The 57,671-nt window shown below is 72.2% G+C and carries 48 protein-coding genes (2 of these 48 only partly in view); 12 read left to right on the top strand and 36 right to left on the bottom strand.

The window, feature by feature from the left end:
* From IEZ08_RS01240 to IEZ08_RS01305, 14 genes are all read right to left on the bottom strand, one after another.
* Positions 1-28, bottom strand: partial view of a PepSY domain-containing protein gene (locus IEZ08_RS01240; RefSeq protein WP_189241480.1) — the 5' portion only. The gene continues 353 nt to the left of window position 1, outside the view; only the first 28 of its 381 coding nucleotides appear in the window; it begins with the start codon at positions 26-28; its stop codon lies off the left edge, out of view.
* Positions 29-155: 127 nt separating this feature from the next.
* On the bottom strand, positions 156-1,265 hold the full coding sequence (locus IEZ08_RS01245) for a CU044_5270 family protein (protein ID WP_189241481.1): 1,110 nt from the start codon (positions 1,263-1,265) through the stop codon (positions 156-158).
* Complete coding sequence (locus IEZ08_RS01250; RefSeq protein WP_229802837.1) at positions 1,262-1,852, bottom strand: RNA polymerase sigma factor; 591 nt, start codon at positions 1,850-1,852, stop codon at positions 1,262-1,264. The genes IEZ08_RS01245 and IEZ08_RS01250 overlap by 4 nt, the downstream gene beginning before the upstream one ends.
* 128 nt (positions 1,853-1,980) lie before the next feature.
* Positions 1,981-2,871, bottom strand: a complete 891-nt coding sequence (locus IEZ08_RS01255) for a LysR family transcriptional regulator (RefSeq protein WP_068922033.1) — start codon at positions 2,869-2,871, stop codon at positions 1,981-1,983.
* A gap of 132 nt (positions 2,872-3,003) precedes the next feature.
* Complete coding sequence (locus IEZ08_RS01260) at positions 3,004-3,981, bottom strand: MBL fold metallo-hydrolase (protein WP_084779687.1); 978 nt, start codon at positions 3,979-3,981, stop codon at positions 3,004-3,006.
* A 113-nt stretch (positions 3,982-4,094) separates the two neighbouring features.
* Positions 4,095-5,279: an MFS transporter gene (locus tag IEZ08_RS01265; RefSeq protein WP_203863194.1), complete on the bottom strand. Its 1,185-nt coding sequence runs from the start codon at positions 5,277-5,279 to the stop codon at positions 4,095-4,097.
* Positions 5,280-5,363: 84 nt separating this feature from the next.
* Positions 5,364-5,768 (bottom strand): hypothetical protein, encoded by a 405-nt coding sequence (locus IEZ08_RS01270; protein WP_189241482.1) that lies wholly within the window; start codon positions 5,766-5,768, stop codon positions 5,364-5,366.
* A 383-nt stretch (positions 5,769-6,151) separates the two neighbouring features.
* Positions 6,152-6,649 carry a hypothetical protein gene (locus IEZ08_RS01275; protein ID WP_068922037.1) on the bottom strand — a complete coding sequence of 166 codons (498 nt, stop codon included), beginning with the start codon at positions 6,647-6,649 and terminating at the stop codon, positions 6,152-6,154.
* Positions 6,650-6,779: 130 nt separating this feature from the next.
* Positions 6,780-8,897, bottom strand: coding sequence for a hypothetical protein (locus tag IEZ08_RS01280; RefSeq protein ID WP_068922038.1), 2,118 nt, complete (start codon positions 8,895-8,897; stop codon positions 6,780-6,782).
* A 364-nt stretch (positions 8,898-9,261) separates the two neighbouring features.
* A complete protein-coding gene (locus tag IEZ08_RS01285; protein ID WP_203863193.1) occupies positions 9,262-9,774 on the bottom strand; it encodes a DUF1638 domain-containing protein in 513 nt (170 codons plus the stop codon).
* A gap of 106 nt (positions 9,775-9,880) precedes the next feature.
* Entirely contained in the window at positions 9,881-11,848 is a 1,968-nt protein-coding gene (locus IEZ08_RS01290) for an ASKHA domain-containing protein (protein WP_189241484.1), read from the bottom strand.
* Complete coding sequence (locus IEZ08_RS01295) at positions 11,845-12,696, bottom strand: dihydropteroate synthase (RefSeq protein ID WP_189241485.1); 852 nt, start codon at positions 12,694-12,696, stop codon at positions 11,845-11,847. The genes IEZ08_RS01290 and IEZ08_RS01295 overlap by 4 nt, the downstream gene beginning before the upstream one ends.
* Positions 12,697-12,736: 40 nt before the next feature.
* Positions 12,737-13,408: a cobalamin B12-binding domain-containing protein gene (locus IEZ08_RS01300; protein WP_068922040.1), complete on the bottom strand. Its 672-nt coding sequence runs from the start codon at positions 13,406-13,408 to the stop codon at positions 12,737-12,739.
* The gene (locus IEZ08_RS01305) at positions 13,374-14,150 is read right to left on the bottom strand and encodes an IclR family transcriptional regulator (RefSeq protein WP_068928516.1); all 777 of its coding nucleotides are present in this window, start codon (positions 14,148-14,150) and stop codon (positions 13,374-13,376) included. Before IEZ08_RS01305 ends, IEZ08_RS01300 begins: the two co-directional genes overlap by 35 nt.
* Before the next feature lie 46 nt (positions 14,151-14,196).
* On the opposite strand from IEZ08_RS01305, the gene IEZ08_RS01310 reads away from it, so the two are divergent.
* Positions 14,197-15,759 (top strand): trimethylamine methyltransferase family protein, encoded by a 1,563-nt coding sequence (locus IEZ08_RS01310; RefSeq protein WP_268249305.1) that lies wholly within the window; start codon positions 14,197-14,199, stop codon positions 15,757-15,759.
* Positions 15,760-15,816: 57 nt separating this feature from the next.
* Here IEZ08_RS01310 and IEZ08_RS01315 read toward each other — a convergent pair whose 3' ends face one another.
* Positions 15,817-17,007: a sensor histidine kinase gene (locus tag IEZ08_RS01315; RefSeq protein ID WP_189241486.1), complete on the bottom strand. Its 1,191-nt coding sequence runs from the start codon at positions 17,005-17,007 to the stop codon at positions 15,817-15,819.
* 139 nt (positions 17,008-17,146) lie between these two features.
* On the opposite strand from IEZ08_RS01315, the gene IEZ08_RS01320 reads away from it, so the two are divergent.
* On the top strand, positions 17,147-18,070 hold the full coding sequence (locus IEZ08_RS01320; protein ID WP_084780920.1) for an SPFH domain-containing protein: 924 nt from the start codon (positions 17,147-17,149) through the stop codon (positions 18,068-18,070).
* 21 nt (positions 18,071-18,091) lie between these two features.
* On the opposite strand, the gene IEZ08_RS01325 is transcribed toward IEZ08_RS01320, so the two are convergent.
* The 6 genes from IEZ08_RS01325 to aceB all read right to left on the bottom strand — a co-directional run bounded on the left by IEZ08_RS01325 (position 18,092) and on the right by aceB (position 25,210).
* On the bottom strand, positions 18,092-18,904 hold the full coding sequence (locus IEZ08_RS01325; protein ID WP_068922044.1) for an IclR family transcriptional regulator: 813 nt from the start codon (positions 18,902-18,904) through the stop codon (positions 18,092-18,094).
* Entirely contained in the window at positions 18,901-20,139 is a 1,239-nt protein-coding gene (locus tag IEZ08_RS01330) for a (Fe-S)-binding protein (protein ID WP_068922045.1), read from the bottom strand. Before IEZ08_RS01330 ends, IEZ08_RS01325 begins: the two co-directional genes overlap by 4 nt.
* A 2-nt stretch (positions 20,140-20,141) precedes the next feature.
* Positions 20,142-21,536, bottom strand: a complete 1,395-nt coding sequence (locus IEZ08_RS01335; RefSeq protein WP_189241487.1) for an FAD-binding oxidoreductase — start codon at positions 21,534-21,536, stop codon at positions 20,142-20,144.
* Positions 21,536-22,990: an FAD-linked oxidase C-terminal domain-containing protein gene (locus tag IEZ08_RS01340; RefSeq protein WP_068922046.1), complete on the bottom strand. Its 1,455-nt coding sequence runs from the start codon at positions 22,988-22,990 to the stop codon at positions 21,536-21,538. Before IEZ08_RS01340 ends, IEZ08_RS01335 begins: the two co-directional genes overlap by 1 nt.
* Positions 22,987-23,514 carry a DUF1016 N-terminal domain-containing protein gene (locus tag IEZ08_RS01345; RefSeq protein WP_189241488.1) on the bottom strand — a complete coding sequence of 176 codons (528 nt, stop codon included), beginning with the start codon at positions 23,512-23,514 and terminating at the stop codon, positions 22,987-22,989. Before IEZ08_RS01345 ends, IEZ08_RS01340 begins: the two co-directional genes overlap by 4 nt.
* A gap of 109 nt (positions 23,515-23,623) precedes the next feature.
* Entirely contained in the window at positions 23,624-25,210 is a 1,587-nt protein-coding gene (gene aceB, locus IEZ08_RS01350; protein ID WP_189241489.1) for a malate synthase A, read from the bottom strand.
* Between the two features lie 262 nt (positions 25,211-25,472).
* Between aceB and IEZ08_RS01355 the strand changes: the two genes are divergently transcribed.
* Positions 25,473-26,168, top strand: coding sequence for a DUF4097 family beta strand repeat-containing protein (locus tag IEZ08_RS01355; protein ID WP_084779700.1), 696 nt, complete (start codon positions 25,473-25,475; stop codon positions 26,166-26,168).
* Positions 26,169-26,253: 85 nt separating this feature from the next.
* On the opposite strand, the gene IEZ08_RS01360 is transcribed toward IEZ08_RS01355, so the two are convergent.
* Positions 26,254-27,630 carry an FAD-binding oxidoreductase gene (locus IEZ08_RS01360; protein WP_229802839.1) on the bottom strand — a complete coding sequence of 459 codons (1,377 nt, stop codon included), beginning with the start codon at positions 27,628-27,630 and terminating at the stop codon, positions 26,254-26,256.
* Positions 27,631-27,705: 75 nt separating this feature from the next.
* On the opposite strand from IEZ08_RS01360, the gene IEZ08_RS01365 reads away from it, so the two are divergent.
* On the top strand, positions 27,706-31,077 hold the full coding sequence (locus IEZ08_RS01365) for an ATP-binding protein (protein WP_189241490.1): 3,372 nt from the start codon (positions 27,706-27,708) through the stop codon (positions 31,075-31,077).
* Positions 31,078-31,265: 188 nt separating this feature from the next.
* Entirely contained in the window at positions 31,266-32,633 is a 1,368-nt protein-coding gene (hflX, locus tag IEZ08_RS01370; RefSeq protein WP_229802856.1) for a GTPase HflX, read from the top strand.
* 52 nt (positions 32,634-32,685) lie between these two features.
* On the opposite strand, the gene IEZ08_RS01375 is transcribed toward hflX, so the two are convergent.
* The 6 genes from IEZ08_RS01375 to IEZ08_RS01400 form a co-directional block, all read right to left on the bottom strand.
* A complete protein-coding gene (locus IEZ08_RS01375; RefSeq protein WP_068928521.1) occupies positions 32,686-34,287 on the bottom strand; it encodes a fused response regulator/phosphatase in 1,602 nt (533 codons plus the stop codon).
* The gene (locus tag IEZ08_RS01380) at positions 34,280-35,959 is read right to left on the bottom strand and encodes an ATP-binding response regulator (RefSeq protein ID WP_189241491.1); all 1,680 of its coding nucleotides are present in this window, start codon (positions 35,957-35,959) and stop codon (positions 34,280-34,282) included. Before IEZ08_RS01380 ends, IEZ08_RS01375 begins: the two co-directional genes overlap by 8 nt.
* A 107-nt stretch (positions 35,960-36,066) precedes the next feature.
* Positions 36,067-37,104, bottom strand: coding sequence for an ATP-binding protein (locus IEZ08_RS01385; RefSeq protein WP_068922051.1), 1,038 nt, complete (start codon positions 37,102-37,104; stop codon positions 36,067-36,069).
* Positions 37,092-37,493, bottom strand: coding sequence for an anti-sigma regulatory factor (locus IEZ08_RS01390; RefSeq protein ID WP_068922052.1), 402 nt, complete (start codon positions 37,491-37,493; stop codon positions 37,092-37,094). Before IEZ08_RS01390 ends, IEZ08_RS01385 begins: the two co-directional genes overlap by 13 nt.
* Complete coding sequence (locus IEZ08_RS01395; RefSeq protein ID WP_176728418.1) at positions 37,490-37,870, bottom strand: STAS domain-containing protein; 381 nt, start codon at positions 37,868-37,870, stop codon at positions 37,490-37,492. The genes IEZ08_RS01390 and IEZ08_RS01395 overlap by 4 nt, the downstream gene beginning before the upstream one ends.
* Positions 37,870-38,739, bottom strand: a complete 870-nt coding sequence (locus IEZ08_RS01400) for an STAS domain-containing protein (protein WP_373294318.1) — start codon at positions 38,737-38,739, stop codon at positions 37,870-37,872. The genes IEZ08_RS01395 and IEZ08_RS01400 overlap by 1 nt, the downstream gene beginning before the upstream one ends.
* A gap of 822 nt (positions 38,740-39,561) precedes the next feature.
* On the opposite strand from IEZ08_RS01400, the gene hutI reads away from it, so the two are divergent.
* The 4 genes from hutI to IEZ08_RS01420 all read left to right on the top strand — a co-directional run bounded on the left by hutI (position 39,562) and on the right by IEZ08_RS01420 (position 45,364).
* A complete protein-coding gene (gene hutI, locus IEZ08_RS01405) occupies positions 39,562-40,770 on the top strand; it encodes an imidazolonepropionase (RefSeq protein ID WP_068922054.1) in 1,209 nt (402 codons plus the stop codon).
* Between the two features lie 57 nt (positions 40,771-40,827).
* A complete protein-coding gene (locus IEZ08_RS01410; RefSeq protein WP_189241492.1) occupies positions 40,828-41,679 on the top strand; it encodes a DegV family protein in 852 nt (283 codons plus the stop codon).
* A gap of 110 nt (positions 41,680-41,789) precedes the next feature.
* The gene (locus IEZ08_RS01415) at positions 41,790-42,644 is read left to right on the top strand and encodes a ComEA family DNA-binding protein (RefSeq protein ID WP_229802840.1); all 855 of its coding nucleotides are present in this window, start codon (positions 41,790-41,792) and stop codon (positions 42,642-42,644) included.
* Positions 42,641-45,364, top strand: coding sequence for a ComEC/Rec2 family competence protein (locus tag IEZ08_RS01420; RefSeq protein WP_189241493.1), 2,724 nt, complete (start codon positions 42,641-42,643; stop codon positions 45,362-45,364). The genes IEZ08_RS01415 and IEZ08_RS01420 overlap by 4 nt, the downstream gene beginning before the upstream one ends.
* Positions 45,365-45,600: 236 nt before the next feature.
* On the opposite strand, the gene IEZ08_RS01425 is transcribed toward IEZ08_RS01420, so the two are convergent.
* A complete protein-coding gene (locus tag IEZ08_RS01425) occupies positions 45,601-45,753 on the bottom strand; it encodes a hypothetical protein (protein ID WP_176728419.1) in 153 nt (50 codons plus the stop codon).
* A gap of 103 nt (positions 45,754-45,856) precedes the next feature.
* Here IEZ08_RS01425 and holA point away from each other — a divergent pair, with 103 nt between their 5' ends.
* Complete coding sequence (gene holA, locus IEZ08_RS01430) at positions 45,857-46,840, top strand: DNA polymerase III subunit delta (protein WP_068922056.1); 984 nt, start codon at positions 45,857-45,859, stop codon at positions 46,838-46,840.
* A gap of 173 nt (positions 46,841-47,013) precedes the next feature.
* On the opposite strand, the gene IEZ08_RS01435 is transcribed toward holA, so the two are convergent.
* The 3 genes from IEZ08_RS01435 to IEZ08_RS01445 form a co-directional block, all read right to left on the bottom strand.
* Positions 47,014-48,444, bottom strand: coding sequence for a pectate lyase family protein (locus tag IEZ08_RS01435; RefSeq protein ID WP_203863199.1), 1,431 nt, complete (start codon positions 48,442-48,444; stop codon positions 47,014-47,016).
* A 664-nt stretch (positions 48,445-49,108) separates the two neighbouring features.
* Positions 49,109-50,338 (bottom strand): MFS transporter, encoded by a 1,230-nt coding sequence (locus tag IEZ08_RS01440; RefSeq protein WP_229802841.1) that lies wholly within the window; start codon positions 50,336-50,338, stop codon positions 49,109-49,111.
* Positions 50,335-51,423: an alkene reductase gene (locus IEZ08_RS01445; protein WP_068922058.1), complete on the bottom strand. Its 1,089-nt coding sequence runs from the start codon at positions 51,421-51,423 to the stop codon at positions 50,335-50,337. The genes IEZ08_RS01440 and IEZ08_RS01445 overlap by 4 nt, the downstream gene beginning before the upstream one ends.
* 125 nt (positions 51,424-51,548) lie before the next feature.
* Here IEZ08_RS01445 and IEZ08_RS01450 point away from each other — a divergent pair, with 125 nt between their 5' ends.
* Complete coding sequence (locus IEZ08_RS01450) at positions 51,549-54,239, top strand: ATP-binding protein (RefSeq protein ID WP_229802842.1); 2,691 nt, start codon at positions 51,549-51,551, stop codon at positions 54,237-54,239.
* Here the strand turns inward: IEZ08_RS01450 and IEZ08_RS01455 are convergent.
* Positions 54,232-55,221 carry an EamA family transporter gene (locus IEZ08_RS01455; protein ID WP_084779705.1) on the bottom strand — a complete coding sequence of 330 codons (990 nt, stop codon included), beginning with the start codon at positions 55,219-55,221 and terminating at the stop codon, positions 54,232-54,234. The two genes, IEZ08_RS01450 and IEZ08_RS01455, sit on opposite strands and share 8 nt — an antisense overlap.
* Positions 55,222-55,292: 71 nt before the next feature.
* Between IEZ08_RS01455 and IEZ08_RS01460 the strand changes: the two genes are divergently transcribed.
* On the top strand, positions 55,293-55,880 hold the full coding sequence (locus tag IEZ08_RS01460; RefSeq protein ID WP_084779706.1) for a MarR family winged helix-turn-helix transcriptional regulator: 588 nt from the start codon (positions 55,293-55,295) through the stop codon (positions 55,878-55,880).
* On the opposite strand, the gene IEZ08_RS01465 is transcribed toward IEZ08_RS01460, so the two are convergent.
* The 3 genes from IEZ08_RS01465 to IEZ08_RS01475 all read right to left on the bottom strand — a co-directional run.
* Positions 55,832-56,473: a LysE family transporter gene (locus IEZ08_RS01465; protein ID WP_189241494.1), complete on the bottom strand. Its 642-nt coding sequence runs from the start codon at positions 56,471-56,473 to the stop codon at positions 55,832-55,834. The two genes, IEZ08_RS01460 and IEZ08_RS01465, sit on opposite strands and share 49 nt — an antisense overlap.
* A 36-nt stretch (positions 56,474-56,509) precedes the next feature.
* Positions 56,510-56,782 (bottom strand): 30S ribosomal protein S20, encoded by a 273-nt coding sequence (gene rpsT, locus IEZ08_RS01470; RefSeq protein ID WP_068922061.1) that lies wholly within the window; start codon positions 56,780-56,782, stop codon positions 56,510-56,512.
* Positions 56,783-56,974: 192 nt separating this feature from the next.
* Positions 56,975-57,671, bottom strand: partial view of a glycoside hydrolase family 18 protein gene (locus IEZ08_RS01475; protein ID WP_189241495.1) — the 3' portion only. The gene runs 305 nt beyond the window's last position; 697 of the gene's 1,002 nt are visible here — the last part of the coding sequence; the start codon falls outside the window, past its right edge — the gene reads right to left on this strand; the stop codon is at positions 56,975-56,977.

The raw sequence follows: 57,671 nt of genomic DNA on the forward strand, positions 1-57,671 counted from the left end.
TCCTGGCGACCGCGTCGATCCGTCTCATACCGGAGACCTTCCCTGGCGGTGCCGAGGAGCCCGCCAAGCCCGCGCCAAAACAGGGCCAAGCCGCAGGTCCCACCGGCCGGGCATCCGGCGGCCGGCTCAAGGCCGCCCTCCGGGCGCGCCCGCCCTCAGCCGCAGCCGGAGGCCCTGTCTTTCCCGGAGTCTTCCCCGGCGTCGTTCCCGAGGGCGGGAACCTCGTCCACCACGGTGACCGAGAGCTGCGCGGTGGAGGCGAACAGGCTTCCCTCGGGGGCCTGGGCCAGCTTCTCGTCCACCACGACCTCGCGCTCGCCCAGCAGCTCGTAGCTCTCCGGATCGAAGACGAGATCCGCCCGGACGCCGTCCCGCCCGATCCGGCCCACCGCGATGCCCGTGCGGCCCGCGGCGTCCTCGGCGTCGTTCACCATGCCGACCCCGGGGATCGTCGCGGCGGCCCGGAACAGCGCGGCCCGCTGCGCGGCGGGCAGGTAGGTCTCCCGCACCATCTCGCCGACCCGCTCCCACGCGGCCTCGTCCGGGGAGCCGTCGCCGGGGTCGCCCTTGTAGAGGTGGGCACGCATGGCCTCGGCGTCGGAGGGGAGCCTCTTGAGCGCCGCGTAGTCCCTGCGCAGGTGGTCGGGGAGGGGTTCGCAGACCGGCAGCGGGAGCATCTCGACCTGCCCGGCCTGCCGACGGGCCCGCTCCGGGATCGGCCAGCCGGGGTAGGCCTCCGGCTCCAGGTGCTCGATGCGCAGCACGCCGTCCCTGGTCCCGTCGGCGGACTGCCAGATCACCCGCTTCGTCCGGTAGAGGTGACGGGTCTCCGGAACGGTCTCGCCCGTGCCGGGGCTGACGCCGCCCATGTCGAAGGCCCGGTACATCGTCTCCGACTCGACCTTGACGAACTGCTCGTCGCGCGGGTCCAGGTCGGTCCGGGCGGCCGCGCGGGCCGCCCGGTCGAGCACCTCGCTCGCCGACACGGGTGCGACCTTCGGCAGGGTCACCACGACCTGCCCGGCCGGTCCGCGCTCCGGTCCGCGCCCGGCGCCGGTGGCCAGCGTGGTCACGGTCACGGCCGCCGTGGCGGCCAGCGCTCCGGCCAGCATCATCATCGGCGGCCTGCGCCACGCGGACCGCGACGGCGGGCGCGAGGCGGCCGCCGCGGCCAGCCCCCGCCGGGCCGCGGCCTTCGCCCCGGGGTCGTACGGCGGCGCGTCCGGGCGCAACTCCGCCACCAGCCGGATCTCGTCCTCGTTCATGTGTGCGACTCCAGGGAGCGACGGATCTTGGTTCGGGTCCGGGAGAGCCGGGAGCGCACGGTCCCGATGGGGATGTCCAGCGCCTGCGCGGCCTCCTCGTAGCTCAGCTCGGCCCAGGCGACCAGGAGCAGCAGCTCGCGCTCGGCGGAGCCGAGCTTCGCCAGCGCGGCGGCCAGGGCGGGCCGGAGCCCGTCGGCGGTCACCCGCTCGGCGCTGCGCTCCTCGAAACCGGCCGCCCGCTCCGGGGCCTGGCGGGTGAGCGCCTTGAGCCTGCGCGTCTCGGCCCTGCGGTGGCCGGAGATCAGCTTCGAGGCGATGCCGTACAGCCAGGGCCGGGCGTCGGGCCTGTTCAGGTCGTAGCGGGCACGTTTGCGGAACGCCACCAGGAACGTCTCGGCCGTGACGTCGTCGGCCACGGTGACGTCGTCGAGACGCCGGGCGGCGTATCGGTGGATCTCGTCGGCGTACCTGTCGAACAGCACGGCGAACCGGTCGGGATCCGTCAGCGACACTTCGATCAGCGCCGCGTCGTCGGAGGGCGGAGGCGGTGCGGGCGCCGCCGCCCGCTGGGGGAGCGACAGGGTCACCACCCTTTTCGTCCAGTCATCGGGGAGGTCCTTTCGCGGGGCGCGTCCGCGCCCTCACCCCTACTCCGCTCCCCGCCGCCATCCGGTTCCCGGCCGGAACCGATCGCTCCGGAAGGCGCTTTTCAGGGTCAGAGGTCGGCGGTTCCCATGTCGCGGATCACTCGGGCCAGGGACAGGATGCGATCGCACGCGGTGTCGTTGCGCCAGACCAGGCCCCAGCGCAGACGCGGGGCGTCGCGGACGGGCAGGAACCGCACGTCCGGGCGGGCGTGGTACCGGGCGGCGTGGGCGCCCAGGTGGTGGACGGCCTCCCCGGCGCCGACGATGGTGAGGATGTCGTCCATCTGCCGGACGGCCGGGCCGCGTTCGACCGGACGGCCGCTGGGCGTCTGGAACGGGATGAAGGCGTCCTCCCAGTAGTCGGGCAGAGCCTGCGAGGCGCGCAGGACACCGAAGTCGCCCAGGGCCTCGATCGAGACGGACGCGTGTGCGGCCAGGTCGTGACCGGGCGCGGCGAGCAGGACCCGGGACTCGGTGAAGACGACCGGGCCGACGGTGAGGTCGGGCTCCTCCACCGGCAACCAGCAGACCAGGACGTCGACATCGCCGTGACGCAGGGGTGCGAACGGGTCGATGAACGGGTTGTGGCGGATGCGCAGCCGCCATTGCGGGTGGCGGGCGCGGAACGCCTCCCAGTAGGTGCGCAGATCGTAGGCGTTGCTGGAGAGCATGCCGATGCGCAGCGCGTCGTTCTCGTCCCGCGCGGCCAGCTTGGCGCGTCGCATGCTCTCGTGCAGTCCGCGGAAGGCAGGCCGCAGATCGCTGTACAGCCGTTCGCCGACGGCGGTGAGGCGCACGCTGCGGCTGGTGCGTTCGAACAGCTTGGCGCCGACCTCGCGCTCCTGCTTCCTGATCGCCTGGCTGATCCGTGCCGGACTCACGTGCAGCCGGTCGGCGGTCCTGGTGAAGTGCAGCTCTTCGGCGAGTGTCAGGAAGATCTCGATATCGCGCAGCTCCATCACACCCACCGATCATGAACCGCAGTGTTACCGGCGTCGCCGCGACAGCATAGACCCTCATAGACCCTCGCCACTCACAGGCCGACTGCCGTCAGCCGGCCGCGCGGCGCAGCTGATCACGACGGGTGCAGGTCAGCGACAGACCCGGGGGAGTCCGGCCGACCCGGTCGAGGCGATCTCCGCGGCCACGGCCTTCACGTTCTCCTCCATCAGCGTCGGAAGGGACGCGACGGGGGGATGGCCGGGATAGGCGCGCCTCATCGCGGCGATGACGGCACGGCGCTCGGCGTCGGTCACGTGAGGGCCTGCCGGGGAGTCCTTCGCCACGGTGGGCTTGACCAGCCCGCGAAAGTGCTTGATGTAGGTCTGCTGCCGGGTGATCAGGTCGCGGGCCGGAGCGGGAGCGCCATGGCCGGGATACGCCGTGCCCGCCCCGAGGGACGAGGTGCGCAGCCGGTCGAGCTGAACGAGCCAGCCGCAGCTGTGGCCTTCCAGCAGCGCGGGCGTCACTCGATTGCCGAGGAGGTCGCCGGGGAACAAGGACCGGCTTCCCGGTTGGTAGTACACGGTGGCCGCATCCGACTCGGCGTCGGGGAACTCGATGGTCCGTACCGTCATCCCGGCGATCGTCAGCGTCGCGCCCGCACGGAAGACCCTGGTGGGATAGGTGAGCTTCTCGGGGAAGCCGGAGCCAGGCAGGGATCGCGTCAGAGCGTAGAGCCCGCGCGCGTCCTCCCGCATGGCCTCGGCGCTCGCCTCGGACGCATAGATCGGCGCCCGCGGGAACGCCCGGTGGAAGACGCCCGCCCCTCCGACATGGTCCGGATGGACATGGGTCAGCAAGATGGCCGCCACCGGCCGGCCGGTGGCGCGGATGCGAGCGAGGGCCTGCCGGGCGTCGGTGGGCGTGCGTAAGGTGTCGACGAGGACCAATCCCTCCGGTGCCTGCATCCAGTAGGTGTTCACCGAGCCAGGGTCGCGTGAGGCGAATCGTTCCACGCGGAGTTCCGTCACCGCGGGGCCCTTCGCGGGAGAGAGGGACGGCTCGGCCGCTGCCGGGCGTGCCGCGGCGAGAGGTACGGCGGCGAGAACGACCGCAAGAGTCGTCATAGCCTGCTTTTTCACGTGGTCGACCCTTTCGAGATGCGATGTGGACCCCATGGACGACGGGGGCTTTCTGCGTTTCCGGCAGGTGGAAGCGCGTTCGTCGGTCGGCCTGCCGACTATCGGTTCGCGCTCCAGCGTCCGGTCAGCCACGTCAACGGCAGGCAGGCCAGGCACATCAGGAGGCCGACGACGACGACCGCGGACAGGCCGCTGCCGGTCAGGGCCCAGCCGCCGAGCAGCGCGCCGGCGGCGATGCCGGCGTTGACCGCGGAGGCGGGCAGGCTGGCGGCCAGGTCCCGGGCCGGGCCGGCCAGGGTGGCCACCCGGTACTGCAGCGCCGGCACCAGCCCGAACCCGACCAGCCCCCACACCAGCAGTGCCACGGCGGTCAGGACTGGAACGGCGCCGGCCAGATACAGCAGGCCCAGCGCCAGTATCAGGACGACGTTGGACACCAGCAGCGTGCGGGAGGCGTCGCGGTCGGCCGCCCAGCCGCCGGCGAACGTGCCGATCGCCGTGGCCACGCCGTAGGCCAGCAGGAAACCGCTCACCGCGGAGTCCGAGATGGCGGTCACCTCAAGCAGGAAGGGAGTGATGTAGGTGAAGACGGTGAACTGCCCGCCCAGCAGCAGCACGCCGATCGCCAGCATGACCAGCACACGGGGCGCGAACGCCGAGCGGACCTGCGGGTGTAGCCTCGCCGCCCCGCCGCCACCGGCGGTGGTGACGGACGGCATCAGCAGCAGCAGACCGGCCAGAACCACCACGCCGACGGCGACGATCACCGTGAAGGCGCCGGTCCAGCCGAGCGCCCGGCCGACCAGGGTGCCGATCGGAACGCCCATGGCGGTGGAGACCGCGATCCCGCCGAGCACGACCGCGATGCCCCGGCCCAGCCTCTCGGCGGGCAGGAGCACGCCGACCGCGGCGAAGGCCGCCCCGACGAAGGCGCCGTGCAGCGCCCCGGCCACCGCCCGGGCTGCGAGCAGGAGCGCGAAACTGGTCGTGACCACCATGGCCAGGGTGGCCAGGAGGAAGGCCAGCATGCAGACCCACAGCAGGGTTCGCCGGGGCAGGCGGATGGTCGCCGCGGTCAGCGCGGGCCCGCCGAGACACAGGCCCAGGGCGTAGGCGGTGACCAGGGTGCCGGCGGTGCTGACGGTCACGCCGGTGTCCGCGGCGATGAGGTCCAGGACGCCGACGACCACCAGTTCGGTGCTGCCGAGGACGAACGTGGCGAGGAACAGGGAGATCAGGGCGAGGTTGCCGCGGGTGCGGCTGAGGGTGGGGGAGGGGTGCACAGTGACTCCGATGGGGCGTCGTTCTGGGATTTCCGCGATGCCGGCCGGCGCGCTCGTGAAGGTGTCTTCTGTTCGCCCGGAGGTTCACGCGGCCCGGATGAGCCCGGCCGCCAGGGCGATGAGCGCGACGGCGAGGAGCAGGGCGCCGGTCCGCGTGAGCAGCGTTCCGGCCGAGCTGCGGCCCTGCTGGCCGATGCCCAGATGCAGGAAGAACCCGCCCGACTGGGCCAGCACCCCGCCCAGCAGAGCGGCGCCGCAGGCCCATTCCAGGCCGTCGCCGAAGCCTGCGCGGGGCAGGTACAGCAGGTAGACGAGAGAAAGGATCAAGAGCACGCCGGCGTGGGCGTGACCGGCCCGGAAGAAGCGTTCGCGGAAGGCTCCCAACCGGTCCGGGTCGGTGGTGATGAAGCGCAGCAGCGCGTGCCCGCCGAACTCGACCGTGACGACCGAGAAGATCGCCACGATCGGCAGGATCTCGGTGGGCTCCATCACCGTCTCCCGGCGCTTGCGCAGCGCGTCTCCACCACGTGAGGGCGGGTATCGCTGGAACGTCTCATCAGATCTCCTTGCTTTGAGAGGGCCGCAGCCGAGGGCTGAGAGCTTTTGCGAGACCCGAATCCTGTGTCGTGGTGTGCGCAATGGTGTCCACAACGCAAACCCCAACAAGTGGGAGCATCGCGGGCCGGGCGGAAGGGAACAACGGCCACTTCCGCAACGCCGGTTAACACGGCGGTTCATGATCGATAGTTGTGGCGGCACCGCGTGACATGAAGATCGTCCTGACGCCGCCCGACGGTCCCGCCGCGGAAGTCAGGGGCAGTGCGTCCCGCGCCCGCCGTTCAGGCAGGACCGACAGGCGCAGGCCCGGGGCTTCAACCCTGGATCGCCGACCGGACTTCGACGGTCAGGGGGGACGCGCTGACACGGAGGCGGGGGACCTGGCGGACCAGGGCCAGGACCTCGGGGGCGCCGGTCTGGCCGACGCGGCCGAGCCACTGCTCGGGGGTGTCGCTCTCGGTGTCGAGGGTCAGCTCGTAGGTGTAGGAGCCGGGAGCGTCCGGGACGAAGGTCTCGAAGGTGGCCAGTGTCCGGGTCATGCAGGGGTCGAAGGGCTCGCCGGGCGCCAGCCGTACGAAGTCGGAGACCCGCAGGGGGCCGACGAGGGGGTCCTCCGGGGCGGGCGGGGCGGCGACGGTCCGGCCGTCGCGGGAGATCGAGGGCCGGTAGCGGGGGTAGCGGCTGCCGTCCTCCGAGCCGTCCAGGACGCCGACGAGCAGAACGTCCGACGTGCTGACGACGGACACGGTCACGGGGACCGGCTTCCCGGCGGGGTACGGCCCGCCGGGAGCGGTCAGTTCTATCCGGATCACGGCGTCTTCCTTCTCGGTTTCCCGGTGATCATGCCACCCGTGACGGACATGTCACCTCTTCTCGGGTCACCGTTCCATGAGCACTGCAGAGGTTCCGTGGTCACCGCACAGTGGGCCGGTGCTCGCCGGGTCACTGCTTCCTCTGGGCGGGGCCCTTTCCCGCCTCGGCGAGGAGCGTCGCCTTGGTGTGCTCGGCCTGCTCGCGGATCTGCTCCAGCACCGGGGGACGCAACTGCTTGGACTCGAAGGTACGGACCATCCTGTCGATCGTGCCGGTGGCCTGCTCCAGGTCGCCCTGCCTGGCCTGGGCGCGGGCCAGGCGGCGCATCACCATGTTGAGCGTGATGTTGTCGACGCCCGCGCCCTGCGCCGACGCGTCCGCGACCGCGGTGAGCTGCTGGATGCTCTCCTTGGTGTCGGGCCGGCGGATCTTCAGTTCCTTGTCGGCGGTGATGTCCTTGAACTCCCGCTCGGCGTTGATGCCCTGGGCCATACGGGCGTACACGGCGAGCGGATGGTCGCCGTACCGCTCGATCACCTCGCGCAGCGCGTTGTTGCCCGAGGCCAGGCAGGGGGAGTCGGAGCCGAGCAGGGACAGCAGCGTGCCCGCCTCCTCGCCCAGCATCAGCTCGGCGACCTCCTGGTCGACCTGCGCGACGGGATAGCGGACCCGGAGCACGCAGACGGGGGAGACGATCCGGGAGCCGTCGCCGGCCAGGTACTGGGCCCGGATGCGGTACTCGCCGGGCTGCTGGAAGTAGTGCCCGTCGGCGCCGTGGCCGATGTAGGCGCTGCGGTAGATCGCCGGGTTGTTCTCGTCCAGCCGGATCGTGGTCATGTCGTCCGAGCAGTGGCGCATCATCGGCCGGTAGAGCACGGTCCGGCCGGACGGCTGGGTGATCGCGATGTGCGTGAAGTCGGTGTCCGGGTGCAGGTGGCCGTGGGTGCTGCGGCCGCGCAGGTCGGTGGTGCGGAGCTTGAGCTCCACGACCACCGGCTCGCCGAAGGCGAAGGTCTCCTTGGTGCGGACCTGCAGGGCCAGACCCGACCAGTCCTCGACCGGCTCCTCGAACAGCTCCGGAGAGATCTCGGCCGCTCCGGTCGCGAAGGGGTTCGCACCCATGATCACATCGCGGTAGTTGCCGTGGCGGAGGTGGACCAGCTCGCTGTCGGTGAACTGGAACGGGAACGCCGCCCAGTAGGCGGCCTCGCCCCCGGCCCCGGAGACGGGGCGGTAGTTCTGGACGTAGTTCATCCAGCTCAGGTCGGCGAAACCGCCGTTGGGGCCGAGCGGTTGGGGCGGTACGGCCAGGTTCTTCTGCCAGGAGTGCAGCAGGTTGAAGGCGTGGCCGATCTCGTGCACGTAGGTGCGGAGCTGGGCGCGCTGGGCCTGCGGGCTGTCCCCCTTGATGGCGTCGTAGAAGACGGCGGCGCCCTGACGCTGGCTGGCGTCGTTGTAGTCGAACATGATCCCGCGGTAGCCGCCGGTGTGCGCGCTGGCGACCAGCATCCACACCTTCCACTGCGGAACGTTGGCGTGGCCGCTGAAGTGCTGCACCATCGCGTTGTGCAGCTCCGCGTCGTCCCAGCGCAGGTCGGATCCGGGAGCGTCGGTGATGATGTTGGAGATGCCCGACATCTGCAGCTCGATGCCCGCCTCGGCGTAGGACCGCACGACCGTGAGCACGCGCGCCTGGCTGGTCGGGGGCTGGGGCAGCGACGCGGTGTCGTAGGAGACGAACGGCACGGACCCGGTCACCGAGTCCTGCTCCAGGATCACGCTGCGGAAGTACGGCGAGACGAACGCGCAGGCGTAGCTCGCGCCGGGCTGACCGGAGTCGGTCAGGAACTGCACGGTGGCGTCGGCCTGGGGCTGCGCGGTCGTCCGGCGGGGGATGGTCACGCGCACGCGGGGGGCGCCGGCGGTGAAGGTGAAGATCCCCCGGCCCTCCAGCACGACCTGCTCGGCGGTGACGGCGACCGTGGGGGAGTTCACGATGAAGGAGCCGAAGTAGGAGGTCGTGCTCCCGCTGATGGAGAAGAAGTCGGCGCTGACCCGGTTCTGCGGGCGGGTCCCGTCGACGTCCACCCGGAGTTCGAGCTGGTAGCCCTGGCCGCCGCTGCGGTATCTGCCGCGCGTCAGCTGCCACTGGGCCTCCTGGTAGAGGCCGGTCGCCTCGTGCTGTTCGGAGCCCTTCCCGTCGGCCTGGACGGTCTCCTCGCGCAGGTGCTGCTCGAGGTCGGTCACGCCGGACAGGGACGCCGATGTCCCTTGAGTCGGGTCGGATGGAGCGGACATACCGATCTCTCCAGTCGCTCGCGTCGTGTTTCGGGCACGGCGGTGCCACCGAGAAGTCATTGGGCCCGTGAACGCTCGATGACCTGCCGCCGGAAGTCTGGCTGCGCAGACTCGCGGAGATATACCCGGACACTTCTCCTCGTCCCCTGGCCTGTCAATGGGGTGACGGGAGGGGCGGCGGGAATATGACCGCGAGGGCAGGCCGGTGTCACGAACCTTGTTCTGCGAGCCTTGTTCCGCGAGCGTTCCGAGGGGTTCTGCGGGCACGGTTCTGCGAGTTCGGTCCCATGAGTCCGGTTCCACGGGCCCGGTGTCATGAGTCCGACTCCACGAGCTCCGCCAGCCGGCGTTCCAGGCCCGTGTCCCCGACCTCGCGGACCAGGAGGGGCAGGCCCAGGACCGCGGCGGCCCGGACGGCCCGCGCGCGCAGGTCCGGGGTCGGGCGCTGGGCCAGCCAGACGGCGCGGCGGTAGTGGGCGAAGTAGGCGTCGCGGAGGCCGGGGTGGCGGTCGAGGCCGAGTTCGGCGACGACGGAGCGCCGGAAGGTACGGACCAGATAGTCGGTGAGGAAGAACGTCCCGGCTTCCTCTTCTGCCAGTTCGCGCACCTCCCGCCCGGCGAAGACGTCGTAGCAGTGCTCACCGCGGAGCCGTACCAGCCCGTGCCGCCCGCACACCTCGTCGAGGGCTCCGTAGGTCCCGCAGTCGGCGTAGGCCACCGCCAGCCGCCGGTGCCTGCCCTTGGCGTCCTCGACCACCGCCTCGACCGCGGCGGCGATGGCGGCGGGCCGGTTGTGCAGGAGCGGGGCGAGCGGATAGACCTCCACCGCCCATCCCCGCCGTTCCGCGATGTCCCGCACGTGCCCCGCCAACGCCCCGCACGCCACCACTCCCACCTCAGGCCCGGCCTCAGGCCCGGCCTCAGGCCCGGCCTCAGAAGGCGAGGAGGTCGACGAAGCGGTCGTTGAAGTCGGGGCGGTCGGAGAGTTCGACATAGTGGATCTCCTCCAGGAGGGCGAGGGCCCCGGCGCGTTCCTGGACCGAGAGCAGGGCGAGCTTCGCGCCCTCCCCGGCGACGTTGCCCGCGCTGACGATCCGGGGCAGGGCCAGATCCGGGACCAGTCCGACGCGGACGGCGGAGGCCGGCGACAGGTAGGAGCCGAAGGACCCGGCCAGCAGGACCTGCTGGATCTCGCTCTCCGCGGCGCCGTACTCCGCCAGCAGCAACCGCCAGCCCGTCGCGATCGCCGCCTTGGCGAACTGCAGCTCCCGCACGTCCCGCTGGGACAGGAAGACGTCCCCGGCCAGGGTGAAGACCCGCTCCCCGCCGACCGTGGTCAGCCGCCCGGCCAGCTCGGGCGCCAGCCGTACGGCCTGCGCCTCCGGGACGAACCGGCCCGAGCGGTCCAGCAGCCCGACCCGGAGCAGTTCCGCCACCGCGTCCACCAGCCCCGACCCGCACAGGCCCGCCGGGGCGACGTCGCCGATCACGCCCAGTTCCACCGAGGGCGTGAGCCGCACGGTCTCGATCGCCCCGGCCGAGGCGCGCATGCCGCAGCGGATCTGGGCCCCCTCGAAGGCCGGGCCCGCCGGCGCGGCGGTGGCCAGCAGGCGGCCGGCCCGGCCTTCGAAGGGGCCGAGCACGATCTCGCAGTTCGTTCCCACGTCGATGAAGAGGCGCAGCCGCCGGTCCCGGTCCATGCCGGAGGCCAGGACCCCGGCCACGATGTCCCCGCCCACGTACGCCCCCAGCGCCGGCAGCACCACGGCCCGCGCCCGGGGATGGAGGCGCAGCCCCAGGTCCGAGGCGAGCAGGGCGGGCAGTGCTCGGGTGGCCATGACGAACGGCGCCACGCCCAGCGGCTCGGGGTCGATGCCCAGGGCGAGCTGGACCATGGTCGCGTTCCCGGCGAGCGCCACCTCGTAGACGTGCCCGGGGGAGACGCCCCCCTCCTCGCACACCTCCCGCGCGAGCTGGTCCATCGTCTCGCGCGCCGCGTCCCGCAGCCGGTCCAGCGCCGAGGGGTCCAGCATGGTCGCGCTGATCCGGGAGATCACGTCCGCGCCGGACGGCTGCTGGAGGTTGAGCATCGAGCGCACCGCCACCGGCGTCCCCGACGACAGGTCCAGCAGCGTCGCCACGACCGTCGTCGTCCCCAGGTCGAACGCCACCCCGTAGCGCGACCCGCTCGTGTCCCCGGGCTCCACGTCGATCAGGACGTCGTCCACGACCACGGCGGTGACCTTGAAGTCCGCCGCCCGCATCACTTTTCCCGCCGCCCGTACGGCGTGCAGGTCCGGCACCGGCTCCAGGTCGTCCAGGGCGGCCAGGAGCCGTTCCAGGTCCGGGGTCTGGTCGGTGAGGGTGGGCTCGGCCAGCTCGACGTAGCGCTTCTGCACGGCGGGGCGGAGGATGACCTGCCGCCCGACCCCCACGGTCGCCGCCTTCGGCCGGGTGGCCAGCGGGGGGATCTCCACCTCCAGGTCCGAGACGGCCCGAGCGAGGCAGGCCAGCCGCCACCCCTCGCGCAGTTGCTCCGGGCCGAACGCCCGGGGATCCAGCCGGGAGACCGGGACCGGGCAGCCCGCGCCGTCCGGGTCGCCCGCCTCACCCAGGTCGCCCGGGTCGCCCGCCTCGCCCGTGGCGCTCACGCCGTTCCCGTCGTCCGCGCCGCGGGCCGTCACCCTGATCCTGCACTTGCGGCAGGTCCCGTGCCCGCCGCACGTCGAGTCGATCGCGACGCCGTTCCAGCTCGCCGCCTCGAACACGCTCACCCCCGGTGGCACGCTCACCTCCCGGGGCGGCCTGCCCTCGGCCAGCAGGCGCAGCCGTACGCGCCCGGACCCGGTGTCCCGGCCGGTTCCGGGGCCGCGCCCGGCTGCGGGGCCCTGTTCCGTCATCCCTGCCGGGCCCGGTAGGCGGAGATCCAGTTCGCGCCCCACGGGTCGTTGCCGAGCAGCAGGTCGGCGGCGCGGGCGGCGGTCACGCACTCGGGGGCGAGCGCGTTCATGATGGCGCTGGTCAGCCCGGCCGCGGCGGCCATCGCCAGGAAGGCGGCGCCCAGCGCGTGCCGGTCGGGCAGGCCGAAGGAGACGTTGGAGGCGCCCAGGCACATGTTGAGCCCGTAGGCGTCGCGGATCGCCCGGATGGTCTCCAGCGTCACGTTCACCGCGTCGGTGTCGGCGCCGACGGTCATCGCCAGCGGGTCGATGACGATGTCCTCCATCGGGATGCCGTACTCCTCGGTGGCCACCCGGACGATCTTCCCGGTGATCTCCAGGCGCTGCCCGGCGGTCTCCGGGATGCCGGTCTCGTCGTTGGCCAGCGCGACCACCGCGGCGCCGTACCGCTTGACCAGCGGCAGGATCTCGGCGAGCCGGTCGTCCTCGCCGGTCACCGAGTTGACCAGCGCCTTGCCCTGGTAGACCGCCAGTCCCGCGGCCAGCGCCTCGACCACCGAGGAGTCGATGCACAGCGGCAGGTCGGTGTGCCCCTGGATGAGCTTGATCATGGACGTGAGCAGCCCGGCCTCGTCGGCGAGCGGCACCCCCGCGTTCACGTCGAGCACGTGCGCCCCGGCCTCGACCTGCCGCCGCACGTCCACGATCACCTGGGACAGGTCGCCCGCGCGCAGCGCCTCGGCGAACTTCGCCCGGCCGGTGGGGTTGATGCGCTCCCCGATGACGCAGAACGGCCGGTCGGGGCCGATGACCACTTCCCTGGTCCGGGACCTCAGAACGGTGTGCACGACGGAGACCTCCTCGGCCGGTCCGTGACGGCGGCCGGGCTCATGACGGTGTCCCGGCGACGGCGCGGCGCCCGGCCAGGAGCTCCTTGGCGCGGCGGACGGCGGTGGAGGCGTCGGCGGCGTAGCCGTCCGCGCCGACCGCGTCGGCGTACTCCTGCGTGACCGGGGCCCCGCCCACCATGACGATCACCTGGTCGCGCAGGCCCGCCTTCTCCAGCGCGTTGATGTTCGCCTTGAACATCGGCATCGTCGTCGTCAGGAACGCCGAGAACCCCACGATGTCGGGCCGGTGCTCGCGGATCGCCGCCACGAACCTCTCCGGCGCCACCTGCACTCCCAGGTCGATCACCTCGAACCCGGCGCCCTCCAGCATGATGTTCACCAGGTTCTTGCCGATGTCGTGGACGTCGCCCTTGACCGTGCCCATCAGGAACCTGCCCAGCGACGCCGCGCCCGTCTGGGCCAGCAACGGGCGCAGCACCTCCATCGCGCCCGCCATCGCCCGCCCGGCGATCAGCATCTCCGGCACGAAGAAGTCACCGCGTTCGAACCGGGCGCCCACCTCCTCCAGGGCGGGGATCAGCGCCTCGAACAGCATCGTCTCGGGGGCCAGGCCCGCGGCCAGGCCCTGGTCGGTCAGGTCCAGGACGGCCGGGGCGTCGCCCACGAGGGTCCGGTCATAGAGGCCCTGCAGGATCTCTTGCTCGGTCAAAGGGGGCTCCTAACGCTTCGGAGAGGGCGGAGGCTTCGCCGGTGAGGAGTTCGCCGATCTCGGTGACGCGGTCCGGGGTGAGGCGGACAGAGGGGCCGGAGACCGACAGCGCCGCGATGACCGCGCCGTCCCCGCCCCGTACGGCGGCGGCCACGGCGATCAGCCCGGGTTCCAGCTCCTCGCGGGCCACGCCGTACCCGCGCCGCCGGATCCCGGCCAGTTCCCGGCCGAGCTCCTCGCGGTCGGTGAGGGTCCGCGGGGTGCGGCGCTCCAGCGGGCCGCCGGGCAGCTCGGCCGCGCCGTGGGCGAGGAAGACCTTGCCCAGCGCCGAGCAGTGCAGCGGCACCCGCAGTCCCACCCAGTTCGTCGCGCCGAGCAGGTAGCTGCTGTCGACCTGGGCGATCTGCTCGACCGCGCCGCCGCTGAGCACGGCCAGGTTGACGGTCTCGCCGGTCTTGCCGCCGATCCGCTCCAGGTACGGCTGGGCGGTGACGGCCAGGTCGGCGCTGCCGGACCGGCTGGCGTAGCGGGCGAGCACCGGCCCCGGCCGGAAGGCGCCGTCGCGGTCGCGCTGGAGCAGGCCGTGCCGCTCCAGGGCCGACAGCAGGCGGGAGGCGGTGCTCTTGGGCAGCCCCGACTCGGTGAGCAGGGTGGTGAACGGCTGGGGCTCGCCCGCCTCGACGACGCGGACGAGCAACTGCGCGGCCCGGTCGATCGCCTGCGTCCCGGACGGGGTCGTCACGTCGTGCTCCCTGCTGGTCACGGGCTCGTCGCGACGCCGCCGCGCCGTGGTCCGGGGGACCGGAGCCGCCGGTGAAGTTCCATATCGTGGAACCGTTGTTCCACTCAACGAGCGTAAGATCGGCCTCAGATCCGGGTCAAGAGGGTCGAGAGGGTCCAGCAGGTCCGAAGGAGTGGCCGTGTTCCTGAACCAGATGCCCCGCTACGAGATCCTGTCCGCCGACGCGATGGCCACCCTCGACCGGGGCTGGCGCCGCATCGTCTCCGAGATCGGGGTGGAGTTCATGTCCCCCCGGGCCCTGGAGCTGTTCCGCAAGGCCGGGATGAAGGTCGAGGAGAACAACGTCCTCTTCGACCCGGAGTTCCTCCTCGAACAGGTCGCCAAGGCCCCCCGGGAGTTCGACGTCCAGGCGCGCAACCCCGCCAACACCGTGCACATCGGCGGCGACCACATGGCCTTCGGCGCGGTGTACGGATCGCCGTTCGTGCGCGAGGGCGACGTGCGGCGCGACGCGACGCTCGACGACTTCCACCGGTTCTGCAAGCTCTCGCAGGTCTTCGGGGAGATGGACTCCGCCGGGGGAGTGGTCTGCGAACCCGGCGACGCGCCGCTCGACTCCCGCCACCTCGACATGGTCTACGCGCTCCAGACGCTGACCGACAAGATCTACATGGGCAACGTGGTCTCCGGCCCGAACGCCGCCGACACCATCGCGATGACCCGCATCCTGCTCGGCGACATCGAGACGGTCCCCGCCACCATCTCCCTGATCAACTGCAACTCGCCGCTGCGCTGGGACGACCGCATGCTGGACGCCCAGTTCGAGTACTCCGCGGCGAACCAGCCGGTCGTCCTGACCCCGTTCCTGCTGATGGGCGCCATGTCCCCGGTCTCGGTCCCGGCCACGCTGGTCCAGCAGATCGCCGAGGCGCTCACCGGGATCGCCCTGTCACAGCTGATCCGCCCCGGCTGTCCGGTGATCTTCGGCTCGTTCCTGTCGAACATCGACATGCAGTCCGGCTCGCCGTGCTTCGGCACCCCCGAATCGGCCGTCGGCCTGCTGTGCACCGGCCAGATCGCCCGCCGCTTCGGGCTGCCCTGGCGCTCGGGAGGCGCCCTGACCTCCTCGCAGACGGCCGACGCCCAGGCCGGCTACGAGGCGCTGATGACGATGCTGCCGACCTTCCTGGCGGGCGCCAACTGGGTCATGCACACCGCGGGCTGGCTGGAGGGCGGCCTGGTCAGCGGGTTCGAGAAGTTCGTCATGGACGTGGAGATCCTGCGCATGCTCCAGCACGAGTTCACCCCGCTGGAGATCACCGAGGAGTCCCTGGCCTTCGACGCCCACGCCGAGGTCGGCCACGGCGGCCACTTCCTGGGCGCCGCGCACACCATGGAGCGCTTCCGGACCTGCTTCTACCGGCCGCTGCTGTCCTCCTCCGACAACTACGAGCGCTGGATGCGGCGCGGCGCCAAGGACGCGGCGGCCCGGGCGACGGAGATCTACCGGGCGAAGCTCCAGGAGTACGAGCCGCCGCCGCTCGACGACGCGATCCGCGAGGAGCTCCGGGACTACGTGACCCGCCGCCGCCGCGAGCTCGGTGACTGAGATCCGCGTCCACACGGACACGGGCGAAAGGCGAGGACTCCATAGCCACTCCTGAGCTCAGGGAACCGATCGGAGGGGGAGACGGTCCGGGAGCCTCGCCTCCACCGTGAAGCCGCCGCCCTCACGGGGGCCCGCGGTGAGTGTGCCGCCCAGCGCCTCGGCCCGGGCGCGCATCCCGGTGATGCCGCTGCCCTCGGGGCCCGCGGGGGCGGCGCCGTCGTCGGTGACCGTGACGGTGGAGTGGCCGGCGGAGCGGCCGACGGTCACCACGGCGCGGCGGGCCCCGGAGTGGCGCAGCACGTTGGTCAGGGACTCCTGGACGATCCGGTAGATCACGTGGCCGGCGGCAGCGGAGGCCTCGCCGGTGACGTTCAGCTCGATCTCCACCCCGGCGCCGCCCATCGAGGCGACCAGCTCGGGCAGCCGGTCCGCGCCCGGCCGGGACCCGTGCTCGCGCACCGTGCCCAGGGTGGTCCGCAACTCCCGCAGGGCCTCCTTGCTGATCTTCTTGATCGACTCCAGAGCCTCCAAGGGCTCCGAGGCATCCGAGGCGGCCGAGGCATCCGGGGCATCCGGGCCGTCCCCGCCCGGCCGGGGACGGCGGGAGGCCACGTGCAGGGCGGCGCCCGCCCGCATGTTGATCAACGTCAGGCTGTGACCGAGCACGTCGTGGATCTCCCGGGCGATGGCGAGCCGCTCCTCCTGCGCCCGCCGCTCCTGCCGCGCGCGCTCCTCCTGGGCCCGCCGCTCCGCCCGCGCCGCCTCCGCCTCGGCCGTGGCCAGCAGCGCCCGCCGGTTCGCCCGCACGACGAGGCCGATGCCGTACGGCAGGAGCATCGAGGCGTACCAGACCGGCATGCTGCCGGGGCCGCTCATGTCGGCCCCGGCCGAGGAGTCCGCCGCGACCAGGGCGGTGCCGGACAGCAGGAAGGCGCACACGCCGTGCGGGACGGGCCGGTGCGCGGTCACCGTGTACAGCGCGACGCTCAACGTCAGGAAGACCGGGCCGAACGGATAGTTCAGGGCCACCAGCGCCGAGCAGCACGCCAGGGTGGTGACCAGGACGGCCCACGGGAACCGCCTGCGCGCCACCAGGACGAGCCCCGCGCCGAACAGCAACGCGTAGGCGCGCCCGTCCAGAGCCTCCGCCGGCGGCACCTCGCCCTGCGCGGCCACCCGCGTCCCGAAGGGCACCACGACCACCGCCCCGGCCGCCAGCACCGCGTCCTCGATCCGGCTGCGCTCCACCCCCTCAGCCTAGAGCCGCTCCGTGGATCTCCGCCGTCACGAGAAGCAGTGGCCCGTCCCCGCCACGGCGGTGATCCACGGCGCTCCACGGAGAACCCCTAAGATCCGCGTTTGGTAAAGCGGATCTCAAGAGGTGGCGATGAACGCACAGAAATCCAGAGGGAGAAGCCTGCTGGTGCGAGGACTCGCGCTGGCCGTCGGCGCGGTGGTGGTGTTCAGCGTGCTGCTGAGCGCGTGCTCCCGGGTGAGCACCCAGCCCGACGAGATCATCCTTCACTACGCGGGCGGCGTCTTCGAGCCGATCGAGTTCGAGCGGTGCGTCAACCCCTCCAGCGGCGCCACCCTGCTCGGCCCCGGCGACACCGCCTACTCCTACCCGTTCGGCCAGCGGACCTTCGACTTCTCGGGGGCCCAGGACGCCGAGTCCAAGCCGCTGACGGTCGTCAGCAGGGACAACGTGGAGATGCGGGTCTCGGGCGTGGCGACCTTCACGCTCAACACCGAGTGCAAGACGCTCCAGCAGTTCCACGAGAAGATCGGGCTGAAGTTCCGCGCCTACTACGAGGAGGGGGAGTCCGAGGGATGGCGGCGGATGCTCGGCATCTACATGCGGGTCCCGCTGGACCGGGCGCTCGACGCGGCCTCCCAGGAGTTCGAGTGGCGCGGGCTGTTCAACGACCCGAAGGTCAAGCAGGCCTGGGAGACGCGGGTCGGCGAGCTGGCACGGCAGTTCATCAAGGAGACCGCCGGGGCCGCCTACTTCTGCGGCCAGAACTACGCCGGCAGCGGCGACTGCGGTGACATCTCCCTGACGATCCAGAAGCCTGAGCCGCCCGCGTCGCTGGTGGAGGCCCTCTCCGCCGAGCAGGCAGCCAAGGCGGAGAACGTCGCCCAGGCCCAGCGCAACGCCAAGGTCCGCACCGAGCTCGAGTCCATCAAGGACCTGGTGAAGGTCCTCGGCCGGGACGGCGCCGTCCTCTGGCAGGCCATCCAGAAGGGCCAGGTCACGGTCGTCCCGGTCCCGCAGGGCACCGGCCTCAACATCAACCCGCCGAGCCGCTGACGGGCCTCCCGGACACGCGGGTCACAGGGCGCCGCCCAGCTCGGCGCCGAAATCCCGGGCGATCCGCCGCATGCCCGCGGCCAGCTCCTCCCGGTCGAGCGCGTCGATGCGCTCGGCCGGGCCGGAGACCGACATCGCCGCGACCGTCCGCGCGCCGTCGCGCACCCCCACGGCCAGGCAGTGCACGCCCAGTTCCTCCTCGCCCAGGTCCATCGCGTACCCGCGGTCGCGCACCCGGTCCAGCTCGGCGAGCATGGCGGGCAGCTCGGTGATCGTGTTGGCGGTCCGCCGGGGCATCCCGGTCCGCTCGACCAGCGAGGCCACCTCGGCGTCCGGCCGGTCGGCCAGCAGGACCTTGCCCACGGCCGTGCTGTGCGGCAGCACCCTCCGGCCCACCTCGGCGAACATCCGCAGCCGCCGGGGCGAGGGCGCCTGCGCGACGTAGACGATGAAGTCGCCCTCCAGCACGGCCATGTTCGCCGTCTCGCCGGACAGCTCCACCATCTTCTTCAGGTACGGCTGCGCCCACACGCCGACCAGCCGCTCGGCCATCCCGCCGAGCCGGACCAGCGCCCCGCCCAGCGCGTAACGCCGGTCGGACTCCTGGCGCACGTATCCGCGGTCGAGCAGGGTGCGCAGCAGCCGGTGGATCGTCCCGTACGGCAGGCCCGTCGCGGCGGCCAGCTCCGAGATCCCGGCCTCACCGCCGTGCCCGGCCAGCGCCTCCAGCAGGTCGAGCGCCCGGTCGACGGACTGGACTGTGCTCACGGCCGCCCTGCTCGCACGGTCCCCGTTGGCGTGGCCGGCGCCGGTGCCGAGGCGGTCCGTGCTCATGCGACCCTCCCCAGACCGCGGATGGAGGCGTCCAGCACCTGCGCGGTGTGGGCGACCGGGATCGGGGCTGCGCCGGAACGGCGGATCGCCGAGGTGATCTGCATGGTGCAGCCGGGGTTGGCCGAGACCAGCAGGTCGGCGCCGGTGGCGAGGACCCGTTCGGCCTTGCGGTCGCCCAGCTCGCGGGCGGCCTCGGGCTGGAACAGATTGTAGGTGCCGGCGGAGCCGCAGCAGATCGCCGACTCGGCGATCTCCCTCAGTTCGAGATCCGGGATCGCGGTCAGCAGTTCCCGCGGCTGGGACCGCACCCCCTGCGCGTGCGCCAGATGGCAGGCGTCGTGGTAGGCGACGGTGAGCGGGAGCGGGTGGCGCCTGGCCACCGGGCCGAGCTCGGCCAGATACTCCGCCAGGTCGACGGTACGGATCTCCCGGGCCCGCTCGGCCCACACCCCGTCCAGGAGGTCGGCGTACTCCTTCATGGTCGAGCCGCACCCGGCCGCGTTGACCACGATCGTGTCCACGCCCGCCCGGTCGAAGGCCGCGATCGTCCGCCGCGCGAAACGCCGGGCCTGCCCCGGACGGCCGGAGTGCAGCGACAGCGCCCCGCAGCAGCCCTGCGACGGCGGGATCACCACATCGCAGCCCTCCATCGCGAGCACCCGCGCCGTGGCCGCGTTGACCTGCGGGAAGAACTCGCCCTGCACGCATCCGGTGAGCATCCCGACGGTGGCCCTGCGCCTGCCGACCGCCTCGACCCGGCGCGGCAGCCGTACCCGCTTCACCGGATCGGGCGCGAGGTCGGCCATCGCCGCCAGGGACGGGTTGACCCGCTCCAGCCGCGGCGCGATCCTGCGCCGCAGCCCCGCGCTGAGCCGCAGCGGCACCCGCATCGCGCGCAGCCGCCGGGGATGGGGGAAGAGCTGGAAGACCAGCTCGCGCAGCGCCCGGTCGGCGGGTTCGCGGACGTGTTCCCTCTCCACCACGGCACGCGTCTGCTCGATCAGCCTGTCGTAGCGCACCCCCGAGGGGCAGGCCGTCACGCACGCCATGCAGCCCAGGCAGGCATCGAAGTGCCCGGCCATCTCATCGGTCACCGGGGTGCCCTCGACGTGCTGCTTCATCAGGTGGATACGGCCGCGGGGGGAGTCCATCTCCTCACCCCACAGGACGTACGTCGGGCAGCTGGGCAGACAGAATCCGCAGTGCACGCAGTCGTTGATCAGCTCGGGGTCCACGGTCAGATCCCTCCCGCCATCCGGCCGGGGGACATCCTCCGGTCCGGGTCGAACCGCTCCTTGACCCGCCGCATCAGCGGCAGCGCCCCCACCGGCCCCCAGAGGTCCACCAGACGGGCGAGCTCCGGCGGGGCGGTGAGCACGGTGAGCCTGCCGCCGAGGGGGGCGACGTCGCCGCGCAGGCCCGACACGAAGGCCGCGACCTCCGCGACCTCCGCGAGCTGGGGGATCTCCGGGATCTCCGGGAGCTTCGCGAGCTCCGTGGGTTCCGTCCCGGCGCTCTCCGGAGGCAGGGCGATCTGCAGGACCGCCGAGGCCAGCGAGCCGCGCACCCGGGCGGGCAGCCCGCGCGCGGCGATCGCCCGCAGCGCGCCGTCCACCCCCGAGGGCGGGACGCGCAGCTCCAGCAGCACGTCCTCGCCCGGCGTGACCCCCCACCACCCGGGCGCCTCGCCGCCGCCGGTCACGTCCGGTACGGCCTCCGCCGCGCCCGCGAGCAGATCCCGTACGGCGCCCGCCCTGCTCTCGGCCGCCACACCCTCGACCAGCGCCGAGACCGTGAACGTCCCGGCGGGCGCGAGCCAGTCCAGCTCGACCGCGCTCGGCTCGGCCTGCGAGGCGGCCAGCGCGGCGGCGACGGCACCGGGGCTCGTGGAGGGTCCGGCGGAGAGCGCAGCCGGGGGCGCGGACGGGAGCACGGCGGTGACCCAGTGGCGGGCCCGGGGGATCGGATGGAGGCGGAAGACGGCCTCGGTGATGATCCCGAGCGTGCCGTACGAGCCGGTGAACAGCTTGCCGAGGTCGTATCCCGCGACGTTCTTGACGACCTTCCCGCCGGAGCGGGCGACCGTGCCGTCGGCGAGCACGACCGTGAGGCCGATCAGCAGGTCGCGGGCGGTGCCGTAGCGGAGCCTGCGGGGGCCCGCCGCGGCGGTGGCGAGCGTGCCGCCGACGGTGGAGCCGGCGAGGGGGACGTCGAGGGCCAGTTCCTGGTTTTGCGCGGCGAGGGCCTCGGCCAGGGCGTCCATGGTCACGCCGGCCTGCACGCGCACCACGAGGTCGCCGGAGGCGTGCTCCAGGATCTCGTTCAGGCAACAGGTGTCGATCAGCAGGTCGCAGCGCTCGGGCGGGGTTCCCCAGTGGAGCCTGGTGCCGCCGCCGGCCGGGACCACGGCGAGGTCGTGCCCGGCCGAGACCCGCATCAGAGCCGCGACCTCCTCGGTGCTCTCCGGCAGCGCCACCCAGCGGGGCATGACCCCGGCCACGGCGTCGCCGGGGCCGGCGTCCCGGACCGTCACCCCGGTCGCGGACAACGCGTCGCGAGCACCGGCCCCGTGCCGTGCCCTCGCGCCGGTCTCCTGCGGCGCGTCCGGGCCGGTTTCCTGCGGCGTGGCCATCAGAACTGCTCCGCCCGGCCGGACTCCACCAGCGGGTGCACGCCCCTGCGCACGCCCGGGACCTCGCCGCACAGGCGCGGGGTGGGGAAGACCTTGCCCGGGTTGGACAGGCCGCGGGGGTCGAAGGCGCAGCGGACCAGTTGCATGGTGTCCAGATCATCGTCGGTGAACATTTTCGGCATATATCGGGACTTGTCTACACCAACACCGTGCTCACCGGTGATGGACCCACCATGCTCGACGCACAGGTCGAGGATCCGTCCCGAGACCAGCCCGGCCCGCTCCTCCGCGCCCGGCTCGGCGTCGTCGAACAGCACCAGCGGGTGCAGGTTCCCGTCTCCGGCGTGGAAGACGTTGGCGACCCGGATGCCGTACTCGGCCGAGAGCCGGTCGATGCTCGCCAGCACGTCGGGCAGCGCGGTCCGCGGGACCACCCCGTCCTGCACGATGTAGGCCGGGCTGATCCGGCCGACCGCCGCGAACGCCGACCTGCGGCCCTTCCAGACCGCCGCCCGCTCCTGCGGCCCCGCCGCGGTCCGCAGCTCGAACGCGCCGTTGTCCCGGCAGATCCGCTCCACCTCGGCGAACTGGTGCGCCACCTCGGCGGCCGGCCCGTCCAGCTCCACGATGAGCACCGCCCCCGCGCCCGCCGGATAGCCGCAGGCCACCGCCGCCTCGGCCGCCGCGATCGCCAGGGCGTCCATCATCTCGATCGCGGCCGGGACGACGCCCGCGCCGATGATCGCCGAGACGGCCTGCCCGCCCTGCTCGATGCTCCCGAACGCCGCCAGCAGCGTCGTCACGGTCTCCGGCGCCCGCGAGAGCCGTACGGTGACCTTGGTGGTGATCCCGAGCGTGCCCTCCGAGCCGACGAACGCGCCCAGCAGGTCGTAGCCGGGGTCGTCGGCGTCGAGCGTGACGATGTCGCCGTCGGGGGTGACGATCTCCAGGGCGAGCACGTGGTTGACGGTGAAGCCGTACTTCAGGCAGTGCGCGCCGCCGGAGTTCTCCGCGACGTTCCCGCCGATCGTGCAGACCTGCTGGCTGGAGGGGTCGGGCGCGTAGTAGTAACCGTGCTCGCGGACCGCCTCGGTGATCGCCAGGTTGGTCACCCCCGGCTCCACCACGGCCCGCCGGTCGGCCAGGTCGACCTGGAGGATCCGCCGCATCTTCGCGGTCACCACCAGCACCCCGTCGGCGCGCGGCAGCGCCCCGCCGGACAGCCCGGTCCCCGCGCCGCGCGCCACGAACGGCACGCCGTACTCGTTGCAGAGCCGCACCACGGCGGCGATCTGCTCGGCGCTCTCCGGCAGCACGACGATCCCGGGCACGGCCCGGTGGTGGGTGAGGCCGTCGCACTCGTAGGTGCGCAGGCGCACCGGATCAGTGATCACCGCCCCCGGCGGCAGCACCCCCGCCAACCCCCGGGCCAGCTCGTCGAGCGTCTCGGTCAATGTCGATCCTCCTCAAGCTCACGCGGAGGCGCGGTCGTGTCACCGAGTCCAGGAACTCCAGGACGTAGGGGTCCTTGATGAGCTTCTTGACGGACTCGCGGTCCTCGGGGTGGCACGGTGCGGTCGAAGTTGTGCAGGGGGTGGCTCGTGCGGAGGTGGAACTGCCCCTTGATCATCGTGGTCAGGACGCCGCGGGTCCACCCCTCCTCGGCGGTCTTGCGGGCATGGAAGCCCCTGGCGGCGAAGGCGCTCATGCGGTGGAGGTTGGTCCGGGAGTAGCCTCTGGCCTCGGGAAACGCGGTACGGAGATCCGCCGACAGCCGGGCGACGACTTTCTTACCCCAGCCCTCGTCGGCCTGGCGGTCGAGGATGTGGCGGCCGATCCGCCAGTACTGCTGGATCAGCTCGGCGTTGGCCGCCAGCACGGTCCGGACCCTGCTCGTGGCGATCTCCCGCTTGATGTCCGCCGGCAGCGTGGCGGACTCGTCGGGGTGGATGCCTTTGCCGTTCGTGCAATCGTCCACGGACGGAACGTAGCGGATGCGTTCGGTTACTCTCCGTGCCCGGTTGGAACCGGGGGTGGGAATCCTCCTCGTCGGAGGGAGATCCTCCACCCCCGGCCTCCTCATGTCGTCACGGCATGCGCGCGTAGGCGGGCAGGGTCAGGAACTCGGCGAAGTCGTCGTCCAGGGCGACCTCCTTGAACAGGGCGGTGGCCTGGGCGTAGAGGGCCTCGTCGTAACCGGGCTCGGCCTTGATCTTGGCGAGCTCCTCGTCGATGATCTGCTCGACGAGCTCCCTGGTGACGACCGCGCCGGTGTCGGCCAGCTCGATGCCGTTGTGGATCCACTGCCAGATCTGGGAGCGGGAGATCTCGGCGGTGGCGGCGTCCTCCATCAGGTTGTGGATCGCCACCGCGCCCAGCCCGCCCATCCAGGCGGCCAGGTAGCGCAGCGCCACGTCCACGTTGTTGCGCAGCCCGGCCTCGGTGATGTCGCCGGGGGTCTCGGAGACGGCCAGCAGGTCGGCGGCGGAGACGGAGACGTCCTCGCGGAGCCGGTCGATCTGGTTGGGCCGCTCGCCGAGCACGCCGTCGAAGACCTCGCGGCAGATCGGGACCAGGTCGGGGTGGGCCACCCAGGAGCCGTCGAAGCCGTCGCCGGACTCGCGGGTCTTGTCGGCCCGGACCTTCTCCAGCGCGACCTTGTTGACCTCGGCGTCGCGGCGGGAGGGGATGAACGCGGCCATGCCGCCGATGGCGTGCGCGCCGCGCTTGTGGCAGGTGCGCACCAGCAGCTCGGTGTAGGCGCGCATGAACGGCGCGGTCATGGTCACCGCGTTCCGCTCGGGGAGCAGGAACTCCTTGCCGCGGGTGCGGAACTTCTTGATCACGCTGAACAGGTAGTCCCAGCGGCCCGCATTGAGCCCGGCGGAGTGGTCGCGGAGCTCGTAGAGGATCTCCTCCATCTCGAACGCGGCCGGGTAGGTCTCGATCAGCACGGTCGCGCGGATGGTGCCCTGCGGGATGCCGAGCAGGTCCTGGGCCCGGACGAAGACGTCGTTCCAGAGGCGGGCCTCCAGGTGCGACTCCATCTTCGGCAGGTAGAAGTACGGCCCCTTGCCCTTGGCGATCTGCCGGGCGGCGCAGTGGAAGAAGTAGAGGCCGAAGTCGACGAGGGAGCCCGACATCGGGGCGCCGTCGAGGAGGAGGTGCTTCTCCTCCAGGTGCCAGCCGCGCGGGCGGACCACGATGGTGGCCAGCTCCTCGTCGGGCTTGAGGGTGTAGCTCTTGCCGCCGGTCTCGAAGTCGATGGCCCGGTCCAGCGCGTCCCGCAGGTTGAGCTGGCCGTTGACGGTGTTCTCCCAGGTGGGGGCGTTGGCGTCCTCGAAGTCGGCCAGCCAGACCTTGGCCCCGGAGTTGAGGGCGTTGATCGTCATCTTCCGGTCGACCGGGCCGGTGATCTCCACCCTGCGGTCCACCAGGCCGGGCGCGGGCGGGGCGACCCGCCACTCGGACTCGCGCACGTGCTTGGTCTCGGGAAGGAAGTCGAGGGTGCCGCCGGCCGAGAGCTCCGCCTGCCGGGCCTGACGGGCCTGGAGCAGCTCGATGCGCCGGGCGCCGAACTCGCGCTGGAGGGCGGCCACGAAGGCCAGCGCCTCCGGCGTGAGGATCTCGTCGAACCGGTCCTGGGAGGTGCCGGTGATCTCAACGCCGTCCATGAGCTCCCTTTCCTGTTTTCCACATGATGGAAAATCTCTTCTGAATTGTGGAATAGACGCTACTGGACGGTCACTTGCGGGTCAAAGGCAGGGGCCTCCTCGGGTGCGTCTCAGGTCTCCCTCAGGGCCGATAGGGGGGCTTCCCGGATGGGATCCGGCGGTCCGGGCGGCCACAGTGGAGTCACACCCCCTCTTTCGAGGGAGGCGGAAATCGGTCGGGAGAGGGAAGCGGTGGGCTTCCCCGGGAGTCGAGGATTGAGCCGTGAAGAAGAAGATGCTTGCCGCAGGGGCCGTCGTGGGCTCGGTCCTGGTGCTCTCCGCCTGCCAGTTCGACGGGTTCGGCCCGGGCGAGCAGGAGGTGGCCTCCTACGACGTGCCCGACAAGGTGCTGAGGCTCGTCGTGGACAGCGGGTCCGGGGACATCGTGGTCAACGAGTCCGACCGGACGGGGATCAGGGTCACCGAGACGATCCACTGGAAGCGGGACAAGCCGAAGACCGAGCACGTCGTGAGCGGTGACACCCTCACGCTGACGTACAGGTGCCCGGACCGCGTCGGCATGATGGTCTGCAGCGTCGACTACAAGGTCGAGATCCCGAAGGGGATGTCGGTCAAGACGGACACCGAATCGGGGGACATCATCCTGCGCTCGCTCAGCGGCGAGGTGGACGCGGGCACCGGCTCCGGCGACATCGAGGCCAGCACCCTGACGGGCAAGCGGTTCCTCGCCGACACCGGGTCGGGGAACGTCGAGGCGAAGTTCACCGCGGTGCCGGACGACGTGCAGGTCGAGACGGGCTCGGGTGACGCCACGGTACGGCTGCCGCGCGAGACCTACCGGGTGACCGCCGAGACCGGGTCCGGAGACGAGACCATCGGCGTCACCAACGACGCGTCCGCGCCCCGGACCGTCCAGGTCTCGACCGGCTCCGGGGACGCGAAGGTCCTGCCCTCCTGACCCCGGGAGACCCTGAGCGGAGACCCTGAGCGGATTCCCGGGGTCTCCGGCGGGGACGGCGGTCCCGGCGGACCGGGGGCGGGGGTCAGCCGGCCAGCACCGGATAGTTGCTGCGCAGCACGCCCAGCGGGTCCCGGCGGCGCTTGACGTCCCGCAGCCGGGCCAGCACCTCACCCGGGAAGGCGTTCGCGGCCTTCTCGCCCGCGCCGAGATTGGTGAAGGGCTTGCGCCCGCTGGTGTACGGCACCAGCGCCGCGGAGACCGCCCGGAACCGCTCCCCGATGGCCGCCCCGGCCTCGGGGGTGAACGGCACACCCAGCAGGCCGAGCAGGTACTCCTCCTCGATGCGCCCGCAGGCGCCGCCCCCGGCGGCCGGCCGGGCCAGCGCCCCGCCCAGGTGGCGCAGCTGCGCCACGGCCAGCGGGGCCACCGTCCCCGAGCCCACCACCTCCTCCAGGATCGTCGCGGCCACCGTGTCGTCGAACCGGGTCAGCAGCTCGCCGCGGAACATCCCGGGTCCCGGGTCGGTCGGTTCGGCGCAGATGCTCCCCAGCTCGGCCACCGGCAGCGGTCCCCGGGTGTCGAGGACCCGGCCGTCGATCTTCTCCAGCCGGTGCAGCAGCGCCTGCCCCTCACCGGAGTCACCGAGGTAGGTGACGTCCACGATCACCGCGGACAGCCCGCGCAGCGGCTCCGGCACGTGGGGCAGCGGCGGGAACTGCATGAGCGAGAACCACGCGGTCAGCTCCTGCGGGGCCTCGGCCGTGGTCTCGCGGTAGGCGGCCAGGACCTCTCCGGCGCGCCCGGCGGTCCACACCATCCGCCCGCCGTACAGGAGGGGCTCCGGATACAGGGCGAACTCCATGGCGGTGACCACCGCGAAGTCCCCGCCGCCGCCGCGCAGCGCCCAGAACAGCTCCGGGTCGGAGTCCGCGTCCACCCGGGCCCGCGCCCCGTCGGCGGTCACCACGTCGAAGGAGCGCACGCTGTCGGCGGCGAAGCCGTACTTCCTGCCGAACCAGCTCACCCCGCCGCCGAGGGTGTAGCCGACCACGGTCGGCGCGGGCGAGCTGCCCGCCAGGCCGATGAGGCCGTGACCGCTCGCCCCGGCGAGCACCTCGCCCCAGGAGACGCCCGCGCCCACCCGGGCCAGCCGCTCTCCCGGCAGGATCTCCAGATCACGCAGCCGCCCGGTGCGCAGCAGGATCGTCCCGTCGGTGTCCCCGCTCGCGCCGTGGCCGCTCGGCTGGGTGCTGACGCCGATCCCGGCCAGCCCGGCGTAGGCGATCACGGAGGCGACGTCGTCGGCGTCGGCCGCCTCCACCACGGCCAGGACGTTCTGCTCGACGGCCAGGTTCCACGGCGTCCGGGCCTTGGCGAAGCCCTCGTCCCCGGGGACGAGGACCCCGCCGCGTACCGCCCGGCGCAGCTCGCCGCCGAGGTGAATGTTGTTCTTGCTCACGTTTCCTCCCCGTGTGTTTCGCTGACACCGATACTGGCTGAGACCGTTTGTGGTCGGTTTGGTGTTGGTTTGGACGTGACTTGGGGGGAAATGGAGATCCGGCTGTTCGGCCCGGTGGAGGTCGTGGACGCCGAGGGGCGGGCGGTCGATCTCGGCACCCGCAAGCAGCGGGCGGTCCTGGCGATGCTGGCCCTCGAACCCGGCCGGGTGGTCTCGCTCGACCGGCTGATCGAGGAGCTGTGGGCGGGGGAGGCGCCCTCCAGCGCGACGGGGACCCTTCAGGCGTACATCTCCAACCTCCGCAGGGCGCTGGAGCCCGACCGGCCGCCCCGTACCCCGTCCCGGCTCCTGCTCACCCGTGAGCCCGGCTACCTGCTCGCGGTCGCCCCGGGTCAGGTGGACCTGTTCCGTTTCGGCGCCTGGGCGGAGGAGGGGCGCCGGGCCCTGGTGCGCGGAGAGTACGGCCAGGCGCTGCGGACCCTGGACCGGGCCGTGGAGACCTGGCGGGGCGACCCGCTGGTGGAGTTCGCCGACCAGGAGTTCGCCGGGCCCTCCCTCGCCCGCCTCGCCGAACTGCGCGTCACGACCGAGGAGGACAGGTTCGAGGCACGGCTGGCCATGGGGGAGAGCGGGACGTGCGTCGCCGACCTTGAGCGGCTCGCCGGGGCCCACCCCTACCGGGAACGGCTCCAGGGGCTGCTCGCGCTGGCGCTGTACCGCTCCGGACGCCAGGCCGACGCACTGGCCGCCCTGCGCCGGGCCCGCGAGCTGCTCGCCACGGAGCTCGGCCTCGACCCGGGACCGGAGCTGCGCCGCCTGGAGCAGGCGGTGCTCGCCCAGGACCCCGCGCTGGACGCCCCCGGCCCCGCCGTCTCCGTCCCGGCCTCCGGCCGTGAGAGCGTCCCGGCGCGCCCGGGCCCCGGCCGTGGGAGCGTCCCGGCGCTCCCGGACCCCGCGCCCGCCTCCTCCGGCGTGGGCGCGGAGGCGGGTGACCTGCTCGTCGGCAGGCAGCGCCAGCTCGCGCGGATCGGCGCGCGGGTGGCGGAGGTCCGCCGGGGCCGGGGCGGGGTGCTGCTGCTGGAGGGCGAGGCCGGGATCGGCAAGACCCGGCTCGCCCGGGTGGCGGCGGACGAGGCGGCGGCCCGGGGGATGGCCGTGCTGTGGGGGCGGTGCGTCGACACCGCCACGGCCCCGCCGTTCTGGCCGTGGACGCAGGCGCTGCGGGGGGCGGGACCGGAGGCCGCGGAGGTCGTCGCCATCCTCACCGGTGCCTGCGTGCGATGCCACGACCTGGAGTTGTTCGAGCTGTACCAGCGGGTCCTGGCCGCGCTGACCTCCGCCGGCCCGCTGCTGGTCGTGCTCGACGACCTGCACTGGGCCGACGCCGCCTCGCTCCGGCTGCTCGCCTTCGCCGCCGGCGAGCTGGAGCGGCGGCCCGTCCTCGTCGTCGCCACGCTCCGCCCCGAGCCGGGGGACCACCCCGAGCAGCTCCGTGACACCCTCGGCGCGCTGACCAGGGAGCGGTGCGCCGAGCGGATGGCGGTGGACCCGCTCACCGGTGACGACGTGGCCTCCTACCTGGCGGCGCGGCGGATCGACCCGGCGCTGGCCGGAACGCTCCACGAGCGCAGCGGCGGCAACCCCTTCTACCTGGGGGAGCTGCTGCGCCTGCGGGAGAGTGAGAACGGTCTGCCCGGCGCCGTTCCCCCCGGTGTGCGCGACGTCGTCGGCCGCCGGGCCGCCCGGCTGCCCGAGGAGACACGCGCCCTGCTCCGGGTCGCGGCGGTCGCCGGGCGCGACGTCGACGTGGATCTGCTCGCCGCGGTCACCGCGACCCCCGAGGAACAGATCATGTCGCTGCTGGAGCCGGCGGTGGTCACCGGACTGCTCGTCGAGGCCGGTGAGGACTACGGCTTCTCCCACGCGCTCGTCCGGGACACGCTCTACGCCGAACTGGGCCGGGTGGAGGCGGCCCGGACGCACCTGCGGATCGGGGAGGCGCTGGAGACCCTCCCCGCCGGGGACGCCGGAGAGGAGGCCTCCCGGGCCGCGGCCCTCGCCCACCACTTCGGCCGGGCGGTCCGCGTCGGCGGCCGGGCCAAGGCGGTGCGGTACGCCTCGGAGGCCGCCAGGAAGGCCACCGTCCAGCTCGCCCACGACGAGGCGGTGGTCCTGTGGGAGCTGGCGCTGTCCGCGCTGCCCGCCGCCGACACCTCCGCCCGCTGCGCCGTGCTGACCGAGCTGGGCAGGGCCCGCCGTACCGTGGGAGACGCCGAGCGCGCCCGCCACGACCTGGAACAGGCCGTGGAGCTGGCGCTGCGGACGGGGGACCGCGAGGCGCTGATCGCCGCGGTCGTCGTCTTCGGCGGCCAGAGCGTCTGGAACTGGCGTCTCTACGGGGCCGTGGACGAGCGCATGGTCGCCGTGCTGGAGGACCTGCTCGCCGGGCCGCTCGCCGAGCGCGAGCGCGCCGCGCTGCTCGGCACGCTCGGCGTCGAGCTGTTCTACGGCCCGCGCCGGGCCGAGGGCGAGCGCCTGGCCCGGGAGGGCGTGGAGATCGCCCGCCGGATCGGCGATCCGGCCCTGACCGCGACCACGCTCAACAACTACTACATCGCGGCCTGGGTGCCCGAGCGGGAGGCCGAGCGCCGGGCCGTCGCCGAGGAGATCCTGGCCCTGCCCGGCCTGCCGCGGGTCACCGAGGTGATCGCCCGCGTGTTCCGGATGGCCTCGCTGCTGCGGGCGGGCGAGCTGGCGGAGTGGGACCGCGACCTGGCCCGCTGCGAGCGGCTGCTGGGGGAGACGGGCCGGCCGGAGCTGGAGGCGATGGTCCGCATCGCCGAGACCGCGCGCCGCACCCTCGACGGGGACTGGGCGGCGGCCGAGGCGCTGACCGCCCGGTTCTCCTCCCTGCTGGAGGGCTCCAGCCTGTGGGGACAGGACTTCCCCCGGCTGGTGGCCGCGTTCACCTGCGCCCGCGAGCAGGGCCGGGTGCCCGGGGTTCTCGGCGAGATCGTCGCGCGGGCGCGGGACCCGCTGCTGGTCCCGCTCCGGCCGGTCGCGGTCCTGGCCGCGCTGGACTGCGGCGAGGCGGGACTGGCCGGGGAACTGATCGCGGAGTGGGGCACCGGGATACGCGACGACTGGACGGCGGACCTGCTGCTGGTCGTCTGGGGCCAGGTGGCCGCCCGGCTCGGCACGCCCGATCCGCAGGAGATGTACGGCAGGCTGCTGCCGTACGCGGACCGGCTGGTCGTCAGCGGGATGGGCATCTCCGGGTGGGGGTCGCACCACCTGGTCCTCGCCGAGCTGGCCGCCCGGCTGGGCCGTACCGGGCAGGCCGCCGAGCACGCCCGGCGGGCGGTGCGGGCCCACCGGCGCCTGGGCCTGGCCCACTGGGAGAAACGCGCCCTCGACCTGCTGGCTTCGCTCACGGCTGACGGATAACCAGATGAAGGCGCCGACCCCCGCGTGGCACCATCGTGGGAAGACATCAGGGTGCCCGGGTGTTCTTATAAGCGATGACGCCTGTGAACATGACGCCTGCCGACAACACCTCTGAACGGAGCGACGACATAGACATTCGTGAGCCGCTGGACTTTGACCAGTTCGACGACCTGCCCGAGATCGGCGAGATGGAGCTGGCCGAGCGCCGGGCCCTGCGCCGGGTGGCGGGGCTCTCCACCGAGCTCGAGGACGTCACCGAGGTCGAATACCGCCGGCTGCGGCTTGAGCGGGTCGTCCTCGTCGGCGTCTGGACCTCCGGCACGGCGGTCGACGCCGAGAACTCCCTCCTGGAGCTCAAGCTCCTCGCCGAGACCGCCGGCTCCCAGGTGCTGGAAGGGCTGATCCAGCGCCGCCAGCAGCCCGACACGGCGACCTACATCGGCTCCGGCAAGGCCCAGGAGCTGGCCGACATCGTCGCCGCCACCGGCGCCGACACCGTGATCTGCGACGGCGAGCTGAGCCCCGGCCAGCTGCGTCAGCTCGAAGAGGTCGTCAAGGTCAAGGTCATCGACCGGACCATGCTGATCCTCGACATCTTCGCCCAGCACGCCAAGAGCCGCGAGGGCAAGGCGCAGGTCGAGCTGGCCCAGCTCAACTACCTGCTGCCGCGCCTGCGAGGCTGGGGTGGCAACCTGTCCCGCCAGGTCGGCGGACGGGCCGCGGGCGGCGTCGGCATCGGCGGACGCGGTCCCGGTGAGACCAAGATCGAGCTGGACCGGCGCCGGATCCGCGAGCGGATGGCCAAGCTGCGCCGTCAGATCGCGGAGATGACGACCGCGCGGGAGACCAAGCGCGCCCGCCGCTCGGAGCGCGAGGTCCCGGCCGTGGCCATCGCCGGTTACACCAACGCGGGCAAGTCCTCGCTGCTGAACCGGCTGACCGGCGCGGGCGTGCTGGTCGAGGACGCGCTCTTCGCCACGCTGGACCCGACCGTCCGCCGGGCCTTCACGCCCGAGGGACGCCTGTTCACTCTGGCCGACACCGTCGGGTTCGTCCGGCACCTGCCGCACCAGCTCGTCGAGGCGTTCCGCTCCACGCTGGAGGAGGTCGGCGACGCCGACCTGATCCTGCACGTGGTCGACGGCTCGCACCCCGACCCGGAGTCGCAGCTGGCGGCCGTGCGGGAGGTCTTCGCCGACATCGAGGGCGCCCGCGACATCCCCGAGATCGTGGTCGTCAACAAGGCCGACGCCGCCGACCCGGTGGTGCTGGCCCAGCTGACCGCGCGGGAGAAGCACACCGTGGTCGTCTCGGCCCGCACCGGCGCCGGGATCGACGAGCTGCGCGCCGTGATCGAGCGGGAGCTGCCGCGCTACGACCGGGAGATCCGGACGCTGGTGCCGTACGACCGCGGTGACCTCGTCTCCCGGGCCCACCGGGAGGGCGAGGTGCTCGGCGTCGAGCACACCGGGGACGGCACGATCCTGCACGCCAGGGTCCGGCCGGGCCTCTTCGCGGAGCTGGAGCGGGTCGCCAAGCCGGTCGAGACCGTCTGACCCGCCGGGCCCCGGCCGGCGGCAGCGCCGTCCGGGGCCCGGCGGGCAGGGCTCAGCGGCCTGCGGCCCGGCGGAAGACCACGAGCGCCACGTCGTCCTCGCGCGCGCCGAAGCGCCCGATCAGGCGTTCGCAGAAGAGCTCCAGATCGTCGTCGGCGGACTCGGCCAGCTGCCGGGCGATCTCCAGGCTCTGGTCGAGGGGCGTGTCGCGGTCCTCGATGAGCCCGTCGGTGAACATCAGCACGGATCCGCCCTCGGGGATCGTCAGCCGGTCCACCTGGTAGGCCGCCTGGCCCACGCCCAGCAGGAGGTTGCCGAGCCGGTGGTAGCGGGCGCCTCCGTGGACGTCCATGAGGATCGGCGGGATGTGCCCGGCGTTGGCGAGCTCCGCCTCGCCGGTCTCCGGATCGATCAGGATCAGGCACACCGTGGCGGTCATCCCGGGGTGATAGCGCCGCAGCACGTCGTTGAGCAGCGCCATCGAGGCCCCCAGGTCCACCGCCCCCAGGAGCGAGGCGCGCAGCGCGTGGCGGAGCTCGGCCATCACCGTCGCGGCGTGCAGGGAGTGTCCCTGCACGTCGCCGATGCCGACGAGGACCCGCTCACCCAGCTGGAGGACCTCGTAGAAGTCCCCGCCGACCTCGATGTTGTCCACGGCCGGCTGGTAGCGCCAGCTGATCTCCAGCCCCGGGACGTCGGGGATCCTCTGCGGGAGCAGGCTGCGCTGCAGGGTGAGCGCGATCGTGTGCTCCTCGAGATAGGCGCCCAGGGCGTCCACCGCCAGGGCGAGGGCCTGGCCGAGCTGGTGCAGGATGGTGAGCTCGTCCGTGCCGAGGGGAAGGCGTCCCTCGACGCCGATGCACACCATCGGACGACCGATCTTGGTCCGGCAGACGACCGCCGAGATGCCCCCCTCCGCCGCGGAGTCGGGCATCACCTTCCGCCAGTCGTCCGGCGAGAGGGTGAACACCTCGGTCCCCGCGGAGGCGCCGAGGACCATCGCGGCCAGTGCGGTCAGGGAGTCCGCCGAGGCGCTCCTGCTCACGGCGGCGCCGTCCGGGGGCACGGCGGTGTACCGCCGGGCGAGGCCGTCCGGCGGAAGCGCGAGCACCCCCGCGTACCGGTCGAGGATCCGCGCGGCGCCCTCGACCGCCACGGACAGGAGCGCGTCGAAGGTGCCGGCCGCGTTCATCGCCAGGGTGACCTCGGTGAGGGCCACCATCCGCGCGGACATCCGCTCCGCCCGCCGCCGCGCGCGGTAGTAGCGCAGGGTGGCCTCGATGGTGGCGGTGAACTCGTCCGGCTCCACGGGCTCGCTCAGATAGGCGTCCGCGCCCCGTTCGAGCCCCTCGGCCCGGTCCGCCGAGGTGATCGCGGCCCCGGAGATCTGGACCACCGGGATCGAGGACGTGACGGGATCCGCCTTGATCTGCTCGCACACCTCGTACCCGCTGATGTCGGGCAACCGGACGTCCAGGACGACCAGGTCCGGCTGGAGTTCCCCGACCTTCGCCAGCGCCTCCAGCCCGCCCGTCGCCTCCACGACCCGGTGCCCGGCCCGCCGCAACCAGCTGGACAGGATGTAGAGCTTGGCCGGCGTGTCGTCGACGACCAGCACCGTGGCGGGACGCTCGTTCACGGACCGCTCAGGCATCACGGCGCTCCAGCGCATGCCGCACCGCCTCCAGCAGGATGTCACGGCGCATCCCGTGTTTGGAGACCACCGTGTGCCCGGTCTGCGGGTACTGCTGGGAGGTCGCGACGGTGACGATGACGACCGGGACGTCCCGCAGCCGCTCGTCCCCGGCCATCCGCGCCAGCAGGGCCGCACCGTCCATCCGGGGCATCAGCAGGTCCACCAGCACCAGGTCCGGCAGCTCCCGTGCCATCGCCTCCAGCGCGTCCAGCCCGTCGTGGGCCTCGTCGACGCGGGAGGCGAAACCGGTGAGCATCCGCCGGACGGCGGCGCGGAACTCCTCGTCGTCGTCGGCGACGAGGACGCGGCCCACCATCAGGTCCCCGTCGGGCCGGTGCGGCAGCCGCAGCACGACCGTGGTGCCCCGGCCCGCCGTACTGGACAGCTGGAGCGTGCCGCCCATCGCCTCGGCCAGCCTGCGGGCGTACGGCAGGCCGAGGCCGGTGCCCTTGGCCCGCACCTGGATCGGCCCCGGCACCTGGTAGAACTCCTCGAAGACGCGCTCCAGGTGCTCTTCGGGGATGCCGATCCCGGTGTCGGTCACGGTGAAGACCACCTCGTGGGTGGAGGCGTCACGGGTCACGCGGAGCCGTACCTCCCCGTCCTCGGTGAACTTCAGGCCGTTGGAGAGCAGGTTGCGGAGGATCTTGGTGAGCATCGCCTCGTCGGCCAGCACCTCGGACGCCTCCTCCGACACCTCGATCGAGAGTGTCACCCGCCTGGTCTCGCTGGTGGGCCGCAGGATCATCCCCAGACGCTCGGTCAGCGCGACCAGGTCGACCGCGGAGGGCTGGGGGTCCAGCCGCCCCGACTCGGCCTTGGCCATGTCGAGGAGCTCGGTCACCAGAGCCAGGAGCGTCTCCGCCGAGGAGCCGATGAGCTGGACCTGGTGGAGCTGCTCCGGGCCCAGCGGCTCCCCGCCGGGGCCGGTCAGGAGACGGACGAGGCCGATGATCGAGTTGAGCGGGGTGCGCAGCTCGTGGCTGACCGTGGTCCAGAACCGGTTCTTGGCGTCACTCGCCTCCCTGATCTGCACGGACTTCTCGTCCAGTTCCGCGTAGAGCGCCACGACGCCGCGGTTGGTCTCCTCCAGCTCCGCCGAGAGCTGGTTGTACAGGGCGAGCACGCCCTGGTTGGTCTCCTGCAGTTCGGTGTTGAGCTGCAGGACCTCCTCCAGGGTCGCGGCGAGCTCGCGGTTCTGCTGACGGAGCTCGTCGAGGGCCGTCGCGGGCGCGAGCTCGGCGATCCTCATCCTGATCTCCTCGACGGAGGACACGGGGCGGCCGGGGGGGAGCCGCTTGAGCATGGTGATGCGCCCCGCGGACAGGTCGCACTCGATCGTGTCCACGAGGCGGCCCGCCAGCGTCACTCCGTCACCGGGATGGAAACCCGCCGCGGCGGGGAACGAGATCGTGACGGTCAGCCCGGCCTCGCCGAGCCGGAAGCCGGCCGAGGCGGAGATCCCCTGGACGAGGACCTCCCGCCCGATCTCGCTCAGCGCCGTGGCCACCCGGATCTGGTCCGGACCCGTGAGGCCGACCGTCTCGGCCACCTCCCGGCCCAGCCTGCGCATGGCGAACACGTCCTGGTCGTCCCGGAGATCGAGGCGGATCAGCTCGCCTCCGGCCATATCCGGCCTCCCGCCTCCGGGGGCGTCCGATGCGCCACCGGTCATGCTCCGCCTCGCCTCCGGCCTGTTCAGCTGTCTACTGCCGGATATATCCGGTATATAGGCACTCATGTTTCCGGCCTCACCACGACCACGCACGCGTCGTCCCTGCGGGTCCCGGCGTCGCGCAGCAGCGTGGCGGCGATGACGGAGGGGGAGTACGTGATCAATCCCGGGTAGGAGGCGGGGTTCCAGCGGTCGGAGAGTCCGTCGGAGTGGAGGACCAGCACGCCGTGGGACGGCATGGCGTACTCGTACTGCCGGAGTGTGCGCGGCGCCTGGTGACCGGCGATGCCCGGCACCGAGATCAGGCCCTGCCGGCCCTCCGGATGCGCGATCCAGGCCGAGACGTTGCCGAGCCCGGCGAAGCGGACGACGCCCGTGGCGCGGTCCAGCCGCGCCACGGCGACCGCCCCGCCGCGGGTGCGGGTGAGCCCGCGGTGGATCTGCTCCACCACGGCGGCCGGCACGAGGGCGGTGCCCGCCAGGGCCGCCCGCTCCGCCTCCTGCTGGAACACCCGCCCCGCCTCCCGCGAGGCGTGGGCCGCCGCGTCACCGTGGCCGAGACCGTCGCACACCATCACGGTGGTGGCGGAATCGCTCTCGACGATCGTGTACGCGTCACCGCAGACGATCTCCTCGCCGATCGGACGGCTCATACCGCCGACCCGGAAAGGCGGGAGGGAGGCCCCGCGCGGGATGAAGCACATGGCCACCACCGTGCCCGTGCCGGGAACGGAGTGGATCTCGTATGCGCTGGCCATGCGCGCGATGCCGCCCAGCCCGATGCCGAGCGTGCCGGTGGTGGAGTACCCGTCCCGCAGGGCGCGGGGGACGTCGTGCATGCCCGGCCCGCGATCCACCGCGACGATCTCGATCGCGGAGGGCAGCTCCGGATGCGGCCGGATCAGCATGACCCCCTCGACGGCATGCTTGACCAGGTTCGATGCGGCCTCGCTCACCGCGACGGCCATCCGGCCGGTGTCCTTCTCGCCGAACCCGCGCGCCTGGGCGAGCGTGACGGCGGCACGGCGGAGAGAGCCGATCACGCTCGCGTCCTCGGCCCTGGTCCAGACGTCGTTCTGGGAAGGGATCACCGTGCCCATTTCGTCACCGTGATCAGCGTCCCCTCGCCGGGAGCCGACCTCAGGTCGAACTCGTCGACCAGGCGGCGGGAGCCGCTCAGACCCAGGCCGAGGCCGTTGCCCGTGGTCCATCCGTCGACGAGGGCCTGTTCGATGTCGGGAATGCCGGGACCGTCGTCGCTGAAGGTCAGGCGCAGGCCCGCCCGTACGCCGTTGCGCACGATCTCGATCCGGACCCGCCCCCCTCCCGCGTAGACCAGGGCGTTGCGGGCCAGCTCACTGGCGGCGGTCACGATCTTGGTCTGGTCCACCAGGGAGAGTCCCGCCTCCAGGGCGGCGGCCCTGACCTCCTGCCGGACCAGGACCACGTCGCCGTTCCCGTTGATCGGCAGTTCACCGGAGGAGGTCATCGGGGGGCCACGGCGAGTCGCGCACCGTCGAGGTGGTTCAGCAGGGCGACGCCCTTCTCCAGGTTGAGGGCCGTCCGTACTCCGCCGAGTGAGAGACCCAGCTCCACGAGAGTGATCGCGACCGCCGGCCGCATGCCCACGACGACCGTCTCCGCGTCGAGCAAGCGGGTGATCGAGGCGATCGTGGACAACATCCGGCCGATGAAGGAGTCGATGATCTCCACCGCGGTGATATCGATGATCACTCCTCGCGCACCGGTCTGGACCACCTTGTCCGCCAGGTCTTCCTGGAGGGCGAGAACGCTCTGGTCCTGGAGATCGATCTGGATGGAGACGATGAGGATGTCGCCGAGTTTGAGAACGGGCACCCGGTCCATCAGCCGGCCTCCGTCCGTACGGCGATGCGCGGGCTGCGGGCCTCGGCGAACTCGACGCCGCTCTGGCGCAGCGCATGGACCAGGGCGTCGGCCAGCGAGGCCTTGGTGACGATGTCGCCGAACTCGATGCCGAGGGTGACGATGGTGTGGGCGATCTGCGGGCGGATACCGGAGATCACACACTCCGCGCCCATCAGCCGTGCGGCCATCACGGTCTTGAGCAGGTGCTGGGCGACCTGGGTGTCCACCGCCGGCACGCCGGTGATGTCGATCACCGCGTGCTCGGAGCCGGTCTCCACCAGCGTCTGCAGCAGTTTCTCCATCACGACCTGGGTCCTGGCGGAGTCGAGCGTGCCGACCAGCGGCACCGCGACGATGCCCTCCCACAGCTTCACCACCGGGGTCGAGAGCTCCAGAAGCTGCTCGGCCTGGTCGGCGATGATCCTCTCTCTGGCTGCCGCGTACGTCTCGAACGTGAAGAGGCCGTGCTCGTCGACGAGCCGGGAGAACCAGATGAAGCCCCGCAGGGCCTCGGGCGTGCCGTCGGCTTCGACGATCTCGTAGACGGCCTCCTTGAGGCCGAACACCACGCTGGCGGTCTCGGACGGCGTGAATCCGTGGCGGGCCCGCGAACGGGACAGCTCGGCCAGCAGCCCGCGCAGGTCGCTGCCGCCCTCGGAGCCGGTGAGGGAACGGCGCAGCGCCCGGTATATCTCCCCGAAGGGGACCGCCGCGCCCCCGCGGTCCACATGACCACCGGACATGGTCCCGGCTATCTCGAACCAGCGCCCGAGGATCTGCTCCTCGTGCTCCTCCAGAAGCTCTTCTATACGACGCCGGCCAGCGTCCACTGGGACGGTCAAGGTCACTCCTATGGGGACAGCCTTCGGATAGTTCGCCCGAAAGGCTATGAATTGTTGGCTGGTTACGCTATATGTGACTCATAGTATGGGAATGATTACCCTGTGACACTATGAAGATTTTTGTCGGCAGTGGATGGTGAATCTGTGAACATCCGCGAACAAGTCTCTCGCGCGCCGTCTCCGCCTCCCCGGCGCCCCCGGGGTATGGCCCCTCGGCCGGCTGGCGGCACCGGCTCGCGCCGGGAGCATGTCCGCCGGAGGTGGGTGAGCCGTGTCGAGGCGTTGGATTTGTCAGCCTATGGAGGTTCCATTCCCTTGTTCAATGGACGGGCTTGCATTCAAGTGTGCTCTCGAGGTGGAGTTGAATCCCGCAGAAAGCCGCAAAACGCCATAAATCGGACAGTAGTCGGTCAAGGTTTAGGTTGCTACCATGAGGCAAATCTAACGAGACGTTATGGCGCGAGTCTGCTTGACGTCTGGTGGGACAGGTGGGAAAAAAGTGTCCTGATCTGCGAAAACGTGCTCGATGTTTGTTGCGGGGACAGAGTGGGTGAACCGGGCAAGGTCGCAACGAAGCGGCGTTCTTCCCAATTAGCCTGTACAGCAAGCCAACCTGTGAAATAACGTAACTGAACTGAAACCGCTGGATCATGCTGCTGGCGATACCGTGCCGCACATACGGAGCGGATGAGAGCAGGAGATTCCGATGTCGTCCGGACGAGGAGCGGATCCGGCGGGCAGGGTGCCCGGCACCGGCCGGGTTCCCTCATCACGCCCGGCGGCCCCTTCCCTTCAGGTGCCTTTCCCTGCGCACAAGGCGGTGATGCGATGACGGTCCGCCTGCTGACCAACATCGGCCGGCTCTGGACCGGCAACGACGTCTGCAGCAACGCCGCGATCCTCGTGCACAACGACCGCATCGCCTGGGTCGGGCGCGCCGCGGACCTGCCGCAGAGCGTCCCCGGGGTGGTGGACGACATCGTCGACGTGGACCACGTCGAGAACCTGGGGGGTGCCCTGGTCACCCCCGGCCTGATCGACGCCCACACCCATCCCGTCTACGCGGGCAACCGCTACGCCGAGATGGCGATGCGCTCGGGCGGTTCCACTCCCTCCGCGATCACGGCGGCCGGCGGCGGCATCGGCTCGACCGTCACGGTGACCCGCGGCACCGACCCGTGGACCCTGTGCAACGGCGTCCGCGAGCGCCTGCGCGACTGGCTCCTGAGCGGTACCACCACGGTCGAGGCCAAGACCGGTTACCACCTCACCCGCGACGGCGAGCTCGCCGACGTGCGACTCCTGCGCGAGCTCGAGAAAGAGCCGATGATGCCGCGCGTGCACGTCACGTTCCTCGCCGCGCACGTCGTCCCCCCGGAGTACTTCGGGCGTCAGCGCGACTACGTCGAGGCCGTGGGCGCCTGGTGCGCCGACGCGGCCGCCGCCGGTGCCGACAGCGTGGACGTCTACTGCGACGAGGGCCACTTCACCACCGAGGAGGCCCGCTGGGTCCTCGCCTCGGGCCGTAACGTCGGCCTGCTTCCCCGCGTGCACGCCGGCGCCTACAGCCGCCGCGGGGCCGTGCAGCTCGCCGCCGAGCTCGGCTGCGCCTCGGCAGACCTGCTCCACCACACCTCCGACGAGGACATCGCGATCCTCGCCCGTTACGGTGTCCCCGCCGTGGTCTGCCCGGGCACCGCCCTGCAGAACGGCAGTCTGCCGCCGGTCCGCCGCATGCTCGCCCAGGGAGTCACCGTGGCGCTGGGCAGCGACCACAACCCCGGTCACTGCGGCATCACGTCGATGTCGCTGGTCGTCAGCCTCGCCGTCGCGGCCTTCGGAATGAGCGTCGGCGACGCCCTGCGCGCCGCCACCCTGGGCGGAGCCACCGTTCTCGGCGCCCCCGACCGGGGCGTCCTCGCCCCCGGCCGCCTGGCCGACATCGTCCAGTGGGACGCCGACCACGAAGGCGCCTTCGCCTGGGCCTTCGGTCTCAAGCCCCGCCGGGTCTGGCGCGGCGGCACCCCCGTGCAGTGACCGGGCGTCCGGCCGTGACGCCGGTCCCGGTGTGATCTCCTCGGATAATCTCTGGACATGCCGTCATCGGTCGCCGTCGTCACCGACTCCACCGCGTACCTCCCGCAGGAGGAGACGTCGCGGCTGGGAATCACCGTGGTGCCGCTCCAGGTGATCATCGGTGGCAGGCCGTTCGACGACGTGGTGCAGATCGGCGCCTCGGAGATGACCGGGGCGCTCGAGAAGTGGAGCCCGGTCACGACCTCCAGGCCCGCGCCCCGCCGCTTCACGGAGGCCTACGACGAGGCCGCGGCCAGGGGCGCGACCGGCGTGGTCTCCGTCCACCTGTCCGGAGAGATGTCGGGCACGGTCGAGGCGGCCCGGGCCGGCGCGCGGGACGCGTCGATCCCGGTGGAGGTCATCGACAGCAGGTCGATCGCGATGGGCCTCGGATTCCCCGTCCTCGCCGCGGCGGAGGCGGCCGCCAGGGGCGCGGCCCTCGCCGAGGCGGCCGCCGCCGCCCGGCGCCGGATGCACGGGACCCGCTGCTTCTTCTACGTGGACACCCTGGAGTACCTGCGCAGGGGAGGCCGTATCGGCGCCGCGGCGACCCTGCTCGGATCCGCTTTGATGATCAAGCCGTTGCTCCACATCGCGGAGGGTTCGATCTCCCCGCTGGAGAAGGTCCGGACCGCCACCCGGGCCATCGCCCGCCTTGAGGAACTGGCCGTCCAGGCGGCGGGCTCCGCTCCGGCGGCGGTCGCCGTGCAGCACATCGCCGCCCGCTCCCGCGCCGAGACCCTGGCCGGACGCCTGGCCCGGCGCATCCCCTCGCTCACCGGGATCACCGTTGCCGAGGCCGGCGCGGTCATCGGCGCTCACGTGGGCCCCGGCATGCTGGGCGTGGCCGTCTCATCCGCCGTTCCGTGACGCTCCCCGGGCAGGAGCGCCTCTCCACAGGACCGGCCTTCGCCGACCGGTTATCCCCAGAACGAGATTCAGCCGGGGGGCGCCTCCCAGCACCGCCATAACGTTCCGGCGTGCGCACCACAGCCCAGGCCACCGACCAGGCCACCGACCGGATCCGGGCCGAGTCCCGGCTCCGGGCCCTGACGGCGCCGGTCGCCTCCCACGCCCGCTCCGACGGTCAGAGCGGCTCGCCCGTCCCCGACCCCGGCGGGCTCACGGCCCGCGCCGCGGCCCTCGCCGGCCGGCCGCCGTCCCTGCCGGTCCCGCCCTCCTTCGAAGCCCTCCGTACGGCGGTCGCCGCAGGAGCCCCCGAGCTCGACCCGGGGCGCCCGAGGCTCCGGGTGCTGCTCCTCATCGCCCTGGCCGCGGTGGTCGTCGGGTGCTTCTACGCATGGTGGTCCCGGCCGGAGCCCGAACCTCTCGCGCCGCCCCCGCCGGTCTCCGGCCCCTCCCCGGAGACGGACTCCGCCTCCTCGCGCCTGCGGCCACGGCCGTCCGAGGTCACCGAGGTCACCGTCCATGTCACCGGCAAAGTCCGGCATCCCGGCGTGCTCACCCTGCCCGGCGGTTCACGTGTCGCCGACGCGGTCCAAGCCGCCGGAGGCATCCGCAAGGGGACTGCGCCGGGCCCTCTCAACCTCGCCCGCAGGCTCGTCGACGGCGAGCAGATCGTGGTCGGCGCCCCGGCCCGGGGGGCACCGGTCACTCCCGTCGACCCCGCCGTCCCGGCCGAAGCCGTCCTCGACCTCAACACCGCCACCGCCGAACAGCTGGATCGGCTTCCGGGTGTCGGCGAGGTGCTCGCCCGGCGCATCACCGAATACCGTGACGGCCACGGCGGCTTCCGGAGCGTCGAGCAGCTCCGCGAGGTCACCGGTATCGGCGACAGGAAATACGCCGAGATCAAGGACAAGGTCCGCGTATGACCTTCCGCCGCCCCGGAGATCTTCATGATCCTTCCGGCTCTCCCCGCCGGCGCCGCCAGGAAGCCCCCGCCCCGCCGACGGCCCGCGGCGAGCATGCCGATCACGGCCGCCCGCCGGCCGCACCCGGTGATCCCTCCCATCCGGTACGGCGCGCACCCGGCCTCCAGCTCGTCCTGCCCGCCCTCGCCTCCTGGGCGGCCGCCCTCGTCCTGCTGGGCTGCTCGGCGTCGACCGGTGCCGCCGCAGGCACCGTCGCGGCCGCCGGCGCGGTCCTCGTCATGCTGTCGCCGTTCCGCAGGCCGTGTGGCGAGGCGGGGTGGGGTTCACGGTTGTGCTCTCGGACACCGGTTCCGTGGCGCCGGTACGGCGAGGCGCGGTGGAGACGCGGTCGGCGCCGGGGCGCGGTGAGAAGCCCGGTGCGGCCCTCCCCGGCCTGGAGGAACGCGGCGGTCGCGGTGCTGGGGTGCGTGGCGGCGGTCGCCGGGGCGGTGGCCTTCCGGGTGCACACCGTCGAGACCGGGCCCGTGGCCGACCTCGCGAGCAGGCACGCCCCGGCGACGGCGGAGGCCGTGCTGACAGACGACCCGCGGCAGGTGAAGCCGCAGACCGGGGATTTCCGAAGGGTGAGCTTCGTGGTGCCCGCCCGGGTCGAGGCGGTCGGGACTGCCGCGGGCCGGACACGCACCCGGGTCCCGGTGGTGCTGTTCGCCACGGGGCAGGAATGGCGGTCACTCCTGCCCAGCCAGCGCGTCGAGATCAGGGGAAGGTTCAAGCCGGCGGAGCCCGGTGAGCTGCTGGCGGCGGTGATGCTGGTCCGGGGGCCGCCACGGGTCCTGAGCGGGCCGTCGTGGGTGCAGCGGACGGCGGGAGCGCTTCGCGCCGGGCTGCGCGAGGCGGCGGATGTGCTTCCCGCGGACCGGCGCGGTCTGCTGCCCGGCATGGTCGTCGGCGACGTGTCCCGCATGGAGGAGAAGGTCGCGGCCGACTTCAAGGAGGCCGGGCTCAGCCACCTGCTGGCGGTGAGCGGAGCCAACCTCGCCGTCGTGGCCGGAGCCGCCGTGGTGCTGGCACGCGGGGCCGGGCTGCCACTCGCGGTCAGGGCGGCGTTCGCCGTGTTCGCCATGGTCGCCTTCGCGGTCGTCGCCCGCCCATCACCCAGCGTGCTCCGTGCCCTGCTGATGGGCATCGTCGCAGCCGTGGCGCTCGGCACGGGGCGCTCCCGCGACGGGGTGGCGGCCCTGTCGGTGAGCGTTCTCGGTCTGATCCTGTTCGACCCGGTCCTCGCCCGGTCCTACGGGTTCGCCCTGTCGGTGTGCGCCACCGGGGGCATTCTCGTCCTGGCCCCCCGCTGGCGGGACCGGATGGCGGGACAGCGGAGCCAGATGACTGGGCGGCCAAGGGAGGTGGGTGGATGGCTGGATCGGGTGGCGGGACAGCGGATCGGAACGGCCGGGCGGCCAGAGCAGGCGACCGGGCGGGCGTCTCGCCGGATTCCCCGCTGGGTGGCCGAGGCGATCGCCGTTCCCGCCGCCGCGCAGGCCGCCGTCACCCCGGTCCTCGTGCTCATGTCCGGGCAGCTCGCCCCGGTGGCGGTCCCCGCCAATCTCCTGGCGGGTCCGGCGGTCGCTCCCGCGACCCTGCTGGGCTTCGCCGCCGCGCTGGCCGCGCCGGTGTCGATGCCGTTCGCCCGGCTGCTGGCCCACCCGGCGGGTCTGGCCTGCGGATGGATCATCGAAGTCGCCGGGCACGCCGCCGGGCTCCCGCTGGCGGTGATCCCCTGGCAGAGTGGTGTGCCGGGACTGCTTCTGCTGATCGCGGCTGCGGTGGCCGTCGTGCTGGTGCTACGCCACCGGAGATCGCGTTGGCTCGTCGCCGCCGCGATGGGCGGGATGCTCGCGGTGCTCGCTCTTTCGACGACTCCGGTGGTGGCCCGCTGGCCACCGCCGCGCTGGCTGCTGGTGGCCTGCGATGTCGGCCAGGGTGACGCGCTGCTGGTCGCCGCGGGTCCCGGCCGGGCGGTGGTGGTGGACGCGGGGGCCGATCCGGTGCCGGTGGATCGCTGCCTGCGATCCATGGGTGTGCGGGAGGTGCCGCTGGTCGTCCTCACCCACCCGCACTTCGACCACGTCGGCGGTCTGGACGGTGTCTTCCGCGGACGGCGGGTGGGAGCCGTGGTGGTCAGCGCCGGTGCGGGAGGAGGGGGAGGGGGCGCCAGGTTGAGCGGCGGTCTTGTCCGCCGGGGGATCGCCGAATGGACGGCACGGCCGGGGATGAGCTGGAGGTTCGGCCCTTCCGAGCTCACGGTCATCGGCCCGCCGGAAGGGCCGCCGGTGGAGAGCGGGGGCGGCGAGGGCGTCGCGCTCAACAACGCCAGCATCGTGATTCACGTGCGCTGGTCGGCCGGGGCCGCGTTGCTCAGCGGTGACATCGAGACCGAGGCCCAGGCGGAGCTGCTCCGCCGGGGATTCCCGCCCGCCGAGATCTTCAAGGTTCCGCATCACGGCTCCGGGAAGCACGATCCGGACTTCTTCGCGGCCGTCGGCGCCCGGGCCGCCCTGATCAGTGCCGGAGCGGACAACTCCTACGGCCATCCCGCCCCGTCAACCCTCGCCCGCCTGCACCGGCTCGGCATCCGGACCTACCGGACCGACCTGTCCGGGGACCTCGCCGTGGTGGCCCGTGAGGAAGGAGGCCTGGCGGTCGTCGTCCGGGGCCGGTGATCGTCGCTGCTCCCCGTGTCGCTGCTCCCCGTGTCACCGTTCCCCGCGCCGCGGTTGCCTGCCTCGGCCTGGTCCGTGTCGGGCGGTTCCCGGGCCGCGGTGGCCCCTGCTTCAGCCTGTTCCGCGTTGGCTCGCCTGTGTCGTCCCGTGCCTGTCCGTGTGGGGTTTATCCGCGTCGGCCCGCCCCGTCCCCCGGATGGCTGATACGCGGGTGTGCTCCCCGTTGTCCTGAGCGGTCAGGCCGCCGCCGGGACCGGCCGGTGGAACTCGGTGTCCACGTCGGCCGCGTAGACCGAACGGTTGCAGTTCGCGCAGCGGTACATGATGGGACCCTCGTCGAGGGTGGTGCCGCAGCGCGGACAGGCGTGGCGATGAATGGTGCTCTTCATGCGGATCTCACCTCCTCTGCTCACTCTGAGGGTGCCGTACGGCGCCTGCAGAAAAGTTGCGAACGGCTTGCCGGCCGATTCGGGTCCGCCGCGGTTACGTGGCATGCTGCTCGGCATGGCGGCAAGCGACCCGGCACCCGTGACCCTGGTAATCGGCGACGAGGAGTTGCTGGCCGACCGCGCGGTCGGCGAGGTGATCGCGGCCGTGCGGGCGGCGGATCCGGCGGCGGAGGTGCACGACCTGATCGGCGGGAAGGTCGAGCCGGGTGAGCTGACCCGGTTGACCTCGCCGTCGTTGTTCGGTGACCGGTCGGTGGTGGTCATCCGCGCGGCCCAGGATCTCACCAAGGACGTCGTCACCGAGGTCGTCTCCTATACGGCGCATCCGGCTGAGGAGACCACGCTGGTCCTGGCCCATCCCGGAGGAGTGAAGGGCAAGGCGCTGGTCGACGGGGTGAAGAAGGCCGGGGCGCACGTGGTCACCGTCACCAGGCTCACCAAGCCGGCCGAACGGCTCGCCTTCGTCAAGGCGGAGCTGAAGCGGGCCGGGCGGACCGTCAGCGGCGACGCGGCCTCCGCCCTGCTGGACGCTGTCGGCAGCGACCTGCGGGAGCTCGCCGCCGCGTGCAGCCAGCTCGCCTTCGACACCCCGGGCAAGGTCATCGACGAGGCGGCGGTGGCCCGCTACCACCGGGGACGGGCCGAGGTCAGCGGGTTCACCGTGGCCGACTCGGCGGTCGAGGGCCGCCTGGGCGATGCCCTGGAGCAGCTGCGCTGGGCGCTGGCGACGGGGACGGCCCCGGTGCTCCTGGTGAGCGCGCTGGCCAGGAGCCTGCGCTCCCTGGCGAAGGTGGGGGGAGCGCCGCGCAATCTGCGCGGCGGGCAGCTCGCCAGCCATCTGGGCATGCCTCCCTGGCAGGTCACCCGGGTCCAGGGCCAGCTCAGGGGCTGGGGTCCCGAGGGGATCGCCCGTGCCCTCCAAGCTGTCGCCGCCGCCGACGAGCAGGTCAAGGGCGGCGGCGCCGATCCTGCCTACGCGCTGGAACGCACGCTCCAGGCCATCGTGGCCAGCCGTACCGGCAGATAGGGCCTGTCTTCCGGACCGCCGGCACGGCGACCGCCTGGGTGACCCTGGGCGGGCGATCCGGGAAACGGGTCTGTGCGGCGGCCGGGGCGTGGCCGGGTTTCGCAGGAAGCCCGGCCACGAGAAGGCTCGGCCGTCCGGGAGTACGGCCGTCCGGGAGCACGGCGGTCAGGGGGTCAGAGGGAGATCCGGCCCGCTCCGGCCCCGGCGGTCACGATCGACTTGACGCTGGAGGCCGTGTCGAGGCTGTAGGAGTAGGGGATGGAGGCGACGCTGCCCCCGGCGTCGCCGCTGCCGGAGTTCACGAAGTGGTTGTTGCGGGCGACCAGGCTGCCCGGGTCCGAGGAGCCCTCTCCGCGGTGGAAGGGGTCCTCGGTGTTCTCGAAGTAGTTGCCCTCGACCAGGACTCCGGCCTCCTGGGTGGAGGCGACGCCGTAGGAGCCGATGCTGGAGTAGTAGTTGTTGTAGACGTGCACGGGGTTGCCGAACCGCACCCGGGGGTGGCGCTGGTTGGTGCCGTCGAACCAGTTGTGGTGGTAGGTCACGCGCAGCTTGCCGCGGTCCTCACCGCCGTTGCCGTCGCTGTGGCCGAGCAGCATGGTCTTGTCGTGGTCGGAGAACCTGTTCCAGGAGACGGTGACGTAGTCGCTGGCGCGCTTGATGTCCAGGGCGCCGTCGTAGCCGTTGCTGAAGGAGTTGTGGTCGAGCCACACCCGGGTGGAGTACTGGACCTGGATGCCGTCGTCGTTCCAGTTGCGGAAGGTCAGGTTGCGGACGATGACGTTGGACGCCTGGGTGATGTTGAACCCGCATCCGGAGATGGTGGCGCCGGAGGTGCCGATGACGGTCTTGTTCGAGGTCACCTTGAGCATTCCGGAGCAGGAGATGGTACCGGACACCCGGATCACCGAGGCGCCGCTCGCGGAGAGCGCGCCGGTCAGAGCCGAGGCGCTGGTGACCGTGACCGGTGTGGCGTTGCCGCCGCCGGTTGTGCCGCCGCCCTGAGTGGCCCAGCCGACGAGGCCGTTCACGGGCGGGGGTGTCGTGGGGGTGACCGTGGGAGTGACGGTGGGGGTGACGGTCGGGTCGGGGCCGGATCCGGCGGGCTTGAGCGTCCAGCGCTTGCTGGTCACCGAGTCGCAGGAGTTCTGCTGCACTCCCGCGCCGGCGGCGGTCGAGCTGTCCTTGACGTTGAGGCACTTGTCGCTGCCGGTGTTGACGACCCGGTAGGTCGATCCGCTGACGAGTTCCAGCTCCCACGTATGGAAAGCGCTTTCCAAACAAGCCTGCTGAATGACGGCCTTCCCCGCCGAGGTGCTGTTCCCGATGATCCCCGCGCACTTGCCGCTGTGCGCGGCGCTGAGCCGGAACCCCGCGCCGGAGGAGGCCAGGTTCCACGTCTGCCCGGACCCGCCGCAGCCGTTCTGGGTCAGCTGCACGCCGTCCGCGGACGACGCGCCGGGCACGGTCAGGCACAGGCCGCTGGCGGCGTTGACGAGGGTGTAGGCCCCGGGTGCGGGAGCCGTGGAGGCGGAGGCGGCGGACACGCCGGCCGCCATGGCCGAGATGACGGCCGCGCCCGTGAGGGCGGCGGTTACCACCTTCATGGTGCTTGCATGTCTCACAGTCGAGCTCCTTGCTGGTCCGGCAGGCCGGAGGCCTGCGCGTCGGATTCCCCCCAGCGAGTACTCGCCGTCCGCATGTGAGCGGCGTCCGTGTCCACGGACAAGGCCACGGTAGGAAAGCGTTTTCCGTCTGTCAATGGTCACTGAAATTTTCATTACACGAGTTGTCCGGTACGAGTCGGATGGCGTTTGCGCCGTTGCCGCCGGATGGATTCCCGTGGGAAAGGCACCGTCGAGGGGGCGATACGGAAGAGGCGCAGGAACGCCGATCGTGGGGGTGGGCTCCGGGACCGCTGTGGCGGTGAAGCACACCGGGTCTGACCCGGTGTGCTTCACCGCCAACCCCGCCGGGTCTGACTGGTGTGACCGGTAATCCCGCCGATGCCTGGATGGTGCGGCGGGATCGCCGCCTGCTCATGGACCCGGGGCGCGGGTCGGCTCATTCCGCCTCCTCATGCGGCACGGGGACGCCAAGCGGTGTTTCACCCTGTCTGGTCCCGGATTCACGTGTCACCCCACCTGATGTGGAATGTGAACCCGGGCCAGACAGGGATCAGGGGTCGAAATCCCGCTGGGGGATCCAACGAGTGCTACCCGACCGGGGAGCGGCGACGACCTGGCCCGCATACCGTGGGCGGATCGCCGCTCAGCCTGTGAGCGTGGCCGCGATGGCGGGGCCGAACGCGGCGCCCAGCAGGTAACAGAGGTTGAACTGGCCCATCGCCGTCGCCCGCGCGTCACCGGGTACTGCGGCGGCGGCGCGCGCCGCGAACGCACCCTGCCCGGAGGCGGCGGCGAGGGAGGTGAGTGCCTGCGCGGTGAGAAGGAGGACCGGTGATGCTGCGGCGCCCGCCAGCACCGCGCCGGTTGCCGCCAGACCGGGAAACAGGACGGCGACGGTTTTCACGGGTGCCTTCGCGGTGGCGGCGATCGTCGCGTACGAGGCCACCCCGCCGAACAGCAGCGGCCACAGGATGGCCATCCCCACCGCACCGCTGCTCCAACCCGTCTGCTCGGTCAGAAGGGCGGGCAGTAGGTAGATCATCGCGAAGTTGACCGCAGCCAGCAGGAACGCCAGTCCGGACGTCAGCAGGAACACCGGAGCGCGAAGGATCGATGCGGGTACGAATCCGTCGGGTCTGGTGCGCAGGTGCAGCCACAGCAGTCCGCCGGCGGTCAGGGCGCAGGCCGCCGCCGGCGGCCACGAGTGAGGCACGAATACCAGCGCTGTGACCAGCGCAGTCAGCAGCGCCGCCCCTCGCGGGTCGAAGGAGGACTCGGGGGACGGGTCCGCCGGGCGGTGGTGCAACACGCCTGGAACGGCCAGCAGGCTCAGTGCGGGCAGTGCCAGGCCCGCCCGCCACGACAGCGCTCCTGCAGTCAGGTCGGTGATCAGCGGAGCGGCGGCTCCCACCGTTGCCAGTGAGGAGGTGACCAACCCCATCGAACGTGCCGAGCGGGTGAGGCTCATGGCGATCGTGGTGAACCCTGCCGTGCCCAGCCCCTGAGCCGCGCTGCCGAGCATCAGCACCGGTAGTGACGGTACGGCTGCCACCAGCACCGCGCCCAGGGCCACCAACGCGGTGCAGGCGGACAACGCCCGGCGCACCCCCTGGTGGTTCTGCAGGCCCGCCATCAGCGGGGTGCCCAGCGCGATGGCCCAGCCGAACGCGGTGACGATCCAGGTCGCCGCGCCGAGGCTCACCCCAAGGTCGCGGGCCGCATCCGGCAGGATGAGGCTGGGCCCGGCGATGCCGAAGGAGAGCGGCCCCGCAAGCAGCGCCAGCCACACCGCCGGGACCCCGCGTCCTGACGGCGTCGGCTGCTGCGGCATGCCGGGGCGGCCGGCCGTCCGGAGAGGGGACGAGTCGCTCATCGTCCCTCCCCGGTCGCCGGCAGCACCGGGTAGTCGGTGTAGCCGTGGTGGTCGCCGCCGTAGAAGGTCGTCGGGTCGGCCTCGTTGTACGGGCCGCCCCTCGCGATCCGCACCGGGAGGTCGGGGTTGGCCAGCCACAACCGGCCGAAGGAAACGGCGTCGGCCAGGCCGGAGCGCAGTGCCTCGAGCCCGTCGGCGGGGGTGGCGGGCCCGTCACCGCTCCACGGGTGCGGGTTGAGGATGAGCGGCCCGGGCCACTCCGAACGAATGATCTTGGTCACATCGCGGGTGTCGTTCTCCGCGACGTGCATGTACGCCAGGCCGTACGGGGCGAGCGCGCGGGCCAGTTCCCCGTACAGGATCTCGGTGTCGCCTTCGTTCATGCCGTTGTAGGTGATGCCGGGAGAGAGGCGGATCCCGGTACGGTCGGGGCCGACGGCGTCGCTGACGGCCTGCACGACTTCCACGGCGAACCTGATCCGTCCGGTTACCGAACCGCCGTAGGCGTCGGTACGCCGGTTGGTGTTGTCCGACAGGAACTGGTGGATCAGGTAGCCGCTGGCGCCGTGCAGTTCGACCGCGTCGAAGCCGGCCTCCATCGCCAGCCGGGCCGAGGCCGCGAACTGTTCGATGGCCTGCTCGATGTCGGCCAAGGTCATCTCCCGCGGGATCGGGTGATCGAGCAGTCCCCCGGGCGTGTAGAGCCGCTCGCCGGAACGGATGGCCGACGGCGCCACGGGAGACTCGCCTGTCGGGTACAGGCAGGGATGGCCGATTCGCCCGGAGTGCATGAGCTGGACCGCGATGCGTCCGCCTCGCCGGTGCACCGCGTCCGTCACCAGCCGCCAGGCCGCCACCTGCTCGGGCGAATGCAGACCCGGCGTGTCGATGTAGCCTTGGCCGATCACGCACGGCTGGGTGCCCTCGGTGATGATCAGACCGGCGCTGGCACGCTGGGCGTAGTACTCGGCGGTCGATTCACCGACGAGTCCGTTCCAGGCCCGGCTCCGCGTCATGGGAGCCATGACCAGGCGGTTGGGGAGGTTCAGTGCGCCGCCGGTGACCGGCGTGAGCAGTTCGTTCATCTCACTCTCCGTGTCATGAGCTCGTCTCGGTACGGCGAGAGTAGGAGCGGGCGCCTTCAGGCCGAATCGGTAAGGTTTCGGTACCGGGCTACTGGGATCGTCTACCTATCTCGGCCATCCGTACCTTGGGGCGAAAGGCATCGTCGTTGCTGTACGGCAGGACCAGTGAGCAGGCCGCGGTCGAGAGGCTCCTGGAAGGCGCGAGGGCCGGCCGCAGCGGCGGCCTTGTTCTGCGCGGTGAGGCGGGTATCGGCAAGTCGACGCTGCTGAATTGGGCCGCCGAGCACTGCGCCGGCTCCGGTGTGCGGATACTGCGGGCCACCGGCATCGAGACGGAGGCCGATCTGGCCTTCGCCGGGCTCGTACAGTTGCTCTGGCCGGTCCGGGACCACCTCGACGCCCTGCCCGCGCCGCAGGCGGACGCCCTGCGCGCGGTGCTCGGCCTGGGCGGCCCGGGCGGCCTGGCCGGGCAGGACAGATTCCTGTCCGGGCTGGCCGTGATGACCCTGTTGGCTCATCTGGCCGACGACGGTCCGGTGCTCTGCCTGGTCGACGACGCGCACTGGCTGGACCGGGCCAGTGCAGACGCGCTGCTGTTCGCCGCCCGGCGCCTCGCGGACGAAAGGACCGCGCTGTTGTTCGCCGCGCGGGAGGAGGGTTTCGCCGCTCCCGGCCTGCCCGAGATGCGGCTGCCCAGACTGTCGCGGCAGGATGCGGCCCGCGTGCTGGAGCACCGGGGCCTACCGCCCGCGGAGCGGGATCAGGTGATCGCCGAATCGGACGGGAACCCACTGGCGCTGATGGAACTGTCCGCCGGACGCAGGCGCTACCACACGGCGGCCGGCCCGATCCCGGTCGCCGATCGGGTGCTCGCCTCCTTCCGCTCGCGCATCGCCCTGCTGCCGGACAAGACCCGCCTGATGATGCTGATAGCCGCCGCCGAAGGCCGTGGAGATCTCCCCATGCTGCTGCGCGCCGCCGCGGCGCTGGAGGTCGGGCCGGAAGATCTGGCGCAGGCCGAGGAGGCCCGACTGGTCGAGGTGAGCGCCGCCGCCATCACCTTCCGCCATCCCTTGGTCCGTACCGCCGCCTACCAGGGCGCGCCTCTGGCGCGGCGGATCCTCGTGCACCGGGTCCTGGCGGATGCGGCCACCGACGAGGACTGCCGTATCCGGCACCGGGCCGCGGCGGCGACCTCACCTGACGAAGACCTGGCGGCGGCGTTGATCGAGGCCGCCGAACGGGCTCGCGGCCGGGCCGCTTTCGCCGCCGCTTCCGGGTTGTGGGAGCAGGCCGCGGCTTTCACCCCGAGCCCGCTCGATCGGGCCGCCCGGCTGGCGCAGGCGGCGTCCCTGGCGCTCTCGTCCGGCCACGCCGAGCACGCCGCAGGTCTTGTCAGGCAGGCCGAGGAACTGGTGGACGAGCCCGCCACCCTGGCCGCACTGACCGAGACACGGGCGGCGGTGGAGTTCGAACGCGGAGAGGGCCGCTCGGCCGCCCGCACCCTGATGCAACGGGCCGGCGCCGCGGATCCGGCGCAGATGGTGCCCATGGTGCGCACGGCGGCCGGGTACGCGTGGCTGTCCGGCGAGGCGGAGGTGGTCCGCAGCGCGGCCGCACGGCTGGCCGCCGCGGGCACCCCGGATCCCATGGTCCAAGGACTGGCGCACCTGGTCGACGACGACTACGCCCGCGGCCTGCCGCTGCTGCAGCGCTTCGCCCTGCAGACACCGCCTGAGATCACCGGCCGGCCGTCGCGGACGTCGCCGCAGGACGCCACCACGCAGTGGGCCGCTTTCTGCGCGATGGTCATCGCCGATGACGATGCGGCCGCCGCCCTGGCGACCGCCGAAGTGGCGAGGCTGCGCAGGCAGAGCCTGCTGGGAGCGCTGCCCCAGGTGCTGCAGCATCTGGCCGGAGTGCAGGTGCAGGCCGGCCTGCACCGTGATGCCGAGGCATCCGTCGCGGAAGCCGTCCAGCTCGCCCGTGACACCGGGATGCACCAGCGGGTGAGGCGGCTGCACGCGGTGCTGGCCAGGGTGGCGGCCATCGAGGGCGACGAGCAGCGCTGTCTCCACCTGGCCGGAGACCCGGCCGACGCCGGCGGCGTAACCGGTCTCGCCGCGCTGTGCCTGCTCGATGTGGGCATGGGGCGCTACGAACGGGTGCTGGAGCGGTTCGAGACCGCCATGCGAGGACCATGGCGCCATCTGACGGTGGTGGTCACTTCCGGAGCCGAACAGGTTGAGGCGGCCGTGCGGCTGGAGGAGCCCGAGCGGGCCGAAGAACCCCTGCACCGCCTGGAAGCCTGGGCGCGCGCCGGAGGACAGCCCTGGGCACAGGCGGTCAGCGCTCGCTGCCGTGCTCTGCTCAGCGACGACGAAGACGACTACCTGCGCGCCCTCGCAGCGCACCGACGCGCGAACCGGCCTTTCGAGCAGGCGCGCACCGAGCTGGCGTACGGGGAGTGGCTGCGCCGGGCCCGCCGCCGCAGCGAGGCCCGCATCCCGTTACGCGCGGCGCTGCGGACTTTCGAGCGGCTGCGGGCCGCGCCGTGGCGAGCGCGCGCACAGGCGGAGCTGAAGGCGACGGGGGAGTCGGTCGTGTTCACCCAGCCGGCGTCCGCCGACCCGCTGGAGCGGCTCACACCGCAGGAACTCCACGTCGTACGGCTGGCGAAGAACGGCGGCACGAGCCGGGAGATCGCCACCCAGCTGTTCCTCAGCCCGCGCACCGTGGAGCACCACCTGTACCGGGCCTACCGCAAGCTCGGTATCCGGTCCCGTCGCGAGCTGACCCACCTCGACCTCACTTGAAGCCCGAGCGGGTGCCCCGTCCTGCCCGGGCCGGGACAGACGGAGCGGGGAACTGGCCGAGGGCGGTGGCGGCGATGGCGAGCAGGAAACCTGCGGTCTGGAGGGGGCCGAAGGACTGGCCGAGGACGACCCAGCCGAGCAGGGCGGCGGTGAGCGGGCTCAGGGTGCCGAGCAGGGAGACCTGGAGCGCCGGAAGCCTGCTGATGCCGCGGAACCAGAGCGTGTAGGCGACGGCGGTGCCGACGAGGCCCAGCCAGAGATAACCTCCGACGGCTGCGGCGTCCATGGGAGGGGGCGGGCCCTCCAGCGCGAAGGCGACCGGAGCGATCATCAGGCCGCCCGCGGTGAGCTGCCACCCGGTGAGCGCGAGGTCGCCGACGCCCTCCGGCTTGCCCCACGAGCGGGTGAGGATGATCCCCGCTGACATTCCCGCTGCCGCGAGGAGCCCGGCGGTGACGCCCAGGAGGTCGAGGGCGGCTTCGGCGCGCAGGACCACGAGGGAGACGCCGATCGTGGCGGTCACTCCGGCGAGCACGCGATGGATCGGGACGTTCTCCCGGAGCGCGGTGCGGGTGAGCACGGCGACGATGAGCGGCTGGACGGCGCCGAGCACCGCCGCGACGCCGCCCGGAAGCCGGTAGGCGGACAGGAAGAGCAGAGGCAGGAACAGCCCGATGTTCAGCCCGCCCAGAACCGCCGCCCGCCACCACCATCCGCCCCGGGGAACGGCACGGGTCACGGCGAGGAGGAGCAGCCCCGCGGGGAGGGCGCGGAGCAGGGCGGTGAACATCGGCCGGTCCGGCGGGAGCAACTCGGTGGTCACCACGTAGGTGCTGCCCCAGACCGCGGGGGCGAGAGCCGTGGCGAGGACCAGCAGGGCACCGCTCCGGACTGCGGAGGCGGGCGGCGGCGCGGTACCTGAGGCCGGGGGCGGAGTCGGGGCGGGGGCGGTGGAGTCGGGCAACGCGCACGGGGAGGGCATGGGGCTCCTTATCAAGCTTGCTAGTAAGTAACTTAGCACTAAGTTATTTAGCGTCAAGCTATGATGGGCGCATGGAAGAGGACCCGGTTGATCGGATCGTGGCGCAGTGGCGCACGGAGCGGCCCGATCTGGACGCATCACCTATGGCGGTCTTCGGGCGGATCTACCGGATCGCCCATCTCATGGCGGACCGTGTCGCGGAGATCTATCAGCGGTACGGCATCGGCCGGGGCGAGTTCGACGTGCTGGCCACCCTGCGCCGGGCCGGGGCGCCCTACACCCTGTCTCCCAAGGCCATGACCGCCACCCTCATGCTGACCTCCGGCGGGATGACCGGGCGGCTGGACCGGCTGGAGCGCGCGGGCCTCATCGCCCGCACCCCTGCCCCGGACGACCGCCGGGCCCTTCGGGTCAGCCTCACGGAGGAAGGGCTGCGGTGTATCGACGAGGCCGTCGCCGCCGGGTTGGAGCCGCAGCACGAGGCGCTGGCCGTCCTGCCGGAGGCGGACCGCGCCCGCCTGGCGGACCTGCTCAGGGACCTGCTCGGCGCCCTGGAGCGGCCGGCCGGGCGCGGCCGGGTCGGCGGTCCGGGTCAGGTCGGCAGTTCGGGTCAGGTCAGCAGTCCGAGGGTGTCGAGCGTGAGCCGTACCGCGAAGTAGCCCAGTCCCGCGGCCGCGACGGCGTTGACCGCGCGCAGGGCCCTCGGGCCGAGAAGGCGTCCTCCCGTCACGGAGAGCCCGATCCAGGCCACGGCGTAGACGAGCGCGCCCGCGAGGAATCCGGTGACGAACACCGCCGCCTCTCCCGCGGGCACCTGGGCCGACACCCCCAGCCAGAAGGGCAGCGCCAGGGGAGTGGCCAGGGAGAGGAGGACGCCGGTGCGCAGCGCCCGGCCCGGGGGGATCTCGATGACGGACACGATCTCGGGGCGCAGTGCGGAACGCGCCGCCGACCAGGCGAGTGCCGCGAGGAAGACGATTCCGGCCAGGCCGAGAACCACCCGGAACGGCACCGCGGTCAGCGACAGGGAGCCGGTGGTGACGGCGGCCACCGCCCAGACGGCGTCACCGACGAGGGATCCGAGCAGCAGGTTCCAGGCGTGGCGTGCGCCGGACCGGATGCCCAGGCGCAGCGCCTCCGTGCTGACCGGCCCGGGTGGGAGACAGTAGACGAGGAGGGCGATCCGGTCCTGTGAGGAGGGCGCGGCGCGGGCGGGAAGCGGTGTTCTCGGCTGAACGCCGAAACGCCGCACTCCGTACGGGAGTGCGGCGCCGGTGGGGAACCCGGACTACTTGGCAGCCGTCAGGGCGGCGGCGCGCTTGGCGATCGCCGACTTGCGGTTGGCAGCCTGGTTCTTGTGGATGACGCCCTTGCTGACAGCCTTGTCCAGCTGGCGGGCGGCGGCGCGCTGAAGCACGGCGGCCTCGTCAACATTGCCCTGCTCGGCGGCCTCGCGGAACTTGCGGATCGCCGTCTTCAGGGACGACTTGACAGCCTTGTTGCGCAGCCGGGCCTTCTCGTTCTGCCGGTTGCGCTTGATCTGGGACTTGATGTTCGCCACGAAGAAGCCTCGGTGATGTCGTTGGATGGGGCGCGCGGGCAGAGAGGGCGCGCCACACGCAGTTGAACAGGCTACCAACTGCCCAGGTGGTCGCTCAAATCGACGAACGAGGCAGAAGGATGCCTTTCCAGTCTACCCTGCCGATCTCGCGGACGCTGCCAGACGGCGGGAGACATCGGCGTTCCGGAGGGGTCAGGGGCGGTGCCAGAAGCGGTGGTACTCGGACCAGTCCTCCTCGGTGGCCGCGAAGTCCACGTAGAGCGCCAGGCCGAACCCCTCGCGCCGCGCCCCGTGCCCGGACAGTGCGAGCCGCGCGCCCTCGGCGGCGGCTGCGACGCTCTCCGCGGCGTCGAGCCAGGGAACGCCGTGGTCGTGGTAGGCGGGGGCGCCTATCAGCAGGGCCTTGCCGTCGGGGACGAGATCGAGGCCGAGGACGGCCTGCCGGGTGACATGGCCCCGGTAGAGCGGGCCGAGCGGCAGGAACGAGTCGTACGTCATGATCGCCACCTGGTCGACGAGGGCCGTGACCTCGCGGAAGTAGTCCCGCAGCCAGTACTTGTCGTGGCCGATGACGGCGTGGGCGGCCGGGCGCATGAGGGGCAGCGGTTCGATCTGCGGGGTCGAGGTCGACAGCACACCGCCGCCGAGCAGCGGGCGGGTCCTGGTGAGCAGGTCGAGGAAGCCCTCGTCGCCGCTGGTGATCGGCTCGAAGTTGTAGTGGACGCCGTCGAACCCGGTGGCGACGATGTCCCGCACGCCGTCCAGCACACGTTGCCGGGAGGCGGGGTCACCGAGGTCGAGGCCGTAGTCGACCTTCTGCCCCAGCCAGGCGGAGACGCGGACCTGCGGGAGCTCGGCTCGCCACCATTTCAGAAAATTTCCGGCGTTG

Origin of the sequence: Planobispora rosea, from assembly GCF_014648175.1 — a bacterium.
Taxonomy (GTDB): domain Bacteria; phylum Actinomycetota; class Actinomycetes; order Streptosporangiales; family Streptosporangiaceae; genus Planobispora; species Planobispora rosea.

Excerpts from the sequence above, each read along its gene's own strand:
- IEZ08_RS01455 (WP_084779705.1), bottom strand. The coding sequence starts at position 55,221 with ATGCCCTCCCCGTGCGCGTTGCCCGACTCCACCGCCCCCGCCCCGACT.
- IEZ08_RS01260 (WP_084779687.1), bottom strand. The coding sequence starts at position 3,981 with ATGACGACTCTTGCGGTCGTTCTCGCCGCCGTACCTCTCGCCGCGGCA.
- IEZ08_RS01385 (WP_068922051.1), bottom strand. The coding sequence starts at position 37,104 with ATGGGCACGGTGATCCCTTCCCAGAACGACGTCTGGACCAGGGCCGAG.
- IEZ08_RS01460 (WP_084779706.1), top strand. The coding sequence starts at position 55,293 with ATGGAAGAGGACCCGGTTGATCGGATCGTGGCGCAGTGGCGCACGGAG.
- IEZ08_RS01420 (WP_189241493.1), top strand. The coding sequence starts at position 42,641 with ATGACCTTCCGCCGCCCCGGAGATCTTCATGATCCTTCCGGCTCTCCC.
- holA (WP_068922056.1), top strand. The coding sequence starts at position 45,857 with ATGCTGCTCGGCATGGCGGCAAGCGACCCGGCACCCGTGACCCTGGTA.
- IEZ08_RS01320 (WP_084780920.1), top strand. The coding sequence starts at position 17,147 with ATGAACGCACAGAAATCCAGAGGGAGAAGCCTGCTGGTGCGAGGACTC.
- IEZ08_RS01435 (WP_203863199.1), bottom strand. The coding sequence starts at position 48,444 with ATGAAGGTGGTAACCGCCGCCCTCACGGGCGCGGCCGTCATCTCGGCC.
- IEZ08_RS01440 (WP_229802841.1), bottom strand. The coding sequence starts at position 50,338 with ATGAGCGACTCGTCCCCTCTCCGGACGGCCGGCCGCCCCGGCATGCCG.
- hflX (WP_229802856.1), top strand. The coding sequence starts at position 31,266 with ATGGAGCTGGCCGAGCGCCGGGCCCTGCGCCGGGTGGCGGGGCTCTCC.
- IEZ08_RS01245 (WP_189241481.1), bottom strand. The coding sequence starts at position 1,265 with ATGAACGAGGACGAGATCCGGCTGGTGGCGGAGTTGCGCCCGGACGCG.
- IEZ08_RS01425 (WP_176728419.1), bottom strand. The coding sequence starts at position 45,753 with ATGAAGAGCACCATTCATCGCCACGCCTGTCCGCGCTGCGGCACCACC.
- IEZ08_RS01270 (WP_189241482.1), bottom strand. The coding sequence starts at position 5,768 with ATGGAGCCCACCGAGATCCTGCCGATCGTGGCGATCTTCTCGGTCGTC.
- IEZ08_RS01380 (WP_189241491.1), bottom strand. The coding sequence starts at position 35,959 with ATGGCCGGAGGCGAGCTGATCCGCCTCGATCTCCGGGACGACCAGGAC.
- IEZ08_RS01325 (WP_068922044.1), bottom strand. The coding sequence starts at position 18,904 with ATGAGCACGGACCGCCTCGGCACCGGCGCCGGCCACGCCAACGGGGAC.
- IEZ08_RS01375 (WP_068928521.1), bottom strand. The coding sequence starts at position 34,287 with ATGCCTGAGCGGTCCGTGAACGAGCGTCCCGCCACGGTGCTGGTCGTC.
- IEZ08_RS01445 (WP_068922058.1), bottom strand. The coding sequence starts at position 51,423 with ATGAACGAACTGCTCACGCCGGTCACCGGCGGCGCACTGAACCTCCCC.
- IEZ08_RS01395 (WP_176728418.1), bottom strand. The coding sequence starts at position 37,870 with ATGGACCGGGTGCCCGTTCTCAAACTCGGCGACATCCTCATCGTCTCC.
- hutI (WP_068922054.1), top strand. The coding sequence starts at position 39,562 with ATGACGGTCCGCCTGCTGACCAACATCGGCCGGCTCTGGACCGGCAAC.
- aceB (WP_189241489.1), bottom strand. The coding sequence starts at position 25,210 with ATGGACGGCGTTGAGATCACCGGCACCTCCCAGGACCGGTTCGACGAG.
- IEZ08_RS01290 (WP_189241484.1), bottom strand. The coding sequence starts at position 11,848 with ATGACGGAACAGGGCCCCGCAGCCGGGCGCGGCCCCGGAACCGGCCGG.
- IEZ08_RS01255 (WP_068922033.1), bottom strand. The coding sequence starts at position 2,871 with ATGGAGCTGCGCGATATCGAGATCTTCCTGACACTCGCCGAAGAGCTG.
- IEZ08_RS01410 (WP_189241492.1), top strand. The coding sequence starts at position 40,828 with ATGCCGTCATCGGTCGCCGTCGTCACCGACTCCACCGCGTACCTCCCG.
- IEZ08_RS01390 (WP_068922052.1), bottom strand. The coding sequence starts at position 37,493 with ATGACCTCCTCCGGTGAACTGCCGATCAACGGGAACGGCGACGTGGTC.
- IEZ08_RS01335 (WP_189241487.1), bottom strand. The coding sequence starts at position 21,536 with ATGGCCACGCCGCAGGAAACCGGCCCGGACGCGCCGCAGGAGACCGGC.